This window comes from Rhodococcus cerastii, from assembly GCF_033042195.1.
Taxonomy (GTDB): Bacteria; Actinomycetota; Actinomycetes; order Mycobacteriales; family Mycobacteriaceae; genus Rhodococcoides.
The window spans coordinates 1-56,344 of record NZ_JAWLKF010000014.1 but is presented as its reverse complement, the minus strand read 5'-3'; the positions used below and the strand labels follow the sequence as shown (position 1 = coordinate 56,344).

The following is a 56,344-nucleotide window of genomic DNA, read 5'->3' as shown; positions in this document are numbered from 1 at the left end:
GTGCATGATCGACATCGCCACCGGATCTGCGCCCATCGTCAAGCCGCCGACCGAGACGAAATCCCAATCGGCAACCAGATCACGCATCAGCGAACCGATCAACGCACCTGCCCGGTGATGCAGGGTCGCGCGACGCAGATCCACGTAGTAGTCGGCTTCTTTGCCCGACGACAACGTGACCTTCCCATGCACGACGGCAAGCTCTTTCACCAAATCGGCCAGTTCCTGCCGGTCCGAATTCGCGGCACTCTCGGCCATGTTCGGATTCCTCTCGTCGCACCACGGATCTTCGATAGGTCGGTACGAACTTACCCACCGACTCGCGCGACCGCTCCCGGCGGCTCCGATGCTCGATCTCGGGTCGTTTCTGCCACTAGGCAGCGATGTGGGCCGACTGCTGCTCGTCGAGCAGTTCCTTGGTCTCCACGAACGGTTCCGGTGCGGTCAACGAACGAGACCTAGCGACGAGCGAGGACGGGAACGTGCCGATCGCCTGCGACAGCCGGTACGCGTTGTCGTTGTACACGCGTACCGCGCCTGCGATACGACGCTCGGTGACGTTCAGTTCTCCGGCCGGACCCTGAAAAGCCCAATTGCCCAACGCATTCTGACGCGCATCGGCGTCGGCGAGCACAGCATGGAACGCGGCGGACAACGCATTCTCGGCAGCGGCCTGCGACTGCAGACCCAGGCTGCGATCGCGCACTGCCTTGGACCACGACCGTGCACCGCCGAGCTGACGCAACAGATCACCGGACAGCCCGGTGGCCTCCGCGGCCGCGAGGAACGGGCCCAACTGCTCGTGACGCCGATCCAGTTCGACCTCGACCAGTCGCAGACTCTGCTCCGTCTGCTCGCTGTACCGACCGAGTCGACGCAGCGCGATCAGCACGTAACCGACCACGACAACCGCGACCAGGACCACCACTGCCACGACAACACCCGAAGAAACCGTCACGAGGTACGAATTTAGCCGCGTAAGCGCATCTGTGCCTGTAAACACGCCCGAACTTTCGTCAGGGCTGGTTGCGTCGGCGCTCCGAGTCGAAAGGAATCGGACGCGACGCAGGCGGATGCGGCACAGGACGCGACGGATTCGCCGAACGCGCAGCCTGCGGACCGGCCGCATCGGGCCGCGGCGGACGCGGCCTACGTCCGGGTTCCTGCGGACGTGGCTCGGAAGTACGAGGATCTCGGGTGCGGGGCTCCGGGGTACGAGGCTCCTGGGTACGGGGCTCGGCTATCCGAGGAGGCCGAATCCGAGGCTCGGGTGTCTTGGGCGCAGGCGTTCTCGGCTCGGCAACACGTGACTCCGGGCTTCGCACCGCCTGGATTCGGGGTTCCGCCACCCGAGGCTGGGGATCGTGCGGCACGTCCGCTTGCTGATTATGTGGCTCATGGACCAGCGGCCTACCCGGATCGCTTCGATCGCGGCCGGGATCGCCGGGGCGAGCGCCGTAGACGGCACTTCCACGAACCGGGGGCAGCACGTGCAACATGCCCGACAGTCGTGCGACCGCGTCGATCGCGGCGTCCCAATCGCGACCCGAACTGTTCAGCGGCAAGGACCCGAGCGTCCAGTCCTTCTCGCTCCACAGCAACTGCAGATTCGCTGGAATGGACTCGGTGAACGCGGCCATCCGCTGGTCGCAGACACGGCGAGCGATATCGACGTCGGTGGCGAACACCACGCGCGGCCCGATGGAACCGAGCAGTTCCATGTCCTCGTCGCGCGGCGGCGGCGTCGAGCGGGGCCGGAGGTCGATGTCGACATCGGAACCGACCGAACGCTGCACGGCCACGATGGTGCCTGTCTCCTCGACGTCGAAGAGAACGAACTCCTCACCGCGCCGAACACCGGTCACCACTCCCAGAGCCACGTCGAACTCGGGCTTGGACAGAGCAGCGCGAGAGAACCGAGTGACCAGTTCTCGATCGTGCGGTCGATACTCGTACCCCTGCGCCTTGGCCCACATCTGCCGGACACGTCCGGACCGATCTCGCTTGGACCTGTCGATGTAGAGCAGCGCCACTGCACCCATCAGTGCAATTGCCGCAAGGCCGAACCACATTGCCGTCATCGCGAACCACCTTAATCGACATCCACACCTTCACCGCCCACCACCGCCGGGTCCTGTGAACGGTCCCTACGACTGCTCGGGTTGCCTATGGGGTCATTCCGCAGGCTCCACTCCTAGCCACCGAGACTGGGCGTTTCGATGATGACGTTCGCGCGAATCGTTCCGTCCTCGACGGCCTCGCCCTGGACCACGACGAAAGCACCGACCGCCAGCGACGCCAGATCGCTACCGGACAACGAGATTATCTGGGTCTGGGGTGTGGTCTGCACCGTCACCGGAGCGCCGTCGAGTCCGTCGAGTGTCAGAGTCGAACCGTCGTTGGCGCTGATCGTTCCCACCGACGACCCCAGCTGACCGAGAATCTCGGGAATTCCTCCCGGGATCAGCTCGGGCGTGGTGGCGGTGCCCGATTCGGTGGGCTGCGGCGTGGTCGTGGGTGCACTCGAGGTGGGCGGTCGGATCGACGTCGACGGCGCAGAAGCGGTGGTCGACTCGTCGGATCCCCCGCTCAGGAAGGAAATCCCGAACACCACGACGATGGCGAGTACGACGAGTCCGATCAGCGCCAGAACCCACGGTCGTGGCCCCTTGCTGCCGGAATCGGCGGCGTTCGGATCATCGCCGGGAGGCGGAGCGCCGTACTCCGGCGGCTGCCCGAACTGCTGGGTGTGGCCGAATTGCTGAGTGTTGCCGTACTGCTGCGGCTGCCCGTACTGCGCAGTCTCGTACCCCTGGCCGTACTGCTGGGTTTGGCCGTAGGCCTGATTCGCCGCCGCCTGCTGCTCGGGGTCGTACGGCGGAAATGCCTGCGTGGGCTGATACCCCGGCGGATAGGCCTGGGGGTCGGGGTTCTGCTGGGCAGGATTCTGCTGAGTCGGATACTGATAGGCCGGATCCTGATAGCCCGGGTTCTGGTACGCCGGGTTCTGGTACGCCTGGGTCGGATATGCCTCGGTGGGGTGAGCGCCGTCGGGATACTGCTGGGCTCCGGGGTACGGCCGACCGTAGTCCTTGGTCGGCTCGGATGGCTCCGCCTGGGGTGCTGCGTCCTGATCGCGCTCCCGAGGTGACCGTGGGTCGTCCGGATTCGTCATTCCACGAGCGTACCTATCCGGCACTTCCCGGTTGAAGGCACAAAACAGGCCCACCCGAGCAGTGCTCGGGTGGGCCTGTTGCGGAGAAGGGCCGCCGCTAGCCCAGGATCAGGCGTTCGCCGTCCGGGCTCGAGTTGACCGACACCACGTCGCCGTCGTGGACGTCGCCGGCGAGCAGGAGCTTCGCCAGTTGATCGCCGATCGCCTGCTGGATCAGCCTGCGGAGCGGACGCGCGCCGTACAGCGGGTCGTAGCCGCGGGCCGCGAGCCACAACTTGGCCGGCGAGGACACCTCCAACGTCAGGCGACGAGCCGCGAGACGCTTGGCGAGGAAGCCGAGCTGAATGTCGACGATCGACTCGAGCTGGTCCTCGGACAAGGCGTCGAACACCACGACATCGTCGAGGCGGTTGACGAACTCGGGCTTGAACGAGCGCCGCACCGCGTCCATCACCTGCTCCTTGGTGCCGCCGGCACCGAGGTTGGAGGTGAGGATCAGGATCGTGTTGCGGAAGTCGACGGTCCGGCCCTGGCCGTCGGTGAGGCGGCCTTCGTCCAGTACGGCGAGCAGGATGTCGAACACGTCGGGGTGCGCTTTCTCGACCTCGTCGAAGAGCACCACGGTGTACGGACGCCTGCGCACGGCTTCGGTCAGCTGGCCGCCGGCCTCGTAGCCCACGTAGCCCGGAGGCGCACCGACGAGCCGAGCGACGGCGTGCTTCTCGCTGTACTCGCTCATGTCGATGCGGACCATCGCGCGTTCGTCGTCGAAGAGGAACTCCGCCAACGCTTTCGCCAGCTCGGTCTTGCCGACGCCGGTGGGTCCGAGGAACAGGAACGATCCCGTCGGACGGTTGGGATCGGCCACTCCGGCGCGGGAGCGTCGGACGGCGTCGGACACCGCTTGTACTGCGTCCTTCTGTCCGACGACTCTCTTGCCTAGCTCGTCTTCCATGCGGAGCAGCTTCGCGGTCTCGCCTTCGAGCATCCGGCCGGCCGGAATTCCGGTCCAGGCTGCGACGACGTCGGCGACGTCGTCCGGGCCCACTTCCTCCTTGAGCATCACGTCACCCTGGGCGGGCGAGTCCTCGGTCTTGGCTGCGAGCTCCTTCTCGAGGGTCGGGATGCGTCCGTAGCGCAGTTCGGCGGCCTTGCCCAGATCGCCGTCGCGTTCGGCGCGATCGGATTCGCCGCGCAGGTTCTCGAGCTCCTCCTTCAGTGCCCGTACCGAATCGATGGCGTTCTTCTCGTTCTGCCAGCGGGTGCTGAGCCCGGCCAACTTCTCCTGCAGGTCGGCCAGCTCCTGGCGGAGCTTGTCGAGTCGAGCCTTCGACGCGTCGTCGGTCTCCTTCGCCAGTGCCATCTCCTCGATTTCGAGGCGACGGACGGCGCGTTCGACCTCGTCGATCTCGACGGGGCGCGAGTCGATCTCCATGCGCAGACGGGACGCGGCCTCGTCGACCAGGTCGATCGCCTTGTCCGGCAGGAACCGGGCGGTGATGTACCGGTCGCTCAGGGTTGCCGCGGCGACGAGGGCGGAGTCCGTGATCCGGACGCCGTGATGCACCTCGTAGCGTTCCTTGAGTCCGCGCAGGATGCCGACGGTGTCCTCGACCGACGGCTCACCGACGTAGACCTGCTGGAAGCGTCGTTCGAGAGCGGCGTCCTTCTCGATGTACTTGCGATACTCCTCGAGGGTCGTCGCACCGACGAGACGCAGTTCGCCGCGGGCGAGCATCGGTTTGATCATGTTGCCCGCATCCATCGCCGATTCACCGCTCGCGCCGGCTCCGACGATGGTGTGCAACTCGTCGATGAACGTGATGACCTGACCGGCGGAGTTCTTGATGTCGTCGAGCACGGCCTTGAGCCGTTCCTCGAACTCACCGCGGAACTTCGCGCCGGCGACCATCGAACCGAGGTCGAGAGAGACGACGGTCTTGCCGCGCAGGCTTTCGGGTACGTCGCCGGCGATGACGCGCTGGGCCAGTCCTTCGACGATGGCCGTCTTGCCGACGCCGGGTTCGCCGATGAGCACCGGGTTGTTCTTGGTGCGTCGGGAGAGAACCTGTACGACTCGCCGGATCTCGGTGTCGCGGCCGATGACCGGATCGAGCTTGCCTTCCCGGGCGAGCGCGGTCAGGTCGGTGCTGTACTTCTCCAGCGCCTGGTAGGTGTTCTCCGGATCGGCGCTGGTGACCCGAGCGCTGCCCCGGACGGCCTGGAAGGCGTCGCGCAGCTCGTTGGGTCCGGCTCCGTGGCCGGTCAGCAGCTTGGCGACGTCGTCGTTTCCGGTCGCCAGGCCGACCATCAGATGCTCGGTGGAGACGTACTCATCGTCGAGTTCGGTGGCCAGGTGCTGCGCTGCGGTGATCGCGGCGAGGGTTTCACGGCCGAGTTGCGGAGTGGTGGTCGAACCGGTTGCCGAGGGCAGCCGGTCGACGAGGCTCTGCGCTTCTCGACGCACCGTTGCGGGGTCGACGCCGACGGCCTTCAGCAAGGGAGTGGCGATGCCGTCGGTCTGATCGAGCAACGCCACCAACAAATGTGCCGGACGGATATCCGGGTTACCGGCCGCGGATGCGGCCTGCAGAGCAGCGGAGAGTGCTGCCTGCGACTTCGTGGTGGGAGTGAAGCTGTCCACCGGTCACCTTCTTTCGACTGGGTTCTGCAAAGACTGTCGCTCGGTACAACCATAGCGAAGTTGAGTCTGTTCCGCTCAACCTTGGATTTCTCCACATTCTGCGACGTGCGCGATATCCTCGACCGGTCTACTTTGGTGTCGGTCGACAGCAGTGATTCGGTGGGGTGGAGGTGGATCGATGCTCGACGCACGCACGATCTCCCTGGTCCGCACCGGATTCAAATCCGTCGTGGCCGCTCAGGACGGTCCGGCGCGGCTGTCCCGGTCCTTCTACGGCCATCTCTTCGCCCAGCACCCCGACTTCCGAGCTCTGTTTCCCGCCTCGATGGATGCCCTGCGTGAACACTTCGTCATGGCACTCGGCTACGTCTTCGAGCATCTCGACGATCCCGACCGCGTCGAACCGTTCCTCGAACAACTCGGCCGGGACCACCGCAAGCACGGAATCTCCGGCGCGCACTTCCGTGCGGGCAGTTCGGCTCTGATCAGCGCGTTCCGCACCTTCGCCGGCAACGAGGTATGGACCGACGAGGTCGAGACGGCCTGGAACGATGCACTGACCGTGGTGAGCGATGCGATGGCCGTCGCCGCCGACGACGACGAACTGCCGCCTTTCTGGAGTGCCACCGTCGTCGAGCATCAGCGGGTGCTCGACGACCTCGCGGTGGTTCGATTGAAGACCGACGGCGAGATCCCGTACTTCCCCGGGCAGTACGTCAGTGTGCAGATTCCGCAGCGGCCCAAGCTCTGGCGGTATCTGTCCCCGGCCATTCCCAGCAATCCGTACGGCGAGATCGAGTTCCATGTTCGACGCGTATCCGGGGGCTGGGTGTCACCGGCGATGGTCACCGAGACCGCGGTGGGTGATCGCTGGTCGATCAGTCCGCCGCTGGGCGGGATGCATGTCGATCGCGCGATCGGCGAGGACGTGTTGATGATCGCGGGAGGCACCGGTCTGGCTCCGCTGCGTGCGCAGGTCATGGAGATGGCGCAGCGCAGCAACAATCCGCGGGTGCATCTGTTCGTCAGCGGAACGTATCCGTGCGATCTCTACGATCTGGACACGTTGTGGCAGCTGTCGCTGTCGAATCCATGGTTGACGATCGTTCCGGTGACCGAGCAGCTCGAGAATCCGTGGTGGTATTCGGGCACGCCTCGCGAACTGCCGTGGGGAATGCACCACCGTCTGCACGGTGCGGTGGGCAAGGTGGTGACCCAGTTCGGCTCGTGGGCCGATCGGCAGATTCAGATCTGCGGGTCTCCGTCGATGGTGCGAACGACGATCTACGCCCTCCGCAAAGTGGGCACGCCGATGGAGCACATTCAGCACGATCCGTTCTGAATCAGTCTGCGCTGCAGGGCAATCAGCTGGACAGCGATTTCGGCGGCAGATCCTCGACGATTCCGCCGGCCACCAGTCGCGGAGTCCACGTCTCGGTGATGAGCCGGCCGTCTCCGGTGATGATCGCGTCGGGGTCGGGATCGATCAGGATGGGATAGCCGGTGTCTGCGGTGGCGAGAATGTTCTGCACCAGGAGGCCGTTCTCGATGGTGTAGTGCACCGAAACCGGATACAGGTCGGAGTCGAATGCCCATGGGCGACCGATGAATATCACTGCATCGCCGAGATCGTCGAGTACCGACACCGAGCCATCGCGCTCGAGCCGCAGGCTCCACTGAGGCGGCATGGACGTGGCGAACTCGAATCTGTGGGGCGCTCGGGCGTCGAGCAGGTGGATCATCAACAGCGCGCCGTCGCGGGGATCTCGTTGCGGAACAATGACTTCGAACGATCCGCATTCGTAGAATCGGGACCCGAACGGCCCCGGGATGCCCGCGCCGAGATCGTCTGCGATGGTGAGTGCGAGCCGAACGAACCCGGAGCCGTCCTCGGCCCTGAGCGTGATTCCCTCGGAGGGGTGCGGCAGGCGCGATTCGTCCCGCGGCGCGTAGGACAGCACGGCGCGTAGCAGCGGCTCGACCACCTCCGCGTCACCGTCTCGTGAATCGAACGTTCGCCGTCGACGATCGGTCATCTCCACCCCCTTCGCCTGGCAAGACAGTCTGCCACCGGGGCTCGAATCACGCGTCCGATTCTGCGGAAAACCATTCGTTCGATCCCGCTCTCGGGGCACCCGCCTGCCCGGGCTCGCCCCTCTATGTCCACCGACGCATGAAACCGATCAGTACGATTTTCTGACGAATTTCTGCAGGTCAGCCATGGTTCGCGGGATCCACGGCAGCGGCTACTATGAGCCGGTTCGGTCCGCGGCGGACCGATCTGCCCGGGTGGGCAGCGGCTGTATCAGGAAGGCACACACATCCCCGATGTCCGCTGATTTCGCCGCACGTCTGAACCATCTGTTCGCCACGATCCACCCGCCCGGACGCAAGCCACACACCAACGCCGAGGTCGCCGACGCTCTCGCCTCGCGCGGACACCAGATCTCCAAGCCCTACATCTCGCAATTGCGGTCGGGGCAGCGCGCCAATCCGTCCGCGGACACCGTCGCGGCGCTGGCCGCGTTCTTCAAGGTCAAGCCCGACTACTTCTTCGACAACATCTATGCGACGAAGGTCGACCACGATCTCGAACTGCTCACCCAACTGAAGGGCTACGGTCTGCGCCGCCTGTCCGCTCGGGCATTCGACCTGTCCGAGGAATCGCAAAATCTGCTCAGCTCGATGGCCGAGAAACTCCGCGTGAGCGAAGGCCTACCCGCGGTGCCGCCGGACAGCACCCGTTAGAACCCGCTAGGACCCGGCCCTGGCGGCAATCCTTGCCTGCACTTCCGGACGCCGCAGCGGCGGCACCGTCGGCGGTGGCTGACGCCGCTCGGGAAGCGCATCGAGGAGTCGGTGCGTCGTCGCCGTCACCTCGGCGACGGCCAGCTCGAACGCATCGCGGGTGGCGTCCGACGTCTTCTGTACGCCGCTGATCTTGCGGACGTACTGACGCGCGGCCGCTTCGATCTCGGCGTCGGTGGCGTGCGGTTCCAACCCTCGCAGGGTGGGTGATGTTTCGGCACATATCTCGACGATAGCCCCGCATCTCACACCTCGAGAAGACCCGACAACGCCCGTAGACACAACGCGCGCACCTGCTCGCGGTCGAGAGTTCTGCGCTCCACCCAGTCCAGACACACAGCTCGCACGAAGGCGATCCAGCCGCGCAGCGCGGTGCGTACCGTTTCGTCGTCCTGCAACGTCGTCGGCAGCGCGGCAAGGATCCGCTGCTGCTGGACGTCGAACTCGCGCGTGAGGATCTCGTTGATCAGAGGATCCCCCAGCAACGTGCCGCGATTGACCGCGCGGACGCCGTGCGCATGTTCGTCGGTGTACGAGATGTACGCATCGAGGCCTGCGGCGATCTGCTCGAATACCGGCAACGAGGTGTCCGGCGCGGTCAGACCGAGGTTGCGCTCCGATTCGGCGCGGACGATCTCGACGAAGAACTCCCGCTTGGACGGGAAGTAGTGATACATCAATCCGCGTGACACGCCGGCAAGGTCTGCGACCTCCTCGATCCAGACGTCCTCGTACGGCCGCTCGGCGAACAGTGCCGAGCCGATCTCGATCAGCTGCGCACGCCGCAGTGCCGGCGTCATGCGCTTGCGCGGTGTGGTCATGGGCCTCGAACCTTACTTGACACCGGTTCAACAGTGAGTACGGTCACTATTTGACACGGTTCAACAAGGGCCGGTCCCGAGACGATGGAGTGGCGATGTCGACACAGTTCGCGGTACGAGGCGGCTCCCTGCCCCATCCCCCGCACCGACTCCCCGTGCTCGGCGACGTCGTCGGCGTCGATCCCCGCACCCCCGTCCAGGATTCGACCGCGATGGCCCGCACGCTCGGCCCGCTGTTCGAGCGGCACATCCTCGGCCGACGATTCGTCTTCGCCTCCGGTGCCGACGTGGTGGGCGAGCTGTGCGACGAAAAGCGCTTCGAGAAGTTCTTGCCCCCGGGCGTCGAGAATCTACGGGACATCGGAGCCGACGGGCTGTTCACCGCCTACAACCACGAACCGAATTGGCAACGCGCCCATGATCTTCTGCGCCCGGCGTTCACCGCAGGGGCCATGCGCGGGTACCACGAGATCATGGTCGACGTCGCCGACGACCTGATCGAGCATTGGGAGTCCCTCTCTCGCAACGCGTCACCGACCGATGTATCGGCCGACATGACGACGTTGACGCTCGAGACCATCGGCCGGACCGGATTCAGCTACAGCTTCGGCTCGTTCGCGCGTGCCGAGCCGCATCCGTTCGTCTCGGCCATGGTCGGTGCGCTGACGTACAACCAGCGGCGGGCGTTGCTGAAGGTTCCCGCGTTCGCCAAGCCTCTGTTCGCCCGCTCGGATCGCCGGTACGCGGACAACAAGCAGTACCTGGCAGACGTCCTCGCAGATGTCGTCAGGACCAGGCGCCGATCCACCGAAGACTTCAGCGACCTGCTCCAGATCATGATGGACGCCGCGCGTGACGCCGACAATCCGAATGCCCTGAGCGAAGCCAACATCGGCTGCCAGATACTGACATTCCTGATCGCCGGTCACGAGACCACCTCCGGTGCACTCTCTTTTGCGCTGTACTACCTGGCGACGCACCCCGAGGTCTTCGAGCGCGCCCGCGCCGAGGTCGACGAGGTCTGGGGTACCGGCAAGCCCGAGTTCGGCCAGGTCCCCAAGCTGCGATATGTCCGACGCGTCCTCGACGAATCACTGCGCCTGTGGCCCACCGTCCCGGCGTTCGGTCGCGGGGCACGCGCCGACACCGTCGTCGGCGACGGCTACGCCATGGCGGCCGGAGACTGGGCGATCGTGCTCGCCACGGCGCTGCATCGTGATCCTGTGTGGGGTGACCGCCCGCACGAGTTCGATCCCGACAACTTCTTGCCCGATCGCATCAAGGCCCGGCCCGCTCACGTGTACAAGCCTTTCGGCACCGGTGAACGCGCCTGCATCGGACGGCAATTCGCCATCCACGAGGCCGTTCTGGTGCTCGGAACCATTCTGCAGCGCTTCGACCTGCAGGCCGACCCGTCGTACCGACTGAAGGTCCAGGAGCGACTGACCATGATGCCCACAGGCTTTCGGGTAAAACCCACAGTACGGCAGTAGTCAGTCGGGTAGCAGCGGAACCGAGATCCCCGGATCACGGCCGAGCAACACCCCACGAGTGAGCGACGTCGAGCCGAACTTCTTGTGCACCCCGTCGAGCGCCCGGTCCAGGGCCGAGGCCTCCGGCGGTGTCCGTACCTGCGGCGGGTCGAACTGCAGCTCCAATTGCTCCGCACCGCCCCTGTCGATGCTCGACACGGTGACCCCCACCAACGTGATGCCCTTCTCCGCGATCAGCGGCGCCGCGTCGTGCAGCAATTCGAGTGCGGCGTCGAGAATGTCGCGGGTGTCGGCGGTCGCTCGATCGAGCGTGTGCGACCTCGTCGCCCGGGTGAAATCGGCAAAGCGCAAGCGCAACATGACGGTTCGGCCGGTTCGCTGCGCGGCGCGCATACGGTGCGTGACGCGATCGACGAGCCCGATCAACGATGCCTCCACCTCGGCCGCGTCGTGCCTGCCACGGCCGAGTGCCCGCTGCGCACCGATGGAACTGCGCGACTTACCGGGCTGGACGCGTCGTGGATCCCGGCCCATGGCCAGCGCGTACAGGTGGGCACCCGCACCCTTGCCGAGTACCGAGGCCAACGACCGCTCGCCGTAGGCCGCGATGTCGCCGACCGTTATGATGTCCAGAACGTGCAGCTTCTCGGCGGTCACTTTTCCTACGCCCCAAAGTCTTTCGATGTTCAGCGGGTGCAGGAATTCGAGTTCGCCGCCGGGCGGTACCAGCAGCAGGCCGTCGGGCTTGGCGAAGGCGCTGGCAACCTTGGCCAGGAACTTGGTGGTGGCGATCCCGACGGTGATGGGCAGCCCCACCTGCTCGGCGACGTCCTGCCGCAGGCGCTGTCCGATCTCGGTGGCACTGCCCGCGATCTTCTGCAGCCCGCCGACGTCGAGGAATGCCTCGTCGATGGAGATGCCCTCCACCAGCGGGGTGGTGTCGTGGAAGACGTCGAACACGTCCTTGCTCGCCTGCGAGTAGGCGTCCATACGCGGCGGCACCACGATGGCCTGCGGGCAGACCGCGCGTGCCTGCCCGCCGCTCATCGCCGTGCGCACACCGAAGGCCTTGGCCTCGTAGCTGGCGGCCAGCACCACTCCCCCGCCGACGATCACCGGCTTGCCGCGCAGCCGCGGATCGTCCCGCTGCTCCACCGAGGCATAGAAGGAGTCCAGGTCGGCGTGCATGATGCTCGCCACGGGTCTACCGGTGGACTCCACCGTTCCATGCTCGCACAGGCCACCGACACCCTCGGCCCGCTCACCCGCAGACGTGGTCCTCCGCGGCCTGCACTATGGGCTCGGCCCAGGGCTCACCGGTCCCCTTCTCGTAGGTAGCACCGAGCGAATCGGTCACCTCGGCGACGGCTTGCTCTTCGGTGAGCCCCTGCTGGGCGCGGGTCTCGCAAAAACCCGGAATGTAGATGCCCAGTGCGAACACCTCGTTGACGGTGGTTCCGATGCCCTGTCCGTAGAGGTCGTCGAACAGTTCGCTCATTCCCGGAGTTTCGAGAAATCCGTCCCTGGCCTCCTGCACGTCACGCGAGATGCCGGTGCCGGTCTCGGTCGACGTCATCTCGTAACTGCAGCCTGCGCTCAGTGCCATCAGGCAGAGTGCAGCGCCCATCGATATCCGACCCGCGCGCCGCATCAACGGACCACCTCCGCAAGAAGGCGAACTCGCGCCGCGACAGCATCGCCTTCGGGTGCAGGTAGCAGCGCTTGGGTCGACATCGTGGCTCCTATGTCCAGTAGCTGCGTCGAGGAGTCGAACAGTACGGACTCGGGGTCCAAGCGTGCGAACATCTTTCGTCTCCTGAGTGGTGCGGCTACCGGCGAGCGCCGGCGTAGGGCTCGAGCAGATCCGACGGCACGCGGTGGTCGGCATCGGCGGGCAGCACCAGTTCGGGCGCACCGGCGCGTGATCGAGGTGCCATCTCGAACGCCTCGATCGACTGGCAGTACTTCGAGACTCGGATGACGGACATGTTCATCCGTGCCGTCATGTCGGTCACCCAGTACGGCACTCGTTCGTTGGCCTTGATCTCCAGGATCGCGAGCTTGGGCGGGATGATGAAGCGGTTCTGGGCACCGGAATCGAATCGGAAGTCGCGATCCCGACCGTGCACCTTGTGATCGATCGTCACCCGTAGACCGAGGTCGGCCTCACGACCGATGTACGCCTCGCGCAGATAACCGGTGGTGACCATCGGACGCAGATCCAGATTGGCGATCAACGTGCTGACCTCGTTGACGAACGGGCGTTGACTGGGATCGCATTCTATCTCCTCGCGGCCGTTGAGCCACCGCTGAGAAACGTCGTAGGGCAACGAGATTCGGCGCTTCTGGGTGACCCTGTTGACGCGCTGCTTGATCTCGATCTGCACCGGCGTGTCGTCGGTGCACTCGGACGGCGCCCCGTACAGCCGTACCCGCACCTTGCGCCTGAACTTCAGGCCCTCGATCTTCTCCCAGTAGAACCGCAGATCGGTGGTGTCGTAGTACAGCGAGGTGACCGGGTAGCCACCCTTGGGCGAGAACGGGTCGGTGTCCATCCGTGCCGTCAGTTCTTCACGGACCTGAGCGACGTCGGCCTCGGCAACGAAGTACTTGATCTCGTACCGATTGAACGAGTGCAGCTTGCTGGCGGTCTGCTGGTAACCGGTGGGCTCGGTGTTCAGGTCCTCCGGCGACGCACCCTGCTTCTCCAAAGCGGCCTTGGGTCGAAATTTGTCGAACAGATTCATGGATCGAACCTTCCTTCGGTGGGTGTGCATGGTCGGGCGACGCCGCGTTCAGTTCGGCTCCGCGAACACGATCGGGGGTAGTTCGGTGGCTCCGTCGGCCTCGGACGCGAGCAGCAGTTCACCCGCGTCGGTGTAGGCGACGGCCTCCCCCTGTGGTTGATCGGGTCCCTCGACAACACGGGCGGGAGCGCCCGAGAATGCCGCGGGCACATCACCGTCGGCGATTTCGAAGACGAACAGATCCTTCTTGGTTCGCAGTGCCCCCACTGTGGCGTCGGCATCGACGGCTGCACCGGTGATCGGTCTGCTCGACCCGTCCGGCGCAGTCGCAGACACCGTTCCGGAACGGACCAGATCGATGGATGTCGTTGTGGTGTCGATGGTTTCGTCACTGCTGTAGATCGACGCGGCCGCACCGCCCGAGACCTTGGTGATCAGCACCGGTTGCCCGGCGGGCGTCAGAGCGAACGCCTCGACGTCGTGTGCGCCGTCGGGGTAGCGCATCGTGACCGAGGTGCGCCGGTCGGTGGCCACGTCGACGCCGATCAACGTGACGCTCTCCCGGTCGCTGTCGTTGTCACCGGTGTCGGCGAGCCACACGATCCCCGCGCTGTCGACGGCCATGTCCTCGACGTCGACCGTCTCGACTCCGACGTCGACCCACCCGGTCACCTCGCAGGCACGGTCGAGCACCGCCAGCCGATCGTCACTGCCGCGGTCCCCGATCGCGTAGCCGGTATCGCCCGTCCACGCCAGACCCGACAACTCGGACAGGCCCGAGTCGGTGGGGGTGCACCAGGTTTCGAATCTCGCAGCTGCTGGGGGTTCGGCCGACGCGCACGACGCGAGTACCGAGGCACCGGCTCCGCACGCAGCGACGATCACGCCAAACCTCCGTCTCCGAGTGTTCATCCGACCGTCGCCTATCCGCCACGAGATCGAGCGTCGGCGGTCACTGCGCGGGAGCAGCATCAGCTCATGAACGGTCGAACTTCTGTTCCCGAGTTGCTGGTCGCCACCGGCACTGCGCGCACGCTGTCGCAGGCCGCCTCCTTCGTGATGGAGGGAATGGTCCTGATCAACGGCTTGCCGCTGCGCGATCCTCGCCGCGAAGTTTCCCCGGCAGACACCCTGACCCTGCGCTGACCGCCGAGACATCACGACGATCCCGTCACGACAGGATCGTCGGCGAGTGCATCGGTGCGAATCTGCAGCCGTGACTTCAATTCCGCAGCCTCGGCGTCGATCTCCTCCTGAGTGAGCGCCGCCGACGTCGGAATGGATGCGGTGACCTCGTCGACGATGTCGAGCACTCGGCCGCTCGCCCACAGCTCGTCGTAGATGGTGCGGAAGGCAGCGTCGTACTCGTCGGTGAATTCGGTCGAGTCCAGGAACATGTCCTTGAGCGAATTACCCAACATCGGGCCGCCCTCGGGCATCCCCCCGCCTTCCGGAATCTCCATTCCCTCCGGCGGTGTGAACCCCTCGGGCATCTGCGGCATCCCGCCGCCACCTGCCCCGCCGCCACCGGGCATCATCGACACCGCGTCGTTCGCACCGGCGGTGGAATCTGAGTTCAGAGCCAGATTCAGATCCCACGACACGACCGAGAACGTCTTCGAGTCCAGGTCGTAGTACAGGTAGAAGTTCTTTCCCGGGCCGCCCATGTCGTCGCCGTTGCCCAGCAAGTTCTGAAGGGCAAGGTAATTCGCCAGTGAGTCGACATCGACATAGTCGGCCAGATGCGCATCGAACTCGGCCTGATCGGCACCGTCGAGCCACTTCAACAGCGTGATGATCGGTTGCAGGTCCGCGGTGCCGAGAGCGTTGATCTGGGTGTACTGCTCGGCGTACGTCGTCTGATCGTCTCCCTCGTACGTGAAACTGGCTTCGGCACCGACCTTGTACAGCACCCCGTCGCCGTCCTCCAGGGAGTTGGCGTAGTCGTCGTCGGGAGCGACGACGACCAGCCGCGTCGTCTCGGCCGAGTCGTTCACCGAATACGTGGTGTAGGTGAAGTCCTGGGTCGCCTGACCCGAGGCCTCGGTGATCGCAAGAGACACCGACTCGTTCAAAGCGGGCGTATACGGCCGAAGCGACAGCGTCGTGTGACCCTGATAGGCCCGCCCCTCGGAATACTCCGCGAAGTCGATCAGAAACGGAAGATCCTCGGGCGCATCGAAACTGAGCGGCTCCCCGAACATATTCATCCCAGCACCGCCGGGCATGGCCCCACCTTCCGGCATGGCCGCACCCTCCGGCATGGCCCCACCTTCCGGCATGGCCGCACCCTCGGGCATGGCTGCACCCTCGGGCATGGCTGCACCGTCTGCAGGTGCTGGTCGACCGGATGTCCCGGCAGTACCTCCGCCGCGCCCGGGCATCGAGCCGTCGTCGCTGCTGAGAGTGGCCAGCGTGGAATTGCCCTTCAACCTGATACCGACGTCGGCGATCAGGGTTCCGTCGATGGTGATGTCTGCGGGTACCGACTCCTTGACCCCTTCGTTCTGGAAGGAGTCCTTCAGTGTCTGGTAGTCGCCGACGTCAACGTCGATCGAAATGGAGTGCGACACAGTGGGATCGAACAGATCGACCGTGCCCTGGACGTTCTCGGTGATCTCGGAGGCGATCACGGTTGCATCACCGGTGATGTACGGGCGGATCCGGGTCGACCCGAACACGGTCGCCATCACCACGACGAACACCAGCAGGGTGGCAGCAATTTTCCAGTGCTGCCGCACCGTCCGCGGTACTCGGTGGACGAGCCTCCTTCGCAGGGTTGTCGGGGCCGAGGGAAAGTTCGTGTTCGGGTCGGTCACGATCAGATGTCCGTCTGGTCGTATCCGGTGAGTACCGAGACCCGTTGCCCCGTGTTGACCTCACTGAGAGCAGCGATCAACTCGCCGGGTTTCTTGCCGGATCTGAGTTGGGCCGTGTAATAGAGCTCGGTCAATGCACCCGATCGCACCGATTCGGTACTGACCAGCTCGAACTCCTTGCAGTACTTGATCAGTACGTCTTCGACGAGATCGGTGTAGTCGGCGTCGGGCGGCACTTGCACCTTGACGACCTGGCGCTGGACATCGAGTTTGAACCAGTTGAACTTGCTCATCACCACCATCACCAGGCAGATCGCAAACGTGGCCGCAATCGCCAGTACGTAGAAGCGAGTCCCCGTGGCCATGCCGATCGCCATCACGAGGAAGATGAACCCGACGTCGCGAGTTTCCTTGATGGCGTTGCGGAATCGGACGACGGACAGCGCGCCGACGAGCGCGAAAGCACGTGCCACGTTCGATCCGACGACCAGCATGATCAAGCTGATGACCATGCCTACCGTGACGAGGGTCTGTACGTAGGACTGGCTGTACGACACGTTCTTGTGGGTGAGTCGGTAGACCCAGCCGATGATCGCCGACAGGACGAACGACAGTGTCAGGGACACCACGATGTCGAACGTCGAGAACGTTCCGCTCAGGTCTTGAATGTTGAAATTCATTGCATTCCGATCGAGTCGAGTCGAATTCCGCACCGGTCACCGGGAGCACGTGACCCGCGCGCCGACATCCGCAACCGATGCTGTTTACCGTTTGTTCGGATGCCGTTAACCCTAGAGACAGCTGCGACGGAAATTCCACCTCAGAAGCTGGCAGTTTCCTGCCAATTCAGCCGTTCATTCGCTGGCAGCGATCGAATTTCGAACGCACACGACCCGGCGTCCCACTCGGACGTCGGTCGGTCGAATTTTTCAATTATGTTGCGGGTCAATCGATTACGTGCGCATTCCGTACAAACGTTGTCAATCGGTCGTCGAGCGAAGTGACGGCAGAATTACTTCGTCGATTATTCGCGTTCGGTATTCCGAATCCAAAGGCTTGGCGTCGGTCAATGGGCCAGTCATGATTGCGCTGAACACCATGTATTGCAGAAAGTCTGCCGATCTCGGCCTGCTCGACAATTCCCCCCGCTGCACCGCGCGCACGACGACCGACTCGAGGAATCTGGCCTCGGGTTCGAGGAACGTTCTCCGCACCGCTGCCGCCAACTGTTCGTCGACCATCACCGCGTGGTGGATCGCCGCGGCGAAACGTTGATCGTGCTCTGCCCCCTCGGACACCCGATTCATCAACTCGAGCAGATCTCCGCGAAGGTCTCCCGTATCGATGCCGACGAACGGGGGCGGGCCGACCGATTCGATGGCCGCGACCACCATCTCGGCCTTGCTCGACCATCTCCGGTAGAGGGTGGCCTTGCTGCACTGCGCTCGCTCGGCAACCAGGTCCATCGACAGTGAGTCGTAACCGACCTCGCCGAGGCACAGTAGTGCGGCGTCGAGAAATTCGCCCTCGCGCTCCACACTCACCCTCGACCGACGTGGGGCGTCGACGCTCATCCGTGCCCCCTTATCGAATCGAAACAGTTTCGTACCGCTTACCGAGCGTAGCGCTGAGGCATACTTCTGTCACTGGACGCGCAGCGCAGGTGACCTACATCACGTCCGTGTGACATTGTTGAAGCCGTCGGATCGGCGTGAACGGCTGGAGAAAATCGTGACGGCCTGGTGGCGGTGGTACGCAGCGCTCGGCGCACTCGGCTGCGCCGCTTACTTCGTCGTCCCGACCACCGTCTGGGGCCAGTCGGTCTTCGCACTCGTCGGAGCCTCCGCCGTTGCCGCCACCGTCGTCGGCACCAGGATGCACCGGCCCCGCAACCGTTCGGCCTGGCTGGCCATCGCCATGGGCACCGCCCTGTGGGTGATCGGCGACATCGTCTACGAGTGGATCCACATCACCCAGGGCAGTGTCCCCTACCCGTCGCCGGCGGACGCGATCTACCTCGTCGGCTATCCGGTCTACGGTTTCGGCCTGTTCCTTCTCGCTCGCCACAAGTGGCGACCGAGCGAACGCGGCCACGTGGCAAACAGCGCCATCATCATGGTCGCGTTCGGACTGCTCACCTGGGTGTTCGCCGTGCAGCCGTCGCTCGGCGGAGGCGGCATCTCCGGAACCGCAGGCCTGGTCGACGTCGCGTACCCCGCGATGGACATCTTTCTGCTGGGACTGCTGGCCCACTTCGTCGGCTCACGGCAGTGGCGGACCCTGTCCTACCGGCTCCTCACCGTGGCCGTAGCGCTGCTAGTGGTCACCGACACCGTGAACAACTTCGCGATCGTCTCCGATTCCTCGTCCGACAGGTCTGTGTTCGACGTCGGATGGATCATGTCCTACGTCCTCATCGGGGTCGCCGCCCTTCACCCGTCCATGCGGCGCATCACCAACCCGAACATCGAATCCGACGCCCACCTGATGGCGTCGTTCACCACTCCCACGGTCGTCGTGCTGACCGCAGCCACCCTGACTGCGCCGATCGTGATGTTCATCGAGGTCGTTCGCGACGAGCCGATCGCCCAGTGGGGATGGGCGGTGCTGCTCTGTGCTCTCGCTCTGGTGGTCCTGGTGATGCTCCGCATCACCGATCTGCTGCGGTTGTTGCACACTCAGACCGTCCAGCTTCGTGCCGTCGCCGGTACCGATCACCTCACCGGACTGGCCAACCTACGCGCGCTCGAGCATCGACTCTGGGGCAATGCGGGTGAGTCGACCTTGCTCACCGTCGACATCGACCGATTCAAGGAGATCAACGACACCTTCGGACGCGGCCTCGGCGACCAGGTCCTCGTGGTGGTCGCCGAGCGACTGCGAGGCGTCGCCGACGACTCGATTCTGTTGGCGCGCTTGGCCGGCGACGAGTTCGCCCTGTGTGGAGCATCGGAGTCGATGGACCCGGCCGCGTTGGCGCACCGGATTCAGCTCCTGTTCGCCACTCCTTTCGAGGTGGGAAACATGACCCTGCTGATCGAAGCGAGCGTCGGAGTCGCGTCCAATTCTCCCGGCGACGGTGAGGACGAAACGACACCCGATCGCCTCGTACAGCGCGCCGACCTCGCCGTCCAGGCCGCGAAAGCCGCCCAGTCTCGCGTCGCGTACTACGACCGGTCGATGGACCGGGACAAGAGCGAGCAGCTCATCATGCTCGGCGAACTCACCACGGCACTGGAGACGGATCAACTGCAACTGCACTATCAGCCGCAGATCGACCTCACGACGATGACCGTCGTCGGCGTGGAAGCACTGCTGCGGTGGCATCATCCGAACGGCACCGTCCTGTCCCCCAGCACATTCCTGCCCACCGCCGAACGCACCGGACTGATCCGGCCGTTGACGAGCTACGTCCTCACCCAGGCCCTCGCCCAACGAAGGCAGTGGATGACCGATGGGCTCGAGCTGAGCATCGCCGTCAACATCTCGACCCGAAACCTGTTCGACGACACCCTCATCGAGCAAGTGTGTACGGCGCTGAAGGAATTCGATTGTCCACCGCGCCGATTGACCGTCGAGGTGACCGAGACCTCGGCGATGACCGACCCGATCGGCGCGACCGAGACGCTGTCGATACTGCATGCGATGGGCGTGCAGGTCGCCATCGACGATTACGGAACCGGTTACAGCTCGCTCGCCTACATCGAGCGATTGCCGGTACAGGAGCTGAAAATCGATCGCACGTTCATCGGCGGCATGGCACACAACCCGGCGCATGCCGCCATCGTGCGATCGACCGTCGAGCTCGCCCGTACGCTGGGATTGTCGGTGACGGCAGAGGGAGTGGAGGACGAGGTGACGATGACGGCGTTGCGCGAACTACGGTGCGGACGAGCGCAGGGTTACCACCTCGGCCGTCCCACCTCGGCAGACCGACTACCCGCCCTCGTCGCCGAACTGAATGCGCATCTGAATACTGCTACAGGAGAACGGATATCATGACCGAAGCAGCCCTGTCGGTGTATGCCGCGATTCGATCTCGCCGCGACGTCCGCGCCGAGTTCGACGGAACCGTCGTCGACGACGAGGTTCTGCGACGAATCCTCGGAGCGGCGCATCAAGCCCCGAGCGTGGGCAACACCCAGCCCTGGGACTTCGTGGTCGTCCGTAAGCCCGATACTCTGAGCGCATTCGCGGCCCACGTGGCCGGCTGCCGACAGGATTTTGCGGACAAGCTCGACGCCGAACGACGAAAGACGTTCGATCCCATCAGAATCGAGGGAATCGAGACCAGCGGAACCGGGGTGGTGGTCACCTACGATCCCGACCGTGGAGGTCGGCACGTCCTCGGCCGCGACACCGTCGACGACACCGGACTGTTCTCCGCCGTCCTCGCCATCGAAAACCTCTGGCTCGCAGCGATAGCCGAGAACGTCGGCGTCGGCTGGGTCTCGTTCTACGACGAGGCGTACCTCACCGAGCTGCTCGACATCCCCGCACCGGTCCGCCCGATCGCCTGGCTGTGCGTCGGTCCGGTCCAATCGTTTCAGGAGGTACCCGATTTGGAACGCTTCGGTTGGCGTAGCCGCCGTCCACTGGACGACGCCCTGCACTTCGAGCAGTACCGCCGATGAGGGCGTCCCTGGTCGCGGCGGCCGCTGTCTGCCTGCTCGTCGCCGGCTGCTCTGCGGCCGAATCCCCGACCGAACCGACCACTGAGGCAACCACTCCGGCGGCCGAGCCCGCACAGGCCCCGGATGCGGCCGACCCGATCGGTACCGTCGTTCCTCTTGCGGGTGCTCCCGAAGGTGTCGTGGTGGGATCGTCCGGGATCGCTGCTGCCGGGGTGCGGGAGCCCGACGGCGTGGTGCTGTTCGACGCGGCCACCGGTGCCGTGCGCCAGATGGTCTCGACGACGGGTGCGCCGCGACATCTTTCACTGGCCGGTCCCGACGGCCCGGTGTTGGTTCCGCTCGAGGGCAGTGACGAGCTGCTCGAGATCTCGCTCGCCGACGGCGCGATTCTGTCGACGGCCACCGGTGTCGGTCGTCAGCCACACGATGCGGTGCAGACCTCCGACGGCACCGTCGTGGCCACCAACGAGATGGGTGGCGGAGTGATCTTCCTGCGCGACGGGGCGATCGTGTCGGAGCTACCGCCGGGCCCTGTTCAGCCCGGTGGTGCTGCCGCTCTCGGTCCGTTCGCGGCCGTCGCGGACGTGCAGGGCAACGGTGTGTGGGTCTACGACGGCGCGACGCAGCGGGAGGTGTCGCAGGCTCCGATCGGCGTCAAGCTCACGCACGCGGTGACGGTGAATCAGACGGTGGCCGGGTTCGCCGACACCGACGGCGGTGCGGTCCTGCTCGCGTCGGTCGACGATGCCGGCGGCATTCGTCAGATCGCGTCGATCGACGCGCCGGGTAACCCGTACGGGCTCGCCGTGGATCTCGAACGTCGGGTGCTGTTCGTGACGCTGACCGCGTCGAACGTACTGCGGGTGGTCGATGTATCCGATCCCGCAGCTCCGCGAATCCTGGGCGATGTTCCGACGGTGACGCAGGCCAACTCGGTGGCGGTCGATCCGCGGAACGGCGACGTGCTGGTGACCGGCAGCGACCCCGGCGCGGCGAGTTCGATTCAGATCATCCCCCGCGCCGAGTTACCGGTCGGTTAGGGCGTCACCACCCGTAGGAGCCCGGGATTCCCTTGAACGGGCCGACGACGTCGTCGGTGATCCAGCCCTCGTAGAACCCGCCTTCCTGGGGTCGGACCGCTTCGCCGTCGATCTCGCATTCGAGGCGGCTGGGCGAGAACGCCAGGTAACCCGCGATCTCGGCGAACCGAGGGGTGGGGTTCTCGTAGCTCCACCCGGCGGCCTCTGCGACAGCGTCTCCGCCGTGGACGTCCCAGTACGTCGCTGCGCCTTTCCACTCGCAGTGCGTCGATCGCGCCGCCGAGGGGGTCAGCGCGCCCGGAACGACGTCTGCAGGCGAGATGTACCAGGTGGGCGGATGGCTCGTCTCGAGCACGCGGTACGCGGCGGTCGTGCGGGCGATCACCTGGCCGCCGAGCCGGACGACGAGGGAACGATTCGAGGCTTCGAGCTTGGGTGGACGAGGGTAATCCCAGACCGATTCTTGGCCCGGCTTCGGCTTCTCGGGAACGACGGATCTCGGCAAGTGTGTACTCATCCTTCGATGGTGCCACCGGGCGTCACGGGGCGTCGACGGGATAGAGATCGTCCACCCGTTCCTCGTCGAGAATCCAGCGATCGACCTCGTCGAGTGGTTCGACCGTGCGCACCGAGGTGACCGGGGATTCCGGCGGGCGGTGTTCGGTGCGGACCGGCTCGGTTCGGATCGGGTCTGTGCGGACCGGCTCGGTGCGCGCCATCTGCGCAGGGGTCGGTATCTCGGGGGTGGGGAATTCGGGCGCTGGTGTCACGGGTTCGGCTTTCGGGACCGCGATGGCCACCTCTTCGGGGGCGGGTTCTTCGTCTGTGAACTTCGGCAGTTCCGCCGGTATTCGGACGAGGATGCCGAGTCCGTGGGTTGCGGCCAACAAGCTGACCGGCGCGACGGTCGCGATCGCTGCCGACAAGGCCGGATGCAGTGTGCCGGCGTCGGAGATGAAGGCGTGCATGGCATTTGCGCCGATACTCACCAGAGCTGCCGTGATCAACACACCCCAGAAGAAGCGTCGACCACTGCGTTGATCCTCGAATTGGGCCAGCGCGATGACGGAGATCGTGGCCTGCAGGATGGTGCCGTCGACGATCACCGGCCACAGCCAGGACAGCGAGCGTGGGACACCTGCCATCGTGGCCAGATCCCACAGTGCAGCGAAACTGAGCACGAAGGACGCAATTCCGATGACGGTGGTGATGACGACCGCACTGACGAGCGTCGCACGCAGGACCTTGTTCATGGATCGTCATGAAACACGAACCCACCGACAAGTTCGGTGAAGGCTGCGACGGTCAGAGCTCGAAGGCGGCGCGAACGATGCGTCGCCGCCGCGAATGTCGATCAGGCCGGGCTTCACAGCAGTGTCGACAGCGAGTGCGCCGGAGGTAAGTCCGAGGAGACCTGCGGATTCTGATCGCCTCGTTGCCGCCCGGTGTTGTCCGCCCAGCAGTCTTCGCGAACGCACGCGCGTTTGCCAGGGGCGCGCGAAATCGCTATGCGCGCGTTGACAATTGCGAACGCGCCTGGCGAATGCGCGCGCATTTGCCACAATCCCCCACTGCCACCGCACCGAACCCGCTGAGGGATCAAGCGGTACGAACGGCTCCGCGGTAGAAGTCGGCGCGATCGTGTGCGGACATTCCGCCCCATACGCCGTAGGGCTCGTTCGCCTCGAGGGCGTGCTGGCGGCATTGTTCGAGTACCGGGCAGCGGCCGCAGACCTGCTTGGCGGATTTCTCACGCGAGGTGCGAGCGCGGCCTCGTTCGCCTTCGGGGTGGAAGAACACGGACGAGTCCAATCCGCGACACAGACCGTCGAGTTGCCAGTCCCAGACGTCTGCGTTGGGAACGGGAAGTTGGACCGGCCTGGCGGGTGCGCCTCGCACCATGAGCTGTCTCCTCACTGAAAAAGTGAACAAGCTCACTATCTCGCATTCGTCATACTTTTACAAGTCCTTTCGGTCATTCGTAGTACTTAAAAGCAAGCGCGCTTGCTTGAAAATTGCACGTTCAGGACAGCCGTCAGCAGATCTGCGCCCCGTTTGCGGCCCCAGGCCCGGATGAATGTCGCATTGCCACAGTCAGACCGACTGAAAGTCACATTGATCCACCATGGCGGTCACAAAACGGCGATCAGTGACTTTCCGACATTCCCGCACGCTTTTCGAGCTCGACGAGAATGCGCTCGGCGATCTTGGTCGGCGGCGGCCCGATGTCGACGACGATCGCGTTCTCGTCGTCACCGAGCGGCTCGAGGGTCGAGATCTGCGTGTCGAGCAGCGAGGACGGCATGAAGTGATCCATTCGAGCATTGAGGCGTCCGCTGATTCGGTCCTTGGTGCCGGCCAGATGCACGAAGATCACCTCGGCCCCGTCCCTCGATGCGGCGCTCAGCACGTCTCGGTACGACCGCTTGAGGGCCGAGCACGTGACGATTCCCGATCGACCGGTGGAGGTGTGCTCGGTGATCCACTCCGCGATCACGTCGAGCCATGGCCACCTGTCCTCGTCGGTCAGAGGCTGACCCGACGCCATCTTCGCCACGTTGGCGTCCGGGTGCAGGTCGTCGCCCTCCTGCAGGTCCCATTTCAATGCTCCGGCGAGGATGCCCGCCACTGTGGATTTACCCGAGCCGGACACTCCCATCACCACGAGAACCGGATGATGTGCTCTGCCTGTCGTCTGTGCTGCCATCCCTCGATACTGCTCCATCACGCTCGCGCGGATCGGACAGACGCGAGAAACCGGGCGACCCGTGGGACGATCGACCGGACATGAGCGAGACCAGCGACTTCCGCCAGCTGCACGATTCGGTGCTCGACGAGCTCGGTCGCGACATCGTGAGCGGCGCGATCCCGAGCGGGACCCGAATCTCGGCCGACGACGTCGCCGTGCGGTTCACCGTGTCGCGGACCGTCGTCCGGGAAGTGGTTCGCGTCCTGGAATCGCTGGGGTTGCTCACCGTGCGTCGACGCGTGGGGATCACCGTGCAGGGCTCGCAGAACTGGAACTCCCTGGACCCTGTGGTCATCCGCTGGCAACTGGCCGGGCCGGCCCGCGCCGAGCAGTTGCTGCTGCTCAGCGAATTACGTTCGGGGATCGAGCCTTTGGCAGCCAAGCTCGCTGCGCATCGAGCAACACCCGAGCAATGCGGCGCGCTGACGGCCGCCGTCATCGGAATGTCGTCGACGTCCCGGGCCGCCGACTCCGACGCCTACCTCGAACACGACAGCAATTTCCATCGCACGTTGCTCGCGGCCTCCGGCAACCCGATGCTGCGGTCGATGTCCGACATCGTCGTGGAGGTGCTCGCGGGCCGCACCCGCCACGCCCTGATGTCCCGCCAAGCCGACCCAGAGGCGATCCGACTGCACGGCGTGGTGGCGTCGTCGATCCAATCCGGCGACGCCGACGGCGCCCAGCGAGCCATGTTGGCCATCGTCACCAAGTCCGCCGCCTCGATGTCGGCGGCCTCCGGTGTGACTCCGTCGCCCGGTCTGGTCCCCGACCAGCAGTGATACATCCCGCGCACAAAGCCAGGTACGCCGAGGCGGGGTTCATCGCCTAGATTCGACGGGTGACTGCTCTCGAATTGCCGCTCGAACTTCGCCGCGCGCTCGTTGGAGTAGCTCGGACTCCGCGTCTGCTCGTCGCGTCCGATTACGACGGCACCATGGCGCCGATCGTCTCCGACCCGCAGAAGGCCTTCCCCCACCCCGAGTCGGTCAGCGCCATGCGCGGCCTCGCCTCCCTCGCCGGCACCAACGCTGCCGTCATCTCCGGACGTGCCCTCCGCGATCTCGCGATCCTCTCGCGCCTGCCGTCCGAGGTGCAGCTGGTGGGCAGTCACGGCAGCGAGTTCGACGCCGGGTTCGTCAATGCCATCGACGACAACGCCAAGAAGCTCCTCACCGTCATCACCGGCGAACTGCAGGCGATCGCCGACGCCCATCCCGGCGTCAGCATCGAGACCAAGCCGGCCAGCGTCGCGCTGCACGTCCGCAACGCCGAGACCGCCGCCGGTGAGGAAGCCCTCGCAGCAGTGCGATCCGGTGCGGCGGCGCGGGACGGCGTTCAGGTCACCGAGGGCAAGTCAGTCATCGAGCTGGCAGTGATCGTCACCGACAAGGGTGTCGCCCTCGACATCCTTCGACACCAGGAAGCTGCCACTGCCGCAGTCTTTTTCGGCGACGACGTCACCGACGAGAAGGCCTTCGGACACCTGCACGGGCCGGACATCGGCGTCAAGATCGGACCGGGAGACACCCTCGCGGAATTTCGCATCGACAGCACCGAGCAGGTCGCCCTCGCCCTGGCATTCCTGCTCGAGGAGCGACGGCAGTGGCTTTCGGGAGCCGACGCCCCGCGCATCGAACGACTGACGATGTTGGCCAGCCCCAATGCCGTTGCCCTGCTGACCCCCGACGCCGACGTCACCTGGCTGTGTCACCCCGAACCCGATTCCGCAGCCGTGTTCGCACACCTGCTCGGCGGCGATCAGGCCGGCCACTTCAGCGTCGGGCCGACCCGCGCATCGCTTCCGTTGAGCCAGCAGTATGTGGACGGCACGATGACGGTGCAGACCAAGTGGGCCAGCCTGCAGGTCACGGATTATCTGCCGCACGACATCGGCCAGGGCCAGACCGCGCTGACCCGCGTCATCACCGGCAAGGCCACCGCCGTGGTGACTTTCGCGCCGCGTCCGGAGTTCGGAAAGGCCTGGGCCTCACTCGAACCCGATGTGGACGGCCTGCGCATTCTCGGTACGGCAGATCCGATGGTGCTGCGCAGTCCCGGCGTCACCTGGAACATCGTGTCCGACGGTTCGCAGCAGGCCGCGCACGCCGAGGTCGATCCCTCGAACGGGCCGATCGTTCTCGAATTGCGGCTCGGCACAGACGATCTGAGCGAGCATCCGTGGGACGAGGTGGAGCGTCGCCGCGCGTCGGAGGCATACTGGAAGGACTGGGCCGACGGCCTGGACCTGCCGCCGCTCAAGCGCGATCTGATGAAGCGATCGGCACTGACCCTCCGCGGCCTCGTCCACGCGGAGTCCGGCTCGATCATGGCCGCGGCCACCACCTCGCTACCCGAAGACATCGGCGGAGTGCGCAACTGGGACTACCGCTACTGCTGGCTGCGCGATGCCGCACTGACCGCAGCCGCGCTGGTCGACGTCGGCTCGACGGCCGAGGCCGAGAACTACCTCTCCTGGATTCACGGGGTACTCGAGTCGGTCTCCGGCCCCGAGCGTCTGCACCCGCTCTACACCATCTGGGGTCTGGGTCTACCGCCAGAAGCTGTCATCGACGAGCTGCCCGGCTATGCCGGCTCGCGTCCGGTGCGCGTGGGAAATGCTGCGAATCAACAGGTTCAGCTCGACGTCTTCGGCCCCATCGTCGAACTGGTGTCCGCCCTCGCCCACGCACGCAAGGCCAAGGGGTCCGAGAACGGCCTGTCCGACGACGATTGGGAACTCGTCCGCGCCATGGTCGAGGCCGTCGAGCGTCGCTGGTTCGAGCCCGACCACGGCATCTGGGAGATTCGAGACAACCCCCGGCACCACGTCTACTCCAAGGTGATGGGTTGGATCACCGTCGATCGCGCCATCGGTCTGGCCGAAACCTTCGGTCGTACAACAGAACCCGGTTGGGCATCGTTGCGCAATACCATCCGCGAGGAAGTGCTCGCCAACGGCTGGAACGAGGAAGTGCAGTCCTTCACCGCCGCGTACGACGGCACCGACCTCGACGCCGCGACGCTGTTCATCGGATTGTCCGGACTGATCGACCCGGCAGACCCCCGCTTCGCGGCCACCGTCACTGCCACCGAAGCCGAACTGCGCAGCGGCTCGACGGTCTACCGCTACCGCCACGACGACGGCCTGCCCGGCGGCGAGGGCGGCTTCCATCTCTGCGCCGCCTGGCTCGTGGAGGCCTACCTGCTGGTGGGACAACGCGCCGAGGCCGAAGCACTGTTCGCTCAACTCGTCAGTGCCGCAGGCCCCACCGGACTGCTCAGTGAGGAATACGACCCCATCGCCGAACGATCACTAGGCAACCATCCCCAGGCCTACAGTCACCTGGGCCTGCTGCGTTGCGCGAGATTGCTCAGCGCCTAGGGCTCACCCCCCCCCAGCTGCGTCAATGGACCACTGCATACGTCTGACAGGTGCAGTGGTTCATTCACCCACTGGGGTCCGCTGCGTGGATGGCACCCTGCATACGTCTGAGCCGTGCAATGGTCCATTGACGCGAACTGAGGCGGGCGAACGAGGGCGGGCGGGCGAACTGGGGCGGGCGGGCGGGCGAGGGACAGCTCAGGCGATAGCGGGCGGTTGTTTCGGCGGCGGTCCGGCAGTTCGGCCGCGGAAGAGTTCGGTCGGCAGAGTTTCGGCGGCGACGATGCCCGAGTGCGAGGACGAGAGAACCAGTTTGCCTGCTCGACGGCCTTTTTCCTCGGCGTCCTGGCGCACGGTGGTGAGGTTTTCGCGGATGGCGTCGGAGATGCCGTCGAATCCGGTGACCGAGAGTTGGCTCGGCACATCGATTCCGGAGACCCGGGCGAAGTTGAGTGCACCGAGGGCAATGACGTCGGTGGTGCACAGCAGTGCGGTGGTTTCGCGGTTGGCCTGCAGTGCTTGGGCGGCGGCGGAGTGGCCGGAGCGAACGGTGTGGTCGAAGCGTTCGACGACGGTGAGGGTGTCGGGGTCGAGTCCGGCGTCGATCATGGCGGCCTGAACTCCGGCGATGCGTTCGCGTTGGACGTGGAAGTGGCTGTCGGCCAACCGCCCCGGGGGTACGACGCCATCGCGGCGGTCGCGTCCGAGACGCATGCACAGTACCGCGAGGTGTTCGTGGCCCAGCGAGATCAGATGTGCGGCAAGCATTTTCATCGCGCCGCGGTCGTCGATGGCGACGAGGGCGGCTTCGGGGATGTTGCGGGGCTGGTCGCACACGACGATCGGTAGGTGGCGCTCGCGCACGGCAGCGAGGTAGGGGTCGTCGTCGGCGACGGAGTAGACGACGAATCCGTCGACTCCGGCTTGTTGGACGACAGCGGCGGCTTGCACGTCGTCGCGTTCGGCTCCGGCGGGGATCAGCAGCAGGCCCTGTCCGGCGGCTTCGCAGGATTCGGCGAGTCCGGCGAGGAAGCTCATCGCGGCTGGGTCACGGAAGGAGTAACTGAGTGCTTCGGTGAGGAGCAGCCCGATGGCACCTGCTTTACGGGTGCGCAACGATCGGGCGACCGGGTCGGGACCGGCATAGCCGCGGCGTTTCGCGGCCTGGAGCACGCGTTCGCGAAGCTCCGGGGAGAGCTGATCGGGTCGGTTGTAGGCGTTCGAGACAGTGGTGCGAGAAACCTTGAGCTCGGCAGCGATCGACGCCAACGTCGCCTGACGTCGCGGTTCGCTTGACCTGGCCATAACCGGGACGTTAGTCCCACAACGCGGCGCAGAGAAACTCGAGGTCGCGTTCATCCGATTCGATCCGCCACCCCACTGCGCGCTAGAGTACAACGGTAACGGTTTCCATTAGCGTCAAGTTCCGCTCATCAGGAGTACATCGATGTCGTCCAACCATCGCGCGTCCCGGACCAAGCTCACGGCCGTACTGGGCCTGACCTGCGCCGCAGCGCTCACGCTCAGCGCGTGCAGCTCCACCGAATCCGCGAGCACCGAGTCCGCACCGGCCACCGCCGTCGACGGACCGATCACGATCGTTGCATCCACGAACGTGTGGGGAAGCGTCGCCGAGGCAGTCGCAGGCGACTTGGCGACAGTGACGTCGATCATCTCCGATCCCTCTGCCGACCCGCACTCCTACGAGGCCAGCCCGGCCGATGCTGCCGCCGTCGCCGAGGCTTCGCTGGTGGTCTACAACGGTGGCGGCTACGACGAGTTCATCGAGGACATCCTCGCCTCCGAGGGCCAGAACGTACCGTCCGTCGACGCTTTCACGCTGCTCGACGACAGCCACGATCACTCCTCCGACGAGCCCACCTCGGAAGCAGCAGCCGAACCGGCGAGCGAGGACGGCCATTCACACGGTGAGGTCAACGAGCACGTCTGGTACAACGCCGAGGTCGCCGCGCACACCGCCGAGGAGATCGCCGAGAAGCTCGGTCAGCTCGACCCCGACAACGCCGCGCAGTACACCGCCAACGCCGAGACCTTCCACGAGCAGGTCCACGCCATCACCGACGTGACCGCACAGATTGCCGCTGATTTCCCGAATGCACCGGTGGCACAGACCGAACCGATCGCGCACTACCTCATCGAGGAATCCGATCTCGACGATCGCACCCCCGAGGACTTCAAGGATTCCATCGAGGAAGGCAACGATCCTTCGCCCGCTTCCATCGCTGCGACGCGAGATCTGTTCACGTCGAACTCGGTTCGCGCGTTGATCTACAACATCCAGACCGAGGATGCGGTCACCCAGGACATCCGTTCCACCAGCGAGGCGGCCGGCATCCCCGTCGTCGAGGTCACCGAAACGCTGCCTGCCGGCATGACGTATCTCGAATGGCAGACCAAGGCTGCAACGGATCTGCAGGCCGCGCTCACCACCGCCTCCTGACCCGAACCGGCGTGATGGAAAGCTGTAGTACATGCCTGCTGTAGAACTGCGCGATGCCGGACTGGCGTTCGGCGAGCGCACGCTGTGGCAGAACCTGGACCTGACGGTCGAGAAGGGTGAGTTCGTCGCCGTTCTCGGCCCCAATGGCTCGGGTAAGACCTCCTTGCTCAAAGTGTTGCTCGGCCAGAATCACCTCACGTCCGGCACGGCCGCGATCGACGGCAATCCCGTCCGTCGCGGCCAGTCGGGCGTCGGTTACATCCCCCAGCAGCGCAACATCGACGACGATCTGCCGCTGCGCGGACGCGACCTCGTGGGCCTCGGCTGGGACGGCCATCGGTGGGGCATGGGCCTGCGCGGCATACGAAGGCGCAAGGAGACGGTGCAGCGAGCGATCGATCAGGTCGACGCCAACTCGTTCGCGGGTGCGCCGGTCGGCTCCATGTCCGGCGGTGAGCAGCAGCGACTGCGCATCGCCCAGGCACTCGTCGGCGATCCGTCGGTACTGCTGTGCGACGAGCCCCTGCTCAGCCTCGATCTCGCCAACCAATCCCTGGTCTCGAGCCTCATCGATCGCCGACGGCGGGAGCACGAGACCGCCGTGTTGTTCGTGACGCACGAGATCAACCCGATCCTCCCCCTCGTCGACCGCATCGTCTACATCGTCGACGGCCGGTTCCGCATCGGAACTCCCGAGGACGTCATGACCACCGAGGTCCTCTCGGAGCTCTACGGCACCGAGGTCGAGGTGCTGAAGGTCCGCGGCCGGCTCATCGTCGTCGGAACCGGCGATTCCATCGATGCGCTCGGCTCGGCCGGCGCACACCACCCACCCGTGCCGCACGACAGAGAAGACAAGGCATGAACGAGAAGGTTCTCGACGCATTCTCGAAGATGCTCGACTTCGACACCACCGCCAACCTGCTGACATACGACTTCGTCCAGCAGGCACTCATAGCCGCCGCCATTCTCGGGCTGCTCGCCGGTGCCCTCGGACCGTTGATCGTCAGCCGCCAGTGGGCGTTCGCCGTGCACGGATCCAGCGAACTCTCGCTCACCGGTGCGTCCGCAGCCCTGCTCGTCGGCATCACCGTGGGCCTCGGAGCCATCGTCGGATCCGTTGTCGCAGCGGTGATGTTCGCGCTGCTCGGTAGCAAGGCCCGCGACCGCGACTCGGTCATCGGCGTCATCATGTCCTTCGGCCTCGGACTGTCGGTGCTGTTCATCTGGCTCTACCCCGGCCGAACCGGAACCAGCTTCTCGCTGCTCATCGGCCAGATCGTCGGCGTCGGACAGAGCGGTATCCAGCTGCTGCTGGTCTGCGCGGTGCTGGTACTGATCGTGCTCACCGTCGTCTACCGGCCGCTGCTGTTCGCCAGCACCGACCCCGAGGTGGCGCTGGCCCGCGGCGTTCCCGTCCGCGCCCTCTCGGTCGTGTTCGCCGTACTCGTCGGCGTCGCTTGTGCACTGGGCGTCCAGATCGTCGGCGCACTGCTGGTGCTCTCGCTGCTCATCACCCCGGCCGCCGCTGCCGCGCGAGTGACGGCCAGCCCGCTCAAGGCGACGCTGCTGTCCATTCTGTTCGCCGAGGTCGCCGCCGTCGGCGGCATCCTGCTCTCCCTCGCCCCGGGCCTGCCGGTGTCGACGTTCGTCACCACAATCTCGTTCGTCATCTACCTCGTCTGCCGCGCGATCGGCGGAACCCGCAAGGCCAATTCCGGACGGCTCGTCGCCGCCTAGGATGTCGAGGGTGACGTCCATCGATCTCAACGCCGATCTCGGCGAAAGCTACGGTGCATGGACTCTCGGCGACGACGACGCGATGCTCGCCCTGGTGTCGAGCGCCAACGTCGCGTGCGGCTTCCATGCCGGTGATCCGACCACTCTGCTGCGTACGTGCCGCTCGGCCGCGGCAGCGGACGTACGCATCGGAGCGCAGGTGGGCTACCACGACCTCGCCGGGTTCGGCCGACGCTTTCTCGACGTCTCCCCCGCCGACCTCACCGCGGACGTGATCTATCAGATGGGCGCACTCGACGGCCTCGCCCAGGTCGCCGGATCGGCCATCGCCTACGTCAAACCACATGGGGCGCTGTACAACGCGATCGTGCACCATCACGGCCAGGCCAAGGCCGTGGTCGACGCAGTCCTCGCCTACGACCCCACGCTGCCGGTACTGGGGCTCCCCGATTCGATCTTCCTCGAAGAAGCCGAGCGAGCCGGATTGCGCACCGTCGCAGAGGCTTTTGCAGATCGCGCCTACACCCCACAGGGAACGTTGGTCTCGCGCTCGGAACTCGGCGCAGTACTGTCCGATCCCGACGCCGTAGCCCAGCGCGTGTTGACCATGATCACCGACGGCACCGTGCAGGCGGTGGACGGCTCGAGAATCGACGTTCGGGCCGAATCGATCTGCCTGCACGGCGACTCCCCTGACGCGGTCGCGATGGCCACTGCCGTCTCGGAGTTCCTCCGCGCCAACGACATCGACATCACCGCTTTCGTCTGATGCGCATTCTCTCTGCCGGCGAGGGTGCAGCACTCGTCGAATTCGACGGCCTGAACGAGGCGATGGCGTATTACCGTGCACTCACGCTGGACCCACCGGCCGGCGTCGTCGATCTGGTTCCCGCTGCTCGGACCGTGCTGGTGATGTTCGACGGGCCGAAGCAGCCGATACTGGACTGGATCGCGGCAGTGTCACCCGCCGTGACGACCGATGGAGATCACTCGGAGACCGTCACGATCCCGGTTGTCTACGACGGCGAGGATCTCGACGAGGTGGCCCGTCTGACCGACATGTCCACCACGGAGGTCGTTGCGGCACATGTCGATCAGACGTGGACCGTTGCGTTCGGCGGTTTCGCGCCCGGCTTCGGCTACCTCGTCGGCACCGACGCGCGGCTACACGTTCCGCGGCGCTCGTCGCCGCGCACCAGCGTCCCAGCCGGTTCGGTGGGCCTGGCAGGTGAGTTCTCGGGTATCTATCCGCGCTCCTCGCCGGGCGGTTGGCAGCTGATCGGACGCACCGACGCACCACTCTGGAACCTCGACCGCGACCCACCGGCGCTGCTCCGGCCCGGCACCACCGTCCGATTCGAGCAGGCATGAGAGCCCTCACCGTTCTGCAGACGGGACCGCTGTGCACCGTGCAGGATCGCGGTCGCCCGGGGCATGCGTCGATCGGGGTCGGTCGCTCGGGGGCGGCAGACCTGCTCTCGCACGATGCAGCGAACAGGCTGGTGGGCAACACTTCCGAGGCCGCAACACTGGAAGTGACGTTCGGTGGGCTTAAGGTCCGCGCCGAGTTCGACGCGATCGTGGCCGTCACCGGGGCGCACGTGGTCTGCCGCGTGGACGGTGCGGAGCAGGGTCTGTACTCGACCATCCTCCTCCGAGCCGGGCAGGAACTGGAGCTGTCCACGCCAACAAGCGGTCTACGTAGCTACCTGGCGGTGCGGGGCGGGATCGGCGTTCCTACCGTCCTCGGCAGTCGGTCGACGGACACGATGTCCGGTCTCGGCCCGGCTGTGGTCTCCCCCGGTACCGCCCTGCCCGTCGGGAACGACAAAGCCGAGTGGCCTGCAGCAGAGTTCGTTCCACCGCCCGCGTGGTCCGACACACTGCGCATCACCTTCGGTCCACGTGCAGACTGGTTCACCGCGCGCGCCCGATCGATTCTGCTCGAGCAGTCGTGGACCGTCACGCAGGATTCCGATCGCGTCGGAATCAGGCTGGACGGTGCCGAACCCTTGCGCCGCACGAGAGAGGACGAATTGGCCAGTGAGGGAATGGTTCTGGGTGCGCTTCAGGTTCCGCCGTCCGGGCAGCCGGTGCTGTTTCTCGCCGACCACCCCGTCACGGGCGGTTATCCGGTGATCGCGGTTGTCACTGCGGCAGACGTCTCCGCAGCCGCGCAGCTGACGCCGGGAACACAGATACACTTCCGCGCTATCGGTTGATCCCGGCTGCAGCGGGGCAGATCTCACGAATGCTGCGACGCAGTGCATCCGACATCCGAGCGGGCAGGCCGAGCGGGCGAACCATGGCGTCGGCCTGGTGGAACAGGTGAGTCCATCCGTCGATCAGTTCGATTCCTCGGTCCGCCGCATAGGACTCGACGGCATTGCGCGTGTCGGCATAGACGAAGTCGTACACCGTCGCCGTTGGCCCGAGTTCACCTGCACCCCAGACGAGTTGATCCTCCGAGCCGTCGCGGCCGATCGGCGTCGCGTTGATCACCAGGTCGTAGCACTCCAGATCCACTGCTCGATCCGACCAGTCGACGACCGATGCGGAACCGTCGTACCCGTCGAGTTCGCCCACGAGACCTTCCGCCGCACGACTGTCGACATCCGAGACCACCAGCCTCTCGATGTGGCCCTGTAGCGCGAACGCGGCCGCATGCGCGGCGCCACCTGCTCCGAGCAGGAGCGCCGAGCCGAAGGTACGTCCCGAGGTCGCCGCTCGCACCGCCGCGATATCGGTGTTCATGGCGAACAGCGCACCCGATCGCAGGAACAACAGATTCGCCACCCCCGACACCACCACATCGGGATCCGCCTCGTCGGCAACCGTTGCAGCCCAATGCTTCCAGGGCATGGTCACGTTCGCAGCATCGGTACGGCCGCCCCGCAGGGCATCCTCGACATCGGGTAGGTCGGCAACGTCGGCGACCTCCCAGGCGTCGTAGCGGGAGGGCACGTCGGCGATCTCGAACGCACGCGTCCACAGCGCGGGTGACATCGCGGTGGACGCGTGCGAGCCGACCAGGGTCAGTGAGCTCATACCGACTTCGAGACGCGCTCTGCAACAACGGCTTCTGCTGGAGGGGCGGCCTGATCGGAGATGGAGGTGACATCCGAGGAGCCCATGTTCTTCATCAGTGCTGCGACCACGGCCGAGATTATGCAGCCCAGGGCCAGGTATGCCGCGACGTAGTGCCAGGAGCCGTCGTTCCAGCTGACCAGAGCGGCTGCGATGAAGGGGGTGAAGCCACCGGCGATCGCGCTGGCGACCTGATAGCCCACACCTGCTCCGCTGTAGCGCAGTTCGGGGCCGAACATTTCGGTGAACAGCGGCTGCTGCACCGAGACCACCATGTCGTGCGAGACGTTGACCAGGATGACGGCGAGGATCACGATGGCGACGACCGAGGCTGCCTGCAGGGACAGGAAGAACGGCACGGCCGCCAGTGCGCCGACGACTGCACCGGTGACGAAGATCGGCTTGCGGCCGAAGCGGTCGGCAATGGCCGCGTAGGCCGGGATGCTCAGGATGCCGATGGCACCGACCAGCAGCGCGACGTTGAGCATGAACTGACGCTCGTAGCCGAGTTCGTTGACGGTGTAGCTCAGGGCGAACGTGGTGACGATGTACATGGTGAACAGCTCGGCCATACGCAGCGCGATGATCTTGAGGAAGGAACCGGGGTGCTCGGTGATCGCCTGGATGACCGGCAGCTTCTTCTTCTCGCCGCTCTCCTCGACTGCCTGCTCGAACACGGGCGATTCTTCGACACCGGATCGGATCCACAGGCCGAACAGTACGAGCACGGCGCTGGCCAGGAACGGTACGCGCCAGCCCCAGCTGGTGAATGCGTCGTCGCTGAGCAGGTTGCTCATGATGGTGACCGCGCCGGTCGCGAGGATGAGACCGACGGAGTAGCCGACCTGCACGCCGCTGCTGTAGAACGCCTTCTTCTTCGCCGGCGCACTTTCGACGGCCATCAGCGATGCGCCACCCCACTCGCCACCGACCGCGAAGCCCTGGATCGCACGCAGCAGCACGAGCAGTAGCGGCGCGAACCAACCGATCGACTCGAAGTTGGGAACCAGGCCGATCAACGCGGTTGCGACGCCCATCAGCAGCATCGTCCAGATCAGCATGCGCTTGCGCCCGAGGCGGTCACCGAAGTGGCCGAAGAAGATCCCGCCGAGAGGACGGAAGAGGAAGCCGACGCCGAAGGTGGCGAACGCGGCCATCACGCCGACCGCGGGCGAGACGCTCGGAAAGAACTGGGAGTTGAACACCAGCGCGGCGATGATGCCGTACAGCAGGAAGTCGTACCACTCGACCACGGCACCGACGAAGCTGCCGATGGCAGCCTTCCGTGCTCTGGATCCGTCCGCGACTGCGACGTCAACGTTCACTTGTCGGCCCTTCGATTTTGTGCGTATAGCGCACAGTTGTTTGTTATTCGCACAACTGTAACCAGATGCGCCATCTGTGGTCAAGACCACAAGCACCGAGCGATGTGATGCGGCGCGAACAGAGCAATGAGGCAGACTCGAACCATGACGGCCGAGATCGCTCCCGACGACCAACGCCCCGCCTGGTTCGTGCAGTCACTCGAACGCGGCCTGAGCGTGCTGCAGTGCTTCGACGACGCGCACCCGGCCCGAACCCTCAGCGAGGTCGCCGAGGCCGTCGGAGTCACCCGAGCGACCGCCCGTCGACTGTTGCTGACGCTGGCAGAACTGGGATTCGTCCGCCAGGACGGCCGTCAGTTCACCCTCACCCCGCGGGTGATGAATCTGGGTTTCTCGTTCCTGTCCGGCATGGACCTACCCCGTCTGGCCGAACCCCACATCGAGGCGCTCGCACGACAATTGGGCGAAACGACCTCGGTGGCCATCCTCGACGGATTCGACATCGTCTATGTCGCGCGTGTTCCGTCCTCGCGCATGTTGCGGGTCGTCATCACGCTGGGCACTCGATTCCCCGCGCACGCGACGTCATCGGGTCGAGTGCTGCTCGCGGCCCTCTCCGAGAGCGACCTCGAACGCTATTTCACCGACGCCCCCATCGAAGCCCTGACCCCGCGCACGCTCGTGGATCGAGATGCACTGCGCGCCGAGATCACTCGGGTGCGCAACGCCGGCTGGTCCGAGGTGGTCGACGAACTGGACGTCGGAATGCGTGCTGCCGCAGTGCCGTTGCGTAACAGCAACGGCACCGTCGTGGCAGCACTGAACACATCACTGCACGCAAAGAACTACAGCGCCACCGACATGGTCGATATCGTCGTTCCCGCGATGCACGAGACCGCAGGCCGCATCAGAACGTAGAACTACCCGCGACGCTGCCGCGCGATGTCCGCCAATACGACGCCCGCCGCGACGGATGCGTTGAGCGATTCCACCGGGCCGGCCATCGGGATCGACAGGATGTGGTCGCAGGTCTCGCTGACCAGACGCGAGAGGCCCTTGCCCTCGGACCCGACGACGATGACCACCGGGCCCTTGCCGTCGAAGGTGTCGAGTTCGGTGTCGCCGCCTGCGTCGAGGCCGACAACGGTGACGCCCTTGGACTGCCAATCCTTCAGTGTGCGAGTCAGATTCACTGCGCGTGCGATGGGCAGGCGAGCTGCCGCGCCGGCACTGGTTCGCCATGCCACCGCAGACACGCTCGCGCTGCGTCGCTGCGGGATCACGACGCCGTGGCCGCCGAACGCAGCCACCGATCGCACGACGGCACCGAGGTTGCGCGGGTCGGTGATGTTGTCGAGCGCGACGAGCAGTGCGGGTTCCTGGTGCGTGCGCGCGTTCGAGATCAGATCGTCGGGGTGCGCGTAGCGGTACGGCGGCACCTGCAGGGCCAGGCCCTGGTGCAATCCGTTGGCGCTGAGTTTGTCCAGATCGGAGCGGGGAACTTCGAGGATGGAGATCCGCGCATCGCCTGCACGCTGCACGGCTTCCTTGAGCCGATCGTCGCTGTCGGTTCCGACGGCGACCCACAGTGCAGTGGCGGGCACGCCTGCACGCAGGCACTCGACGACCGGGTTGCGACCGAGCACCACCTCGGGACCGTCTTCGACCTTGCGTCCGGCCGGTCGTCCACCCGCGCGGCCACCGGTGTTACCGCCACGGTTCTGGGCAGACTTCTCGGCGAGCTTGGCCCGACGCGCGGCGGGGTGCTTGGTGCGCTCGGAGGCGGGAGGCGTCGCGCCGCGGCCTTCGAGACCCTTCCGACGCTTGCCGCCCGATCCGGCGACCTGCCCCTTCTTGGTGCCGTCCTTGCGGATCGCGCCGCGCCTACTCGAATTGCCTGCCATCACAAACCTGCTTCGTCGGTCTTGCTCGTACCCAGCGACCATTCGGGCCCGTTGGGTGTATCTGTCACGTCTACTCCGGCCTCGGCCAGTCTCGTCCGTATCTCGTCTGCGGCGGCCCAGTCCTTGGTCGCCTTCGCCGTTGCTCGACGCTCCAGCTCGGCCTCGACGAGGACGCCGAGGGCACCGAGAGCTGCTGCGTCGGAACCGCTGTCGCTGGCCCAGTGCGGATCGAGTGGGTCGACACCGAGGATGTCGAGCATCGCCCGGACACTGCCTGCGTGCTCCACCGCTGCCGGTAGGTCACCGGATTCGAGTGCAGTGTTGCCGAGAGTGACGGTCGCGTGAATCTCGGCCAACGCCTTGGGAACCGAGAGGTCGTCGTCGAGGGCTTCGGCAAATCCGGCGGTCCACTTACCCAGCGGCACTTCGCCGGCACGTTCGACGGCTCGTCGAACGAACCCTTCGATACCCCGGTAGGTCACGGCCGCGGTGTCGAGCGCAGTGTCGGAGTACTCCAGCATCGAACGATAGTGCGCGCCACCGAGATAGAACCGAAGTTCTTGCGGCCGAACCTTTTTCAACACATTGGGTACCGAGAGCACGTTGCCGAGAGACTTCGACATCTTCTCGCCGCCCATCGTCACCCAGCCGTTGTGCAGCCAGTACCGCGAGAAGCCGTCACCGGCCGCCATGGACTGGGCCCGCTCGTTCTCGTGGTGCGGGAACACCAGATCCATTCCGCCGCAGTGGATGTCGAAATCCGGCCCGAGGTAGTTCTCCGCCATCGCGGAGCATTCGAGGTGCCAGCCGGGCCGTCCGGGGCCCCACGGCGTCGGCCACGACGGCTCACCCGGTTTCGCGCCCTTCCACAGCGTGAAATCGCGAGGGTCGCGTTTGCCCTCGGCGACGCTCTCGCCCTGGTGCACGTCGTCGAGCTTGTGACCGGACAGCGCGCCGTAGCTCGGGAAGCTCTGCACGTCGAAGTAGACGTCACCGCACTCGTCGGCGTAGGCATGGCCGCGTTCGATCAGTCGCTCGATCATCTGGACCATCTGGGTGATGTGGCCGGTGGCGCGTGGCTCGGCCGACGGCGGAAGTACGCCGAGTCGGTCGTACGCCCAGGTGAAGGACCGCTCGTACGTCGCAGCCCATTCCCACCACGGCCGGCCGGCGTCGCGCGCCTTGTTCAGGATTTTGTCATCGATGTCGGTGACGTTGCGAACGAAGGCGACGTCGTAGTCGTGCGCCAACAGCCAGCGGCGCAGTACGTCGAACGCGACGCCACTGCGCACGTGACCGATATGAGGTTCACCCTGCACCGTCGCCCCACACAGGTACACCGATGCATGGCCAGGGACCAAGGGGGTGAATTCCCGCAGGGCCCTCGTCTCGGTGTCGTGTAGGTGAAGGGTCACGACCAGCAATGCTACCGGTGGTTTTACCTCGTCATGACAAGTGCGGTCGCGATGGCCGCGATTCCTTCGCCCCGACCGGTCAGCCCGAGCCCGTCGGTGGTGGTCGCAGACACCGATACCGGCGCTCCGAGTACCCGCGAGAGGACTTCCTGGGCCTCGGCGCGGCGCGGTCCGATCTTGGGCCTGTTGCCGATGATCTGCACCGCAGCGTTGCCGATCGCGAATCCATCGGCGTCGAGCAGGCGTTTGACCTCGGTCAACATGGCAGCTCCACTGACCCCGTCCCATTCCGGACGCCCCGTCCCGAACACCGATCCGAGATCGCCCAGTCCGGCCGCGGACAGCAACGCGTCGCACAGGGCGTGGGAGGCGACATCGCCGTCGGAATGCCCGTCGAGTCCGTCCGCGTCGTCGAACAGCAATCCGGCCAGCCAGCAGGGCCGGCCGGGGGCGATGGGGTGCACATCGGTACCGATGCCGACTCTCATGAATCGCCTCTCGTCAGTGCCTCGGCCAGCAGCAGGTCGAGGGGGGTGGTGATCTTGAACGCGAGGGCGTCACCGACGATGGTGTGCACGGTCTCGCCGATGCGCTCGACCAGGCCCGCGTCGTCGGTGGAGATGTCGGTGGTCGCGTCGTACGCGCGGCGCAGGACGTCGGCGTCGAACCCCTGCGGGGTCTGTACCGAGCGCAGGCTCGCGCGGTCCGGGGTACCCACCACTGCGCCCATGATGTCGACTTCCTTGATGGTGTCGACGACCGGGAGAACCGGGATGACGGCGGAGCGGCCGGCGCGCACCTCGGCCACCACGCGGGCGATCAGCGTCGGTGGGGTGAGGGCGCGGGCGGCATCGTGGACGAGAACGACGGCTGCGTCGCCGACGGCGGCGAGACCGGCGCGCACCGAATCGGTGCGTTCGAGGCCTCCGGCCACGACCGCGACGTCGTCGCCGACATGACGGCGGGCCGCGTCGAGCAGCTCGGTCGGCACGATGACGACGATGCGGTCGACGGCACCCGAGGCCCGGAGGCCGTCGACGGACCGCGTCAGGAGAGAGTCCGTACCCAGACAGACGAATGCCTTCGGCTCGTCGTGTCCGAGCCGAAGGCCTTTGCCTGCAGCGGGTACCAGGGCGACCACGTCGCCGGAAGTACCGTTCACTCTAAGAAGCTGTAGCGAGAACTTCGTCGAGCATGGTGTCGGCCTTGGCCTGGTCGGTTCCTTCGGCCAGTGCCAACTCGCCGACCAGAATCTGCCGTGCCTTGGCGAGCATGCGCTTCTCGCCTGCCGACAGTCCGCGGTCCTGCTCGCGTCGCCAGAGATCACGGACGACTTCGGCAACCTTGTTCACATCACCGGAAGCGAGCTTCTCCAGGTTGGCCTTGTACCGACGCGACCAGTTGGTGGGCTCTTCGGTGTGCGGCGCGCGGAGCACCTGAAAGACTTTGTCGAGACCTTCTTGCCCGACGACGTCGCGAACGCCTACGTACTCTGCGTTGTCCGCGGGAACTCGAACGGTGAGGTCGCCTTGCGCGACCTTGAGAACCAGATACTCTCTCGGTTCACCCTTGATGGTGCGTGTCTCTATCGCTTCGATCAGCGCCGCTCCGTGATGGGGGTAAACGACGGTGTCTCCGACCTTGAAAATCATGTGACAAGTGCCCCTTTCGATTTATCCAGAATACCACGGCCCATATCAACGGTGCAGGTCAGGGGCATAGCGGTGCCGAATCAGGGGTTGACACAGAGGATTCGACATGTATTCGACGCCACATTTTCGGACGGTTCGTTCCACTGTCTCCACTCCCGACATGCACCCTCACCTGGCGTCATCGGGCCGTCGGCAGACCCCACGAGCGGCCGGTGGACCAGAACTACTACTCTGCCTAGTGGACGAGAAGGACCGAGCCGGCCCGGCACCACATGGAGGACGACCGAAGTGACTGCAATCGACGCTGCGACACCGCTTGGCCGCCATCGCAGGACGGCCGCCGCCCTCGCTCTTCTCGCCGGTGGCGCGCTCGCCCTCACCGCGTGCGGCGCAGGTCAGATCTCCCAGACGGCCACTCAGGTCGCCGCGGTCAACGGTAACTCCGCCGACGTCGGAGACATCCAGCTCCGCAACGTGCACGTGGTGTACCCCACCTCCGAGGAATACAGCATCGAGCCCGGCGGCACCGTCGAGCTCGGCTTCACGGCCATCAACGCCAACACGAGTGTGGCCGACGAGCTGACCGGCATCTCCTCCCCCGAGGCACAGGTCACCATCGTCGACGAGGCGGAAGCGGGCAGCAACGAGATCGCTCCGCAGACCGCGCTCGGCGCAGGTTCACCCGCCGACGTTCAGCTCGACGATCCACTGCTGCCGATCCAGCTGATCAAGGTCGAGATGGCCGACATCTCCGAGAACGTTCGACCGGGCCTGACGCTGCCGGTCACGTTCGAGTTCGCGAACGCGGGCGAGGTCGTCGTCAACGTTCCCGTCGATGCCGGTATCGAGCTCGAGCGCGACCCGTCCGCGGTCACCGAGCACAGCGAAGGCGAATAGCCGCCGCTCCGACCCTGTCGGTGCCGATCGTTAGGCTGCCGACGTGGTCAAACTGAAGTCGAGCTACCGCTGCTCTGCGTGCCGTCACTCGGTCTCGAAGTGGGTCGGTCGCTGTCCCGAATGCGGTGACTGGGGCTCGATGGAAGAGGTCCAGGCCACTGCGGCTCCGCTCGCGACGCGGGCAGGCGCATCGTCCCTTCGCTCGGGCGGCGGAGCCATGATTCCCAGCACGCCCGCTGCGGCTCTGACGACCATCAGCAGTGCCACCTCGCAGGCCAACACCACCGGGATCGACGAGTTCGACCGCGTGCTCGGTGGCGGCCTCGTTCCCGGTTCGGTCGTCCTACTTGCGGGCGAACCCGGAGTCGGCAAATCGACGCTGCTGCTCGAGGTGGTGCACCGATGGGCCCGCTCGGCACCGGATCGACGCGCGCTCTATGTCACGGGCGAGGAGTCGGCGGGGCAGGTGCGGTTGCGTGCCGATCGCACCGGCGCGGTACACGAACGCGTCTTCCTCGCCGCCGAATCCGATCTCGCCACCGTCTTCGGCCACGTGGAGCAGGTCAAGCCCAGCCTGCTGATCGTCGATTCGGTTCAGACGATGCTCGCCGCGGACGTCGACGGCGTCATCGGCGGCGTCACCCAGGTTCGCGCCATCACCAGCGCGTTGACCACGCTGGCCAAGACCACCGGCGTCGCGGTACTGCTCGTCGGGCACGTCACCAAGGAAGGCGCGGTGGCCGGTCCGCGATCTCTCGAGCATCTCGTCGACGTGGTGCTCAACTTCGAGGGCGACAAGCACTCCACCCTGCGGATGATCCGGGGCGTCAAGAACCGGTTCGGGGCCTCCGACGAGGTGGGTTGCTTCGAGCTCCGCGAGACCGGCATCGTCGGCATCAGTGATCCGTCCGGTTTGTTCCTGCATCATCGGAACGACGCCGTACCCGGCACTGCCGTCACCGTCACGATGGACGGCAAACGGCCGCTGTTGGCCGAGCTACAAGCGCTGATCGTCGACACCACGATGCCGTCGCCCCGGCGCGCGGTCAGCGGGCTCGATCACGCCCGCGTGGCGATGATCCTGGCCGTACTGGAACGTCGCTGCGGCGTCAAAGTGTCCAAGGCGGAGGTCTACGCGGCGACGGTCGGTGGGATGCGCACCAGCGAACCGTCCGCCGATCTCGCGCTCGCCGCGGCCGTGGCCTCGGCGGTTCGCGATCAACCACTTCCCGCGGGCATGGTGATTCTGGGCGAAGTCGGCCTGGCCGGAGAGGTGCGCCGCGTCGCCGGGCTGGGTCGCCGTCTCGCCGAGGCCGCCCGATTGGGGTTCAACTACGCCATCGTCCCCGAGGACGCCGGTCCCATACCCGACGGCATCAAGGTCAAGACCGTCACCAATGTCGGCGAGGCGTTGACCTACACGCGTATGCGGCCCGTATGACACCGGGCGGTATCCTTCGTCCGACCGCCCGCGTGTAGCAGCGCAGTATCCTTTGTCTGGCTGCCTGCACGTGGCAGCGCAGTACTCTTTGTTCGCACGCACAGAATCCGCAGCCCGAGCCGTAGCCGCTGCCAAGACACGAGGGGGTTGGCCGATGGAGGGCACCACGCCGTCCCCAGCGTTGCGCGAGACCATCGCCCGGCTCGCACCGGGAACCGCACTGCGAGACGGTCTCGAGCGAATTCTGCGCGGCCGCACCGGCGGGTTGATCGTCCTCGGCTACGACGACGAGGTCGAGGCGATCTGCGACGGAGGGTTCGAGCTCGATGTCGAGTTCGCCCCAACCCGGCTGCGCGAATTGTCGAAAATGGATGGCGCAGTGGTGCTTTCGACCGACGGCAAGCGCATCGTCCGATCCAACGTCCAGCTGGTCCCCGACCACAAGATTCCCACCGTCGAATCCGGTACCCGGCACCGCGCCGCCGAGCGAACCGCCATGCAGACCGGCTATCCCGTCGTCTCGGTGAGCCAGTCGATGAGCATCGTCAGTGTCTACATCGGTGGCATCAGGCACGTCGTGGAAGGCTCGGCCACCATCCTCTCGCGCGCCAATCAGGCCGTCGCGACTCTCGAACGCTACAAGGCCCGGCTCGACGACAACACCCGTCAACTCTCGGTGGTGGAGATCGAGGACTTCGTGACACTGCGCGACGCCCTGACCGTCGCGCAGCGTCTCGAGATGGTGCGGCGAGTGTCGGTCGAGATCGAGCAGAACGTCCTCGAACTCGGCACGGACGGCCGCCAGCTCGCTCTTCAGCTCGAAGAGTTGTTGGGCGACAACGACGTCGATCGCCAACTGATCGTCCGTGACTACCTGGCCGGCAACGAACCGTCGAGCACCACCGGAGTGGAGAAAGCGCTCGCCGCACTGGACAAGCTGACCGACGTCGATCTGCTGGATCTGACGACGCTGGCCCGCGCTTTCGGATATCCCGCGACCATAGAGGCCCTCGACACCCCGATGAGTCCCCGCGGGTACCGGGTGCTCACCCGAGTTCCGCGGTTGCAGTTCAGCCAGATTCACCGGCTGGTCGGCGCGTTCGGCACCCTGCAGGGATTGCTCGCGGCCACCGCAGCCGACCTGCAGTCCGTCGACGGTATCGGTGGACTCTGGGCTCGTCACATCCGCGAAGGTCTGTCCAGACTGGCCGAGGCATCGATCTCGGGACCCTACGACTAGGACGCCTTCTTGGTTCCGGGGGGGAAGCCTGCGTCGATCACGGCCTTCACGTACGGTCGTGCGCTGGTGATCAACTGATCGGCGTCCTCGACGTCTCGCCATACGGCCGACGCCATCACGTCGGTCCGATCCTCGATGTGCCGATCGAGAGCGAGTCCGTCCTCGGTCAACGTCTCGCCGTCCGCCGAGGTGGTGAGCAATCCGCGAGTGGCGAGTCGTTCTGCAGCAGAGCCCCATTCGCTTTCGGACCACTGCCGGGTCAGCTGCGTGATGCGTTTGCCGAGTGCTCGACGGCCGGGCTGCGGGGTCGTGCGGTCGGCCTCGTGGAAGACGGCGGCTTCCGTCGGGTCGAGTTCTGCGTCGATCAAGGCGGCGAGGTGACCGTCGCCGCGCCACTCGCGTAGGACGGTGATCGAGTGCCAGAGCGCGAGATGCGGCACGTCGGGGTGCTCGGCCGAATGCCACGCTGCGGCGAGTGGCCGACCGGCGAACGAGGCTGCGTCGCCGATGACGCGCAGACGATCTGCGAGCGTGGCCAGGCCGGGGTCGGCGGCAAGTGAACCCAGCGCGGTGCCGAGGACGGAATCGAGCAGTGTCCACCGGCGATCCGACACCGAGTCCAAACCGACGGCAACAGCGGCAGGCCAGGCGCGTTCGATGAGCACCGGGTTGAAGTTGTAGAACGCCGCTGCGACGACACTCGGCGCGCACGGACCCATCGGGGCAGCTCGAGCGCCGACGTACCAGGCATGACCGTCGAGGCCGGTGTCCTCGTATGCCGCACCCAGTTCAGGGTTGAAGTACGCGGTGACATGGAAGGGCTCGAATGTCTTGTAGGCGGAGCGGGCGAGTGCGGTCGAGGTGGTCATGAGATTCGACCGTACTCAGCCGGTGATGTTGAACGGCTCCGGCACGCTCTTGAGCTCGCCGAGCTGAGCGATCGCCTGGTAAGCACCGACGCCGACCGGGATTCGCTCTTCGCCGCAGCCGGGTACCGAGTTCGTGCCGGACCACTTGACGGTGAAGCCGGCCTGCTCGCCGGGCTTGAAGGTACGCAAATCCGACGCGGCGTTGGGGAAGCAATCGACGTTGGACCAGATGCGCTGATTGTCGAGGGTGTAGACGAGCGCCTGCTGCAATCCGGCACCGACGTCACGCTGGCATTCGGTGGAGCCGATGTTGGTGATGACCACGGTGAACACGGGCTCTTCACCCAGACGGTACGTGGCCTTCTCCGGCGTCACCTTGATTGCGAGCGATTGATCCGGGCACTGGTTGGAGATCACCGGGGCCGGAGCGCCGCTGGTGGTCGCGGCCGCGCCGCCACCGGCAGCGGAGTCGGTCGCCCCACCGGAGCCACCGGAGCCGCCGGATCCGCCCGCACTGTCGCCGGAGCCGCCCGAACCGCCGGAATCGGCGTCGGTGGCAGACAAGCTGGGTGACGGCAGGGCCGAAGTTGTTGCCGGAGCCGCAACGACGCCTGCGGGAGCAGCCTCGGTGTCGTCGGAACCGCCACTGAGCGAGGCGATGAACCACACGATCAATCCGAGGACGACAACGGCCGCACCGATGGCGAGAGCGCGGCGTCGCCAGTAGATTTCGGGAGGCAAAGGCCCGGTCGGTTCCAACACGAATCAACCGTATGCGGCCGAAGCCACGCTATCCCTGAGCCCGCGCGGCGTGTCGCGTAGGCGACCTCACTGAGGTTGGGGTTCGAGTCGGTTCAGGCGGGCATTTCGCCGATGTCGCCGATGACCTCACGCAACTGCGCATGACCCTTCGATAGCTGGTAGGTGAGGCCGACGATCGCGAGTTCCCCGGCTTCGACCTTCTCGGCGACGATCCGCGAGCGCTGCATCAGCAGATTGCCGGTCTCCTCGACGTGGCGTGCCTCGAACTCGTCGACGCCCTGGTAGCCGTCGCGGCGGGCCGAGAGCACCGACGGGGTGACGCGTTCGACGACGTCGCGGATGTAGCCACCGGGCACGTCACCACTCTCGAGGGCGTCGACGGTCGCCTTGACTGCACCGCAGTGATCGTGGCCGAGCACCACGATCAGCGGCGCGTTCAGCACGGCAACGCCGTACTCGATGGAGCCGAGCACCGCGGAGTCCACCACGTGACCGGCAGTGCGCACGACGAACATGTCGCCGAGGCCCTGGTCGAAGATGATCTCGGCAGCAACACGCGAGTCGGCGCAGCCGAAGAGGATGGCACTGGGATGCTGAGCACTCTCGAGGCGGGCACGATCCTCGATGCCCTGCGACGGGTGCAGGACCTCTCCGGAGACAAACCGTTGGTTGCCTTCCTTGAGGGACTTCCAGGCAGCGATCGGATTCGAAGCAGGCATGAGTCTCATTGTGCACGTGGATCGAGTTACCGGCGAGTCGGGTTGACTACTGTTGGGACCGATCACAGACACGAGGAGAAGGGCGACCAGTTGCCGATCGATGCCGACGCTCTGCTCGGGTGGTTCGACACCGACGGACGCGATCTGCCGTGGCGACGACCCGGCGTCAGCGCTTGGCAGATCCTGATGAGCGAGATCATGCTGCAGCAGACGCCGGTGGTGCGGGTCGCGCCCATCTGGGAGGAGTGGGTGCAGCGTTGGCCGGTGCCGTCTGCGATGGCCGCGTCCTCTCAGGCCGAGGTGCTCCGTGCGTGGGGCAAGTTGGGCTATCCGCGTCGAGCACTGCGGTTGCACGAGTGCTCCCGCGTGCTCGCCGAGGAGTATGGCGACGAGGTGCCCGGAGACGTCGAAACACTGTTGGGCCTGCCGGGCATCGGGGCCTACACCGCGCGCGCAGTGGCGTGTTTCGCCTACGGCCAGCGAGTTCCTGTGGTCGACACCAATGTTCGACGCGTCGTCGCTCGTGCGTTGCACGGCAACGCCGAGCCTGGAAATCCATCCACGACAAGGGATCTCGCCGACGTCGATCAGCTGCTCCCGGAGAGCGTCCCGCGGGCCGCCCGCTACTCGGCGGCGTTGATGGAACTGGGTGCGCTGATCTGCACGGCCAAGAATCCGGCATGCCTGCTGTGCCCGCTCCCGGAGTGCGCCTGGATCGAGGCAGGTAGGCCCGCGCACACCGGCCCGGCCAAGAAGGTCCAGAAGTTCGCAGGCACGGATCGTCAGGTTCGAGGCAAGCTCATGTCGGTGCTACGCGAGAGCACCGGCCCCGTCGAGCGGGCACAACTCGACATCGTCTGGCCCACCGACCCGACTCAACGCGACCGAGCTCTCGATTCACTGCTGACCGACGGCTTGATCGAACAGACGGAGTCGGGATTGTTCGCCCTCGCAGGTGAGGGTTCGGACGGCTGAATCTTCGCTACCGAGCGAGAAATTCGACGAGAGTCGCGTTGACGGCGTCGGGGCGTTCGAGGTAGCCGAAATGACCGGTATCGGCGATTTCGACGTATCGAGCACCAGGTATCGCGTCGGCGACGTCTCGGCACTGCTGCACGGGAATCATGCGGTCGTCGGCGAATCCGATCACCAGAGATTTCGCCCTGATTGCCCGGTATGCAGCCAATCGGTCTGTCCCCGCTCGCATTTCGAGCCCGATCTGCGCTCGCATGCCCGCCGTCTTCTTGCCGCCCGAGTATTCGAGGATCGCCAGCCAGTCACCGATCGCGCTGTCGTCGGCCAGCGTCTTGGGCGAGAAGTTCTGCATTGCAGTCATCGCAGCCCGGTACGACGCGGGTAGTTCGACCCCGGCGTCGTGAAGGTCCTTCTCGCCCTTCGACATCTGCGCACGAAAGGTGGTGGTCTTGCCGAACGTGGCCATCATCACTGCATGCGACACCAGATCCGGCCTGGCCAAGGCCAATTCCTGGGTAACGCGGGCACCCATGGAGGTGCCGACGACGCGTGCTGCGCCGCCACCGAGGTGCTCGACGAGGGCAGCGGTGTCGGCGACCAGGTCGTCGAGTGTCATCCCGCTCGCACACTCGGAAGACGGTGCGATTCCGCGATTGTCGAACGTGACGACCCGGTACCCCTGCTTCACCAGGACCGGGACCTGATGGGTTCGCCAGACTCGTCCTGGGCTACCGGTGCCCATCACCAACACCACGAGCGGCCCGTCTCCGGTGACGTCGTAGTTGAGGTCGATTCCGTTGAGCTTCGCGAGCGGCATTCGGATCATCTTAGTGCGCGCAGGAACTCCTCGACCGCCGTGCGATACCGCTGGGGAGCCTCGTCGTGAATCAGGTGGGCCGCCTTCTCGATCCGAATGTGAGTCGATCCGGGCTTGTCCGAGTGCATCTGCTGCATCTGACCGGCCGTGGTGATGGTGTGCTCACCTTCGATCAGCAACACCGGAGCGGTGACGGCCTCCCACTCGTCCCAGAAATGCCGCGTCCCCCATTCCTGCGAGATCGACTCGAAGAAGTCCACCTCGCCGTGCAATCGCCAGCCGTCTTCGCTGCGAACGAAAGAGTCCAGAAAATATTGTCCCGCAACATCTCCGAAGAATTCGAGTACTGCGTCGGCGTCGGGAAAGGGCTGGGGCCAGGCCCGCATCATGGTGGCCCAGTCGTCTGCGGTGCGGCCCCGAAAGTCCGGGGCAATGTCCTCGACCACGAGTCCAGTTACGAGGTCGGGTCGCTGCGCGGCTGCACACCACCCGTGCAGCGCGCCCATCGAATGACCGATCAGCACGCTGGGACCCAGCCGGTCGAGATGCTCGAGCAGGTCGGCCACGAAGTACTCGGTGGTGGGCTCCGGCGGCGGAGGGCGACGATGCCCCGGTGCGTCGTAGGTGTGCACGTGCCCGAATTCTCGAAGCCACGGGACCTGCCTGCGCCAGGTAGCAGCACTGCCCATCAGCCCGTGCAGCAGCAGAATCGAACGGCCGGATCCACCCTCGTCGTAGAGCATCACCGCCGAGCATAACGGCGGAGTAATCTCGCGAGCATGGCCATTGTGAAGATCAATGCGATCGACGTACCCGAGGGCGCCGGACCCGAACTCGAGAAGCGCTTCGCCGCGCGCGCCGGGTCGGTCGACGGCTCCCCCGGCTTCCTCGGGTTCCAACTGCTGCGGCCGGTCAAGGGCGAAACGCGCTACTTCGTCGTCACCCAGTGGGAGGACGAGGAGTCGTTCCAGGCATGGTCGGCGGGACCGTCGCGGGAGGCTCATGCCGGTGCCCGTTCCCCGAAGCCGGTGTCGTCCGGAGCGTCGCTGCTCGAATTCGAGGTCGTATTGGACGTGCCTGCTTCTTCGTGAAGCCGCTCAGATGTGTTGGCGCGCGAGCCTCCACTCGAGTTTCGTCGGCATCTCCGAATCCAGTTTTCTCACGGCATCGGCCAGGAATTCAGCGGGCATCGGTCTTCCCAGGAAGTAGCCCTGGGCACCGTCGCAGCCGAGTTCGCGAAGCGCATCCAGCGTGCCCGCGTCCTCGACCCCCTCTGCCATGACCCGCACCCCGAGGCTTCGAGCCAGGTCGATGGTCGAGCGCACGATCGACGCGTCGGTGTCGTCGGTGTTCATCTTCGACACGAACGAGCGGTCGATCTTGAGAGTCTGCACCGGCAGACTCTGCAGATAGGCCAGCGAGCTGTAGCCGGTGCCGTAGTCGTCGATCGCGATGGTGACGCCGAGGCCACGCAGAGACGTCAACGCATTCACCGAACGCACCGGATCGGTCATCGCAGTCGTCTCGGTGACCTCGAATTCCAAGGCATGAGCGGGAACCGCGTATTTCGCCAGCGCTGCTGCGACCTGCTCGGTGAGTGTCTCGTCGAGTAGGTTTCTCACCGAAAGATTCACCGACACAGACAGATCGACACCGCGTCGACGCAATTCGCTGCACTGTGCCAAGGCCTCGTCCAGCACGAGCGCGGTGATGGCGGGCAACATGCCGGTGCGCTCGGCGTCGGGCAGAAACATCGAGGGTCCGATCAGGCCCTCACGCGGGTGCTGCCACCGCAGCAACGCCTCGACGCGGTCCACGCTGCCGGATTCCAGATCCAGGCACGGCTGAAAGAACACTCGAAGCTGGTGGTCACGAATGGCTGTGTCGAGTTCACCCAGCAACCGCATCTGATCGTGGCGGTCGCGATCCATGTCGGGTTCGTAGCGGCCGACTCGAGTGTGGCCGGCCTTCGCGGCCGTCAACGCCACGTGGGCGCGCTGAAGCATCGCCTCACCGTCGACCGGATTGGCCTCCGGATTCTCGATGCCGCTTCGACTCGCGTCCGGCTCCTCGGTCGACGCGATTCCGACGACCGCATCGAGCGCAACGTTGATGTCGTGCACGAACATCGTTCTGCTGACTGCGAATTGGAGCCGCTCAGCGGTATCCGACACGTCGATCTGGGCGGGACGCCGACGCATGGCGACGACGAACTGATCCCCACCGAGCCGACCCACCAGGTCATCGGATCGCACCGATGCGACCAGACGGTGACCGATCTCGCGCAGCACACTGTCTCCCACGCTGTACCCGAAGGTCTCGTTGATCTGGGCGAAGCGATCGATGTCCACCACGAGCGTGAAGACGTCCGACTCACCACGCGTGGCGAGCATCGTGTCCAACCGCTCTCGGAGCAGCCGCCGACTGGCCAGTCCGGTGACCGCGTCCGTGCGAGCCACGTCCTCGAGCACTGCGGCCTGCAGGCGCAGCGTGGTCAGGAAGCACGCCATGCGGCACCCGACGAGGGCGATGACCAAGGCCGACGAGGCCACGATCACCCAACCCCACTGATCGACGGGTATCCCGCGGGCCAACTGAACAGCCATCACGAAGGGCGTCACGGCGACCGCGACACTGAGTCCGAGAAATCTCACGCGCCCGAATCTGAACGGGCTGGACCGGTCCACACGCGAGACCGTTCTTTCCGGAATGTGCAGGGCGATCACCCCGAAACACACGTAGGCCGCCAGCCACAGCGTGTTCAGGAGAGTCGAACGGTAGAGCTCGTGGCTGCCGACCGCCGCATAGGACGCGAAGTCGGCAGCCACGAGCAACACCACTCCCGCCGTGGCTGCCAGGAACGGCACCGTGGTCGCCCGGGTCAGCAGGTACAGACTGCCGACGAGCGTCAGCAGAAATGCGTCGACAGTGAGGTAGATCGTGGCCGGCCACAGTTCCAGCGCCGACGAAAACGACCACGACGAACCGTCGGAGATGACGAAGACCCAGGTGGCGAGGCCGAAGCCGACTGCAACCACCAGACATTCGAGAAGCTCCTCGATCCCGAACACGAGCCCGTTCTCGTCGGCGGCTCGGGCGAAGCCGATGGCGATCACCAGATAGCCGATCAGGTAGAAGACGTCGGACGAGGAGAACGTCGATACTCGCCCGCCGCCGACCTGCGCCATCGACACCAACGCGTCACCGATGCCCCAGGAGCCGACACCGACGGCCATGTACTTCCAAGTCCGCTTGTCCGGACCGGGTTCCCGACGGTACCGGTACACGAACGCAGCGACTGTGGCCAGGAGCACGATTGCGTACAACGCACTCTGGGGTATCCCTGCGGGGCCTATCGCGTACGCCGCGACTGCGAAAACACCGAGGCCCAGGAAGCGCGTCCACAACATGGTGGGGCTGATCCTTCCTAGGCCGGTCGGTGCATACCCCGAACGTACGCATCAGCCGATCGAACCCGACGTTTGATCACGATTCGTTGCTGATCCACCCTGCAGATGGGTCGAGAAACGAACTATTTCAAACCTGACGATTGTTCGCCAGTCTCACTTCGGGCGGTTTGTCCGTTCAGCCCTCGAGAGCCGCGTCCAGTGTGATGTCCACGCCGGTGAGAGCCTTGCTGACAGGACAAGTTTCTTTTGCCGCCTGAGCCGCTTTGGCGAAGCCGTCGGCGTCGAGACCCTCGACCTCCCCCCGCACGGTCAGCTTGATGCCGGTCAGCTTGAAACCCGGCTCGTCGGGCCCCAGCGAGACATCGGCGGTGACCTCGAGGCTCTGCGGGGTGCCGCCCGCCTCCGCGATCAACGCCGACAACTGCATCGCATAGCAGCTCGAATGAGCCGCGGCGATCAGTTCCTCGGGACTGGTGGTGCCGTCTGCGTTCTCGGCGGCGCGCTTGGGAAACGACACGTCGAAAGTCGCTGCGCCGGAACTGGACAGCTCCACCTGGCCGGAGCCCTGTTCCAGCGTTCCGTTCCAAGCTGTGCGTGAGGTGCGAGTTGGCATCGAACCGAATCCTTTCGTTGTCGACCCTGTGTAGGCCTGTTTCTCAGGCTAACGTCAGCGGGGTGACCGGGCTACCGAGTGCGAGGATGTCGACACGACGGGTGCGACAAACGAAAAAGTTCTCGCGCACGGCGACGATCGCGGCCATCGCGATGCTGTCGATCGTCGGATTCTCGACGCCGATGGCAGAGGCAGGCCCCCTGACGGACTTCTACGACGCGCCGGTCACGACGGTCGGTGCCGCGTCGCCGGGCGAGGTACTCAGAACCCTGCCCGTCAACTCACCCAAGGGGTTCGGACTCGGATTCGACATCGAACGCATTCTCTATCGCTCCACCGACACCCACGATGACCCCATGGTCGTCTCCGGCTACTCGATGACACCCACGGCTCCGTGGACCGGCCCCGTACCGCGGCCGGTGATCGCCTATGCGCCCGGCACTTCCGGGATGGCGGACCGTTGCGCCGGTTCGGTAGTTCTCGGGACAGTCGGCTCGTCACCGGCCATCCTGCCGCTTCTGCTCGCCGGATATCGCGTCGTCGCAACCGATTACCAGGGCCTGGGCACCCCCGGCGGACACACCTACCTCAACCGAATCGCCTCGGGCCGAGCTCTGCTCGACGCCGCCAGAACCGCAGACGATGACGCCCCCGTGGTGTTGTTCGGTTACTCGGAAGGCGGATTCGCGTCGGGGGCCGCTGCCGAACTCGCCGCCACCTATGCCCCAGAGCTGAAGATCCGGGGAGCGTATGTCGGTGCGCCACCGGCAGATCCGACGCTCAACATCGAGACACTCGACAACACCGGCCTCGGCAGCGCCGTGCTCTTCGCCGTGGATGGAATGATCAATGCCTACCCGGATCGGGCGGACAGCATCCGCAGCCTCTTCGACTCCGACGGAATCGCCGCACTCGACGCCGCGCAGAACTGGTGTACCACCGACCCCGCGGCCACCGCGACAGTGCGCACGACCGAACTGACCCGCGACGGACGACCCCTCGACGATCAACTGAGCAACCCGGTTCTGGCCGACATCGTCGAGACCAACACCGTCGGGCGCATCGCTCCTGTCATGCCGGTGTACCTCTCGCACGCAGTCGAGGACGACACCGTGCCGATCGAGCAGAGCCGCACCCTGCTTCGACGCTGGAGCGATCTGGGTGCCGACATCACCTACCGCGAATACGACCTCCCGGACATACCGGTCGAGGGCGCGAACCACCTGCCCGGAGCTCTCGCGGCCTACTCCGACGTGATGCCCTGGATCGCCGGGCTGATTCACGCAGGAGTGGAGCCTGCGGGAACGACCCGATAGGCAGGAGTGGATCTCAGGTGTGAAATCAGGGTGTTCACCGAGGCGTCGACCTCGATGAGGTTGGTTCACTCCAACTATGCGCATCGTCCACGCCCTGCTCACCGTCGCAGCAGTCCTGACCGCGGGCTCCCCCACCCCACTGGAACCCGGCATGGCGTCGGACATCGAGATTGTCGCCGAGGAACTCGGATTGCCGGGGGTTGCGTTCCGCGTCGTCTCCGAGGACGAGGTGTTGGAGGACGTCGAGTACGGGGTGGACGGGGACGGGGTGCCGATCGACGAGAGCACGCCGTTCGTGTGGGGTTCGGTATCGAAGTCGGTGACGGCGGCGACGGTGTACTCCCTCGCCTCGCAACATCGTCTCGATCTGAGTAGAACCGTGAATTCGATTCTCCCGGAGGTCGATTCGATCGTCCCCGGCGATGTCACGATCGACGACCTGATCCACCACACCAGTGGACTCCCCCACGACGTCACCGAACTTGACGTGTGGGGACGTTCCGAACGAGCGCTCGACGTCGTCCCCACCCTGGACGTCACCGTCGCCGACCGCGGCACCTTCCGCTACTCGAGCCTCAATTACCTACTGCTGCAGGCGATTGTCGAGAAGGTCACCGCCGAACCCTTCGCCGACGTCGTCGCCCGCGAGACCGGAGTGCACACTGCCGGTGCCGTCACACCCGGCCACGTACCGTTCTTCACCTTCCCGCGCAGCATCGACACCGGCATCGACTCCGCGGGATTGGGCTACGGCTATCTGAGCGGATCCATCGACGAGCTCTCCCGCTATGCATGCAGGCAACTGACCGCACCGGCGTCGAACAGTTCGGATACGGTGCCGACGGGTTCGGGCACGGCGTACGGATACGGGTGGTACGTCGAGACGCTGCCCGACGGTACCGAGATTCGATGGCATTCCGGGGCCGTCCCTGGTTATTTCACTCACGTCGCACTCGTTCCGGAACGACACCTGGCCGTGGTGTTCGCGACCAACCGATACGGCGAACTCGACGCCGACAACCTTGCCTCCGCGGCCCGCTCCCTCGTACTCACCCGACTCGGTATCGACGAACCCCGCGCCGCCGGACTCGGTCTCTACGAGATAGCCCTGATCGGATCGACTGCACTTGCGGTGTTGTTGGCGATATGTGCCGCGAGAACCCTGCTCGGATTCGGAGCCGCTCCCGGACGATGGGCACTGGCGCGTGTTCTGACTGCCCTCGGCGCAGGCGGACTGCTGTACTTCTCACTGCCCGCACTCACCGGAGCACCGATCTCGACCCTGGCCCGCTGGGCTCCTGACATCGCGGGGACTGTCTGAATAACGGTTGATCCGGTCCTTGGTTCGACACGCCGAGCTCAGCTTGGTGGGAAGGATCGACGATG

Annotated in this window: 57 protein-coding genes and 1 pseudogene (1 of these 58 cut by a window edge); 23 read left to right on the top strand and 35 right to left on the bottom strand. The window is 65.5% G+C overall.

Annotated elements, in window-relative coordinates; translation table 11 throughout:
* The 5 genes from pyrE to clpB form a co-directional block, all read right to left on the bottom strand.
* Window positions 1–258 carry the 5' portion of an orotate phosphoribosyltransferase gene (pyrE, locus tag R3P93_RS20365; protein ID WP_094687780.1) on the bottom strand. It extends 291 nt beyond the left edge of the window, so only the first 258 of its 549 coding nucleotides appear in the window; its start codon is at window positions 256–258; its stop codon lies off the left edge, out of view.
* Between the two features lie 115 nt (window positions 259–373).
* Window positions 374–958 (bottom strand): LemA family protein, encoded by a 585-nt coding sequence (locus R3P93_RS20360; RefSeq protein ID WP_317533911.1) that lies wholly within the window; start codon window positions 956–958, stop codon window positions 374–376.
* Window positions 959–1,016: 58 nt separating this feature from the next.
* Window positions 1,017–2,081 carry a type III secretion system chaperone family protein gene (locus R3P93_RS20355; protein WP_317533910.1) on the bottom strand — a complete coding sequence of 355 codons (1,065 nt, stop codon included), beginning with the start codon at window positions 2,079–2,081 and terminating at the stop codon, window positions 1,017–1,019.
* A 113-nt stretch (window positions 2,082–2,194) separates the two neighbouring features.
* Window positions 2,195–3,175 (bottom strand): DUF5666 domain-containing protein, encoded by a 981-nt coding sequence (locus tag R3P93_RS20350; RefSeq protein WP_317533909.1) that lies wholly within the window; start codon window positions 3,173–3,175, stop codon window positions 2,195–2,197.
* 97 nt (window positions 3,176–3,272) lie between these two features.
* A complete protein-coding gene (gene clpB, locus R3P93_RS20345; RefSeq protein ID WP_283347694.1) occupies window positions 3,273–5,819 on the bottom strand; it encodes an ATP-dependent chaperone ClpB in 2,547 nt (848 codons plus the stop codon).
* Window positions 5,820–5,997: 178 nt separating this feature from the next.
* On the opposite strand from clpB, the gene R3P93_RS20340 reads away from it, so the two are divergent.
* Window positions 5,998–7,161, top strand: a complete 1,164-nt coding sequence (locus R3P93_RS20340; RefSeq protein ID WP_068053851.1) for a globin domain-containing protein — start codon at window positions 5,998–6,000, stop codon at window positions 7,159–7,161.
* A gap of 22 nt (window positions 7,162–7,183) precedes the next feature.
* Here R3P93_RS20340 and R3P93_RS20335 read toward each other — a convergent pair whose 3' ends face one another.
* Complete coding sequence (locus R3P93_RS20335; RefSeq protein ID WP_141215322.1) at window positions 7,184–7,855, bottom strand: hypothetical protein; 672 nt, start codon at window positions 7,853–7,855, stop codon at window positions 7,184–7,186.
* 292 nt (window positions 7,856–8,147) lie between these two features.
* Here R3P93_RS20335 and R3P93_RS20330 point away from each other — a divergent pair, with 292 nt between their 5' ends.
* Window positions 8,148–8,567 carry a helix-turn-helix domain-containing protein gene (locus tag R3P93_RS20330; protein ID WP_068053936.1) on the top strand — a complete coding sequence of 140 codons (420 nt, stop codon included), beginning with the start codon at window positions 8,148–8,150 and terminating at the stop codon, window positions 8,565–8,567.
* Between the two features lie 6 nt (window positions 8,568–8,573).
* On the opposite strand, the pseudogene R3P93_RS20325 reads toward R3P93_RS20330, so the two are convergent.
* Window positions 8,574–8,850: pseudogene (locus R3P93_RS20325) on the bottom strand (DUF2277 domain-containing protein).
* A 22-nt stretch (window positions 8,851–8,872) separates the two neighbouring features.
* Window positions 8,873–9,448, bottom strand: a complete 576-nt coding sequence (locus R3P93_RS20320) for a TetR/AcrR family transcriptional regulator (RefSeq protein WP_094640941.1) — start codon at window positions 9,446–9,448, stop codon at window positions 8,873–8,875.
* 95 nt (window positions 9,449–9,543) lie between these two features.
* Between R3P93_RS20320 and R3P93_RS20315 the strand changes: the two genes are divergently transcribed.
* The gene (locus R3P93_RS20315) at window positions 9,544–10,941 is read left to right on the top strand and encodes a cytochrome P450 (protein WP_317533908.1); all 1,398 of its coding nucleotides are present in this window, start codon (window positions 9,544–9,546) and stop codon (window positions 10,939–10,941) included.
* Here the strand turns inward: R3P93_RS20315 and dinB are convergent, their stop codons facing one another.
* From dinB to R3P93_RS20290, 5 genes are all read right to left on the bottom strand, one after another.
* Window positions 10,942–12,129 carry a DNA polymerase IV gene (gene dinB, locus R3P93_RS20310; RefSeq protein ID WP_317533948.1) on the bottom strand — a complete coding sequence of 396 codons (1,188 nt, stop codon included), beginning with the start codon at window positions 12,127–12,129 and terminating at the stop codon, window positions 10,942–10,944.
* Window positions 12,130–12,202: 73 nt separating this feature from the next.
* A complete protein-coding gene (locus tag R3P93_RS20305) occupies window positions 12,203–12,547 on the bottom strand; it encodes a hypothetical protein (RefSeq protein WP_317533907.1) in 345 nt (114 codons plus the stop codon).
* Between the two features lie 44 nt (window positions 12,548–12,591).
* Window positions 12,592–12,747, bottom strand: a complete 156-nt coding sequence (locus R3P93_RS20300; protein WP_317533906.1) for a hypothetical protein — start codon at window positions 12,745–12,747, stop codon at window positions 12,592–12,594.
* A 23-nt stretch (window positions 12,748–12,770) separates the two neighbouring features.
* Window positions 12,771–13,688, bottom strand: coding sequence for a polyphosphate polymerase domain-containing protein (locus R3P93_RS20295; protein ID WP_068053816.1), 918 nt, complete (start codon window positions 13,686–13,688; stop codon window positions 12,771–12,773).
* 48 nt (window positions 13,689–13,736) lie between these two features.
* Window positions 13,737–14,573, bottom strand: a complete 837-nt coding sequence (locus R3P93_RS20290) for a hypothetical protein (RefSeq protein ID WP_068053811.1) — start codon at window positions 14,571–14,573, stop codon at window positions 13,737–13,739.
* 93 nt (window positions 14,574–14,666) lie between these two features.
* Here R3P93_RS20290 and R3P93_RS20285 point away from each other — a divergent pair, with 93 nt between their 5' ends.
* The gene (locus tag R3P93_RS20285; protein WP_176460421.1) at window positions 14,667–14,834 is read left to right on the top strand and encodes a S4 domain-containing protein; all 168 of its coding nucleotides are present in this window, start codon (window positions 14,667–14,669) and stop codon (window positions 14,832–14,834) included.
* An 11-nt stretch (window positions 14,835–14,845) separates the two neighbouring features.
* On the opposite strand, the gene R3P93_RS20280 is transcribed toward R3P93_RS20285, so the two are convergent.
* The 3 genes from R3P93_RS20280 to R3P93_RS20270 all read right to left on the bottom strand — a co-directional run bounded on the left by R3P93_RS20280 (window position 14,846) and on the right by R3P93_RS20270 (window position 18,081).
* Complete coding sequence (locus R3P93_RS20280) at window positions 14,846–16,465, bottom strand: CotH kinase family protein (protein ID WP_449619217.1); 1,620 nt, start codon at window positions 16,463–16,465, stop codon at window positions 14,846–14,848.
* A 44-nt stretch (window positions 16,466–16,509) separates the two neighbouring features.
* Window positions 16,510–17,187 carry a DUF4956 domain-containing protein gene (locus R3P93_RS20275; protein WP_068053808.1) on the bottom strand — a complete coding sequence of 226 codons (678 nt, stop codon included), beginning with the start codon at window positions 17,185–17,187 and terminating at the stop codon, window positions 16,510–16,512.
* A 300-nt stretch (window positions 17,188–17,487) separates the two neighbouring features.
* Window positions 17,488–18,081 carry a TetR/AcrR family transcriptional regulator gene (locus R3P93_RS20270; RefSeq protein WP_068053805.1) on the bottom strand — a complete coding sequence of 198 codons (594 nt, stop codon included), beginning with the start codon at window positions 18,079–18,081 and terminating at the stop codon, window positions 17,488–17,490.
* A 109-nt stretch (window positions 18,082–18,190) separates the two neighbouring features.
* On the opposite strand from R3P93_RS20270, the gene R3P93_RS20265 reads away from it, so the two are divergent.
* Genes R3P93_RS20265 through R3P93_RS20255 form a run of 3 tightly spaced genes read left to right on the top strand, consistent with a single transcriptional unit; the run spans window position 18,191 to window position 22,181 of the window.
* Window positions 18,191–20,509: a putative bifunctional diguanylate cyclase/phosphodiesterase gene (locus R3P93_RS20265; protein ID WP_317533904.1), complete on the top strand. Its 2,319-nt coding sequence runs from the start codon at window positions 18,191–18,193 to the stop codon at window positions 20,507–20,509.
* An 11-nt stretch (window positions 20,510–20,520) separates the two neighbouring features.
* Window positions 20,521–21,141 carry a 5,6-dimethylbenzimidazole synthase gene (bluB, locus tag R3P93_RS20260; protein WP_176460442.1) on the top strand — a complete coding sequence of 207 codons (621 nt, stop codon included), beginning with the start codon at window positions 20,521–20,523 and terminating at the stop codon, window positions 21,139–21,141.
* Complete coding sequence (locus tag R3P93_RS20255; protein ID WP_317533903.1) at window positions 21,138–22,181, top strand: NHL repeat-containing protein; 1,044 nt, start codon at window positions 21,138–21,140, stop codon at window positions 22,179–22,181. The genes bluB and R3P93_RS20255 overlap by 4 nt, the downstream gene beginning before the upstream one ends.
* Window positions 22,182–22,185: 4 nt before the next feature.
* Here R3P93_RS20255 and R3P93_RS20250 read toward each other — a convergent pair whose 3' ends face one another.
* The 4 genes from R3P93_RS20250 to R3P93_RS20235 form a co-directional block, all read right to left on the bottom strand.
* Complete coding sequence (locus R3P93_RS20250) at window positions 22,186–22,698, bottom strand: DUF427 domain-containing protein (protein ID WP_094640932.1); 513 nt, start codon at window positions 22,696–22,698, stop codon at window positions 22,186–22,188.
* Window positions 22,699–22,720: 22 nt separating this feature from the next.
* On the bottom strand, window positions 22,721–23,434 hold the full coding sequence (locus R3P93_RS20245) for a DUF2637 domain-containing protein (protein WP_068053794.1): 714 nt from the start codon (window positions 23,432–23,434) through the stop codon (window positions 22,721–22,723).
* A gap of 346 nt (window positions 23,435–23,780) precedes the next feature.
* Window positions 23,781–24,083: a WhiB family transcriptional regulator gene (locus tag R3P93_RS20240; RefSeq protein WP_008713079.1), complete on the bottom strand. Its 303-nt coding sequence runs from the start codon at window positions 24,081–24,083 to the stop codon at window positions 23,781–23,783.
* A 244-nt stretch (window positions 24,084–24,327) separates the two neighbouring features.
* Window positions 24,328–24,888: a gluconokinase gene (locus R3P93_RS20235; protein WP_068053791.1), complete on the bottom strand. Its 561-nt coding sequence runs from the start codon at window positions 24,886–24,888 to the stop codon at window positions 24,328–24,330.
* A gap of 80 nt (window positions 24,889–24,968) precedes the next feature.
* Here R3P93_RS20235 and R3P93_RS20230 point away from each other — a divergent pair, with 80 nt between their 5' ends.
* Together R3P93_RS20230 and otsB are read left to right on the top strand one after the other, a co-directional pair.
* Window positions 24,969–25,712 (top strand): FadR/GntR family transcriptional regulator, encoded by a 744-nt coding sequence (locus tag R3P93_RS20230; RefSeq protein ID WP_037190693.1) that lies wholly within the window; start codon window positions 24,969–24,971, stop codon window positions 25,710–25,712.
* 59 nt (window positions 25,713–25,771) lie between these two features.
* Window positions 25,772–28,315 carry a trehalose-phosphatase gene (gene otsB, locus R3P93_RS20225; RefSeq protein ID WP_317533902.1) on the top strand — a complete coding sequence of 848 codons (2,544 nt, stop codon included), beginning with the start codon at window positions 25,772–25,774 and terminating at the stop codon, window positions 28,313–28,315.
* 198 nt (window positions 28,316–28,513) lie between these two features.
* On the opposite strand, the gene R3P93_RS20220 is transcribed toward otsB, so the two are convergent.
* Window positions 28,514–29,620: a LacI family DNA-binding transcriptional regulator gene (locus R3P93_RS20220; protein WP_300518739.1), complete on the bottom strand. Its 1,107-nt coding sequence runs from the start codon at window positions 29,618–29,620 to the stop codon at window positions 28,514–28,516.
* Between the two features lie 142 nt (window positions 29,621–29,762).
* Between R3P93_RS20220 and R3P93_RS20215 the strand changes: the two genes are divergently transcribed.
* Genes R3P93_RS20215 through R3P93_RS20190 form a run of 6 tightly spaced genes read left to right on the top strand, consistent with a single transcriptional unit; the run spans window position 29,763 to window position 34,738 of the window.
* The gene (locus R3P93_RS20215) at window positions 29,763–30,776 is read left to right on the top strand and encodes a metal ABC transporter solute-binding protein, Zn/Mn family (RefSeq protein WP_068053783.1); all 1,014 of its coding nucleotides are present in this window, start codon (window positions 29,763–29,765) and stop codon (window positions 30,774–30,776) included.
* A gap of 31 nt (window positions 30,777–30,807) precedes the next feature.
* Window positions 30,808–31,641 carry a metal ABC transporter ATP-binding protein gene (locus R3P93_RS20210; protein ID WP_094640928.1) on the top strand — a complete coding sequence of 278 codons (834 nt, stop codon included), beginning with the start codon at window positions 30,808–30,810 and terminating at the stop codon, window positions 31,639–31,641.
* A complete protein-coding gene (locus tag R3P93_RS20205; protein ID WP_068053774.1) occupies window positions 31,638–32,516 on the top strand; it encodes a metal ABC transporter permease in 879 nt (292 codons plus the stop codon). Before R3P93_RS20210 ends, R3P93_RS20205 begins: the two co-directional genes overlap by 4 nt.
* A gap of 10 nt (window positions 32,517–32,526) precedes the next feature.
* A complete protein-coding gene (locus R3P93_RS20200; protein ID WP_317533901.1) occupies window positions 32,527–33,285 on the top strand; it encodes a LamB/YcsF family protein in 759 nt (252 codons plus the stop codon).
* Window positions 33,285–33,887 carry a 5-oxoprolinase subunit PxpB gene (pxpB, locus tag R3P93_RS20195; RefSeq protein ID WP_317533900.1) on the top strand — a complete coding sequence of 201 codons (603 nt, stop codon included), beginning with the start codon at window positions 33,285–33,287 and terminating at the stop codon, window positions 33,885–33,887. Before R3P93_RS20200 ends, pxpB begins: the two co-directional genes overlap by 1 nt.
* Complete coding sequence (locus R3P93_RS20190; RefSeq protein ID WP_317533899.1) at window positions 33,884–34,738, top strand: 5-oxoprolinase subunit C family protein; 855 nt, start codon at window positions 33,884–33,886, stop codon at window positions 34,736–34,738. Before pxpB ends, R3P93_RS20190 begins: the two co-directional genes overlap by 4 nt.
* On the opposite strand, the gene R3P93_RS20185 is transcribed toward R3P93_RS20190, so the two are convergent.
* A complete protein-coding gene (locus R3P93_RS20185) occupies window positions 34,728–35,564 on the bottom strand; it encodes a shikimate dehydrogenase family protein (protein WP_317533898.1) in 837 nt (278 codons plus the stop codon). The genes R3P93_RS20190 and R3P93_RS20185 overlap by 11 nt on opposite strands.
* Complete coding sequence (gene shiA, locus R3P93_RS20180) at window positions 35,561–36,928, bottom strand: shikimate transporter (RefSeq protein ID WP_317533897.1); 1,368 nt, start codon at window positions 36,926–36,928, stop codon at window positions 35,561–35,563. Before shiA ends, R3P93_RS20185 begins: the two co-directional genes overlap by 4 nt.
* 144 nt (window positions 36,929–37,072) lie before the next feature.
* On the opposite strand from shiA, the gene R3P93_RS20175 reads away from it, so the two are divergent.
* A complete protein-coding gene (locus R3P93_RS20175) occupies window positions 37,073–37,846 on the top strand; it encodes an IclR family transcriptional regulator domain-containing protein (protein WP_094640925.1) in 774 nt (257 codons plus the stop codon).
* A gap of 2 nt (window positions 37,847–37,848) precedes the next feature.
* Here R3P93_RS20175 and rlmB read toward each other — a convergent pair whose 3' ends face one another.
* The 5 genes from rlmB to R3P93_RS20150 are packed head-to-tail and all read right to left on the bottom strand — an operon-like array spanning window position 37,849 to window position 41,899.
* On the bottom strand, window positions 37,849–38,832 hold the full coding sequence (gene rlmB / locus R3P93_RS20170) for a 23S rRNA (guanosine(2251)-2'-O)-methyltransferase RlmB (RefSeq protein ID WP_317533896.1): 984 nt from the start codon (window positions 38,830–38,832) through the stop codon (window positions 37,849–37,851).
* Window positions 38,832–40,247 carry a cysteine--tRNA ligase gene (gene cysS / locus R3P93_RS20165; protein ID WP_094670035.1) on the bottom strand — a complete coding sequence of 472 codons (1,416 nt, stop codon included), beginning with the start codon at window positions 40,245–40,247 and terminating at the stop codon, window positions 38,832–38,834. Before cysS ends, rlmB begins: the two co-directional genes overlap by 1 nt.
* Window positions 40,248–40,270: 23 nt before the next feature.
* Window positions 40,271–40,735 (bottom strand): 2-C-methyl-D-erythritol 2,4-cyclodiphosphate synthase, encoded by a 465-nt coding sequence (gene ispF, locus R3P93_RS20160; protein ID WP_094640924.1) that lies wholly within the window; start codon window positions 40,733–40,735, stop codon window positions 40,271–40,273.
* On the bottom strand, window positions 40,732–41,409 hold the full coding sequence (gene ispD / locus R3P93_RS20155) for a 2-C-methyl-D-erythritol 4-phosphate cytidylyltransferase (protein WP_094640923.1): 678 nt from the start codon (window positions 41,407–41,409) through the stop codon (window positions 40,732–40,734). Before ispD ends, ispF begins: the two co-directional genes overlap by 4 nt.
* Before the next feature lies 1 nt (window position 41,410).
* A complete protein-coding gene (locus R3P93_RS20150; RefSeq protein ID WP_027494344.1) occupies window positions 41,411–41,899 on the bottom strand; it encodes a CarD family transcriptional regulator in 489 nt (162 codons plus the stop codon).
* Between the two features lie 288 nt (window positions 41,900–42,187).
* Between R3P93_RS20150 and R3P93_RS20145 the strand changes: the two genes are divergently transcribed.
* From R3P93_RS20145 to disA, 3 genes are all read left to right on the top strand, one after another.
* Window positions 42,188–42,796 carry a copper chaperone PCu(A)C gene (locus tag R3P93_RS20145; protein WP_068053749.1) on the top strand — a complete coding sequence of 203 codons (609 nt, stop codon included), beginning with the start codon at window positions 42,188–42,190 and terminating at the stop codon, window positions 42,794–42,796.
* Window positions 42,797–42,839: 43 nt separating this feature from the next.
* Window positions 42,840–44,237 carry a DNA repair protein RadA gene (radA, locus tag R3P93_RS20140; protein ID WP_068053746.1) on the top strand — a complete coding sequence of 466 codons (1,398 nt, stop codon included), beginning with the start codon at window positions 42,840–42,842 and terminating at the stop codon, window positions 44,235–44,237.
* 154 nt (window positions 44,238–44,391) lie between these two features.
* Window positions 44,392–45,477, top strand: coding sequence for a DNA integrity scanning diadenylate cyclase DisA (disA, locus tag R3P93_RS20135; RefSeq protein WP_068053740.1), 1,086 nt, complete (start codon window positions 44,392–44,394; stop codon window positions 45,475–45,477).
* Here the strand turns inward: disA and R3P93_RS20130 are convergent.
* The 3 genes from R3P93_RS20130 to R3P93_RS20120 all read right to left on the bottom strand — a co-directional run bounded on the left by R3P93_RS20130 (window position 45,474) and on the right by R3P93_RS20120 (window position 47,827).
* Window positions 45,474–46,346, bottom strand: coding sequence for an SCO6745 family protein (locus tag R3P93_RS20130; RefSeq protein ID WP_317533895.1), 873 nt, complete (start codon window positions 46,344–46,346; stop codon window positions 45,474–45,476). The genes disA and R3P93_RS20130 overlap by 4 nt on opposite strands.
* A 15-nt stretch (window positions 46,347–46,361) precedes the next feature.
* A complete protein-coding gene (locus R3P93_RS20125) occupies window positions 46,362–47,108 on the bottom strand; it encodes a hypothetical protein (RefSeq protein WP_317533894.1) in 747 nt (248 codons plus the stop codon).
* A 92-nt stretch (window positions 47,109–47,200) separates the two neighbouring features.
* Entirely contained in the window at window positions 47,201–47,827 is a 627-nt protein-coding gene (locus R3P93_RS20120) for a carbonic anhydrase (protein WP_317533893.1), read from the bottom strand.
* Between the two features lie 90 nt (window positions 47,828–47,917).
* On the opposite strand from R3P93_RS20120, the gene R3P93_RS20115 reads away from it, so the two are divergent.
* Complete coding sequence (locus tag R3P93_RS20115; protein ID WP_317533892.1) at window positions 47,918–48,802, top strand: A/G-specific adenine glycosylase; 885 nt, start codon at window positions 47,918–47,920, stop codon at window positions 48,800–48,802.
* A gap of 7 nt (window positions 48,803–48,809) precedes the next feature.
* On the opposite strand, the gene R3P93_RS20110 is transcribed toward R3P93_RS20115, so the two are convergent.
* Together R3P93_RS20110 and R3P93_RS20105 are read right to left on the bottom strand one after the other, a co-directional pair.
* Window positions 48,810–49,619 (bottom strand): alpha/beta fold hydrolase, encoded by an 810-nt coding sequence (locus R3P93_RS20110; RefSeq protein WP_317533891.1) that lies wholly within the window; start codon window positions 49,617–49,619, stop codon window positions 48,810–48,812.
* A gap of 5 nt (window positions 49,620–49,624) precedes the next feature.
* Window positions 49,625–50,362 carry an alpha/beta fold hydrolase gene (locus R3P93_RS20105; RefSeq protein WP_317533890.1) on the bottom strand — a complete coding sequence of 246 codons (738 nt, stop codon included), beginning with the start codon at window positions 50,360–50,362 and terminating at the stop codon, window positions 49,625–49,627.
* A 36-nt stretch (window positions 50,363–50,398) separates the two neighbouring features.
* On the opposite strand from R3P93_RS20105, the gene R3P93_RS20100 reads away from it, so the two are divergent.
* The gene (locus R3P93_RS20100; protein ID WP_149406467.1) at window positions 50,399–50,710 is read left to right on the top strand and encodes an antibiotic biosynthesis monooxygenase family protein; all 312 of its coding nucleotides are present in this window, start codon (window positions 50,399–50,401) and stop codon (window positions 50,708–50,710) included.
* A 6-nt stretch (window positions 50,711–50,716) separates the two neighbouring features.
* Here R3P93_RS20100 and R3P93_RS20095 read toward each other — a convergent pair whose 3' ends face one another.
* On the bottom strand, window positions 50,717–53,029 hold the full coding sequence (locus R3P93_RS20095) for a putative bifunctional diguanylate cyclase/phosphodiesterase (RefSeq protein ID WP_317533889.1): 2,313 nt from the start codon (window positions 53,027–53,029) through the stop codon (window positions 50,717–50,719).
* Between the two features lie 175 nt (window positions 53,030–53,204).
* Window positions 53,205–53,642: an OsmC family protein gene (locus tag R3P93_RS20090; RefSeq protein ID WP_068053702.1), complete on the bottom strand. Its 438-nt coding sequence runs from the start codon at window positions 53,640–53,642 to the stop codon at window positions 53,205–53,207.
* A gap of 101 nt (window positions 53,643–53,743) precedes the next feature.
* Between R3P93_RS20090 and R3P93_RS20085 the strand changes: the two genes are divergently transcribed.
* Together R3P93_RS20085 and R3P93_RS20080 are read left to right on the top strand one after the other, a co-directional pair.
* Window positions 53,744–54,958, top strand: coding sequence for an alpha/beta fold hydrolase (locus R3P93_RS20085; RefSeq protein ID WP_317533888.1), 1,215 nt, complete (start codon window positions 53,744–53,746; stop codon window positions 54,956–54,958).
* Window positions 54,959–55,034: 76 nt separating this feature from the next.
* Window positions 55,035–56,279, top strand: a complete 1,245-nt coding sequence (locus tag R3P93_RS20080; RefSeq protein WP_317533887.1) for a serine hydrolase domain-containing protein — start codon at window positions 55,035–55,037, stop codon at window positions 56,277–56,279.
* Window positions 56,280–56,344: the final 65 nt, after the last annotated feature.

Coding starts and splice junctions, on each gene's coding strand:
- R3P93_RS20355 (WP_317533910.1), bottom strand. CDS start 2,081: ATGACGGCAATGTGGTTCGGCCTTGCGGCAATTGCACTGATGGGTGCA.
- R3P93_RS20350 (WP_317533909.1), bottom strand. CDS start 3,175: ATGACGAATCCGGACGACCCACGGTCACCTCGGGAGCGCGATCAGGAC.
- R3P93_RS20340 (WP_068053851.1), top strand. CDS start 5,998: ATGCTCGACGCACGCACGATCTCCCTGGTCCGCACCGGATTCAAATCC.
- R3P93_RS20335 (WP_141215322.1), bottom strand. CDS start 7,855: ATGACCGATCGTCGACGGCGAACGTTCGATTCACGAGACGGTGACGCG.
- R3P93_RS20330 (WP_068053936.1), top strand. CDS start 8,148: ATGTCCGCTGATTTCGCCGCACGTCTGAACCATCTGTTCGCCACGATC.
- R3P93_RS20320 (WP_094640941.1), bottom strand. CDS start 9,448: ATGACCACACCGCGCAAGCGCATGACGCCGGCACTGCGGCGTGCGCAG.
- R3P93_RS20315 (WP_317533908.1), top strand. CDS start 9,544: ATGTCGACACAGTTCGCGGTACGAGGCGGCTCCCTGCCCCATCCCCCG.
- dinB (WP_317533948.1), bottom strand. CDS start 12,129: ATGCACGCCGACCTGGACTCCTTCTATGCCTCGGTGGAGCAGCGGGAC.
- R3P93_RS20305 (WP_317533907.1), bottom strand. CDS start 12,547: ATGGCACTGAGCGCAGGCTGCAGTTACGAGATGACGTCGACCGAGACC.
- R3P93_RS20300 (WP_317533906.1), bottom strand. CDS start 12,747: ATGTTCGCACGCTTGGACCCCGAGTCCGTACTGTTCGACTCCTCGACG.
- R3P93_RS20295 (WP_068053816.1), bottom strand. CDS start 13,688: ATGAATCTGTTCGACAAATTTCGACCCAAGGCCGCTTTGGAGAAGCAG.
- R3P93_RS20285 (WP_176460421.1), top strand. CDS start 14,667: ATGAACGGTCGAACTTCTGTTCCCGAGTTGCTGGTCGCCACCGGCACT.
- R3P93_RS20275 (WP_068053808.1), bottom strand. CDS start 17,187: ATGAATTTCAACATTCAAGACCTGAGCGGAACGTTCTCGACGTTCGAC.
- R3P93_RS20270 (WP_068053805.1), bottom strand. CDS start 18,081: ATGAGCGTCGACGCCCCACGTCGGTCGAGGGTGAGTGTGGAGCGCGAG.
- R3P93_RS20255 (WP_317533903.1), top strand. CDS start 21,138: ATGAGGGCGTCCCTGGTCGCGGCGGCCGCTGTCTGCCTGCTCGTCGCC.
- R3P93_RS20250 (WP_094640932.1), bottom strand. CDS start 22,698: ATGAGTACACACTTGCCGAGATCCGTCGTTCCCGAGAAGCCGAAGCCG.
- R3P93_RS20245 (WP_068053794.1), bottom strand. CDS start 23,434: ATGAACAAGGTCCTGCGTGCGACGCTCGTCAGTGCGGTCGTCATCACC.
- R3P93_RS20240 (WP_008713079.1), bottom strand. CDS start 24,083: ATGGTGCGAGGCGCACCCGCCAGGCCGGTCCAACTTCCCGTTCCCAAC.
- R3P93_RS20235 (WP_068053791.1), bottom strand. CDS start 24,888: ATGGCAGCACAGACGACAGGCAGAGCACATCATCCGGTTCTCGTGGTG.
- R3P93_RS20230 (WP_037190693.1), top strand. CDS start 24,969: ATGAGCGAGACCAGCGACTTCCGCCAGCTGCACGATTCGGTGCTCGAC.
- R3P93_RS20220 (WP_300518739.1), bottom strand. CDS start 29,620: ATGGCCAGGTCAAGCGAACCGCGACGTCAGGCGACGTTGGCGTCGATC.
- R3P93_RS20215 (WP_068053783.1), top strand. CDS start 29,763: ATGTCGTCCAACCATCGCGCGTCCCGGACCAAGCTCACGGCCGTACTG.
- R3P93_RS20210 (WP_094640928.1), top strand. CDS start 30,808: ATGCCTGCTGTAGAACTGCGCGATGCCGGACTGGCGTTCGGCGAGCGC.
- R3P93_RS20205 (WP_068053774.1), top strand. CDS start 31,638: ATGAACGAGAAGGTTCTCGACGCATTCTCGAAGATGCTCGACTTCGAC.
- pxpB (WP_317533900.1), top strand. CDS start 33,285: ATGCGCATTCTCTCTGCCGGCGAGGGTGCAGCACTCGTCGAATTCGAC.
- R3P93_RS20190 (WP_317533899.1), top strand. CDS start 33,884: ATGAGAGCCCTCACCGTTCTGCAGACGGGACCGCTGTGCACCGTGCAG.
- R3P93_RS20185 (WP_317533898.1), bottom strand. CDS start 35,564: ATGAGCTCACTGACCCTGGTCGGCTCGCACGCGTCCACCGCGATGTCA.
- R3P93_RS20175 (WP_094640925.1), top strand. CDS start 37,073: ATGACGGCCGAGATCGCTCCCGACGACCAACGCCCCGCCTGGTTCGTG.
- rlmB (WP_317533896.1), bottom strand. CDS start 38,832: ATGGCAGGCAATTCGAGTAGGCGCGGCGCGATCCGCAAGGACGGCACC.
- ispF (WP_094640924.1), bottom strand. CDS start 40,735: ATGAGAGTCGGCATCGGTACCGATGTGCACCCCATCGCCCCCGGCCGG.
- R3P93_RS20150 (WP_027494344.1), bottom strand. CDS start 41,899: ATGATTTTCAAGGTCGGAGACACCGTCGTTTACCCCCATCACGGAGCG.
- disA (WP_068053740.1), top strand. CDS start 44,392: ATGGAGGGCACCACGCCGTCCCCAGCGTTGCGCGAGACCATCGCCCGG.
- R3P93_RS20130 (WP_317533895.1), bottom strand. CDS start 46,346: ATGACCACCTCGACCGCACTCGCCCGCTCCGCCTACAAGACATTCGAG.
- R3P93_RS20120 (WP_317533893.1), bottom strand. CDS start 47,827: ATGCCTGCTTCGAATCCGATCGCTGCCTGGAAGTCCCTCAAGGAAGGC.
- R3P93_RS20110 (WP_317533891.1), bottom strand. CDS start 49,619: ATGCCGCTCGCGAAGCTCAACGGAATCGACCTCAACTACGACGTCACC.
- R3P93_RS20105 (WP_317533890.1), bottom strand. CDS start 50,362: ATGCTCTACGACGAGGGTGGATCCGGCCGTTCGATTCTGCTGCTGCAC.
- R3P93_RS20100 (WP_149406467.1), top strand. CDS start 50,399: ATGGCCATTGTGAAGATCAATGCGATCGACGTACCCGAGGGCGCCGGA.
- R3P93_RS20095 (WP_317533889.1), bottom strand. CDS start 53,029: ATGTTGTGGACGCGCTTCCTGGGCCTCGGTGTTTTCGCAGTCGCGGCG.
- R3P93_RS20090 (WP_068053702.1), bottom strand. CDS start 53,642: ATGCCAACTCGCACCTCACGCACAGCTTGGAACGGAACGCTGGAACAG.
- R3P93_RS20080 (WP_317533887.1), top strand. CDS start 55,035: ATGCGCATCGTCCACGCCCTGCTCACCGTCGCAGCAGTCCTGACCGCG.